Here is a 55,345-nt window from a genome sequence, read left to right as displayed (position 1 = left end):
CCGCTCCGCCGCGCCCGGCAGCGCCACCGGCGCCCGGCTCCCGCTCGCCGTGGCCCCTCTCGCGCCACCCCCGCCGTCACCTGCCCGCCCGCTCCACGCCGCCCCCGCCCCGGGGCCCGCGGACACCACCGCCGCGCTCCCCGTCCAGCGCATCTTTGGCCGTAGCCGTGGCAGCCGTGCCAGCCGTCCCGGCCGCACCACCGAGGCCCTGGCCGCCGCCACGACGGCCACCGTGGAATCCACGCTGGGCCACTTGTGGGGACGCACGGCCGGCCATGCCCCACCGGCCGGCCACGCTCCACCGGCCGACCCTCCGCCGCCGTACAGCCCCGGCCCGACCCCGTCCGACGACCCGCCCTCGTACACACCGGGCAACCCCCCGCCCGCGGCTCAGGCGGACGCGCTGCCCGCGTACACGGCGGTGCCCGAGGGCGGGTTCGATCCGCGCGAGCTCACCGACTTCCAGCTCGACGAGCTGGTGCACCGCATCATCGGCCGCGTCACCCGCCTCATCCGTACCGAACTGCGCCTGGACCGCGAGCGGATCGGGCACCTCCGCGACCCCCGCCGCTGACCGACGCCACCGCACGACGAACGGCGGGGGTCACCTCACCACCGACGACCACGACAGAAAGGCGCACTCCCGATGTCCCGTCAGGATCCGGGCTCCACCATCTGGTTCACCCTCGCCATCGACGGCGAGAGCCTCGGCTACTTCAACGGGTGCGAGGGCCTGTCGTCGCAGGTGGAGATCGAGCACCGGCAGGAGGGCGGGAACAACGGCTTCGTCTGGGCGCTGCCCACCCGCGTCACCTTCTCCACCATCCGGCTGACCCGCCCCCTGACCCCGGACACCACGAAGGTCGCCAAGTGGATCTCCTCCGTGCAGACCGGGATCAAGCGGCCCACCGCCCAGATCTCGGCGCTGCGGGCGGACGGCTCGGAGGTGGCCCGGTGGGGGCTGATCGATGTACTGCCCGTCAGCTGGCAGGGGCCGACCCTCGACCCGGCGAGTCCCGCCGTCGCCACGGAGGTGCTGGAGATCGCCCACCACGGCTTCACCGACTGACGGCGGCCCACGGGCCCACAGGACGACGAAGGACCGCAGAGGAAGCGCATATGGCCAAGAGCAACAAGGGCGCGGGCAAGAGCCTGGTACGCGCCCGACTCGCCATCCACCAGCCCCCGGTGGGCACGAGCACCATGCCCGGGAAGCTCATGCGGAGGTTCGGCTTCGAGTTCAACCCGGCGCAGTTGTCCCTCACCCAGCGTGCCCAGTGGAAGACCACCCCGACCGTGGCCGTGCGGGACGGCTCGAAGCCGGAGTTCATGGGTGCCGAGCCGCGGGAGATGACCGTGGAGATCTTCCTGGATTCCTCCATGAAACCGACCGGCAACACCGTGCTGAAGAAGGTGGAGTCGCTGCTGAGGTGCTGCGAGGTGACCGCCAAGAGCATCGCCGCCGACCAGCCGTCGCCGCCGTGGGTGGTCTTCGAGTGGGGGTCCTTCTCCACGGCCCGGTTCACCGCGTACGTGAGTTCCGTCGAGGCGTCTTACACGCTGTTCGGCACCACCGGCATCCCCCTCCGCGCCACCTGCCAGCTGCACCTGCACGAGATCCCCGGCAAGACCAAGGGGCAGAACCCGACTTCGGGTGCGTTGACCGCGCAGCGGGTGCACCGTGTCGTCGCGGGTGACTCGCTCCAGTCGCTGGCCTGGCAGGAGTACGGCAACGCCACCGTGTGGCGCGCGATCGCCGAGGCCAACGGCATCGACGACCCGTCCCGGCTGCCGGTGGGCGCCGAACTCGTGCTGCCCGCCGCCGAGGAGGTGCGTTCCTGATGGTGCAGACCGCGTTCTCCAACATCATCCGGGTCACCATCGGCGGCGCGAAGCTGCCCCCGGACATCGCGCCGATGCTCGTCGACGGCTGGGTCGACCAGGGCGCCGGTGTGCCCGCGGCCTTCCGCCTCACCTTCCGCGACCCGTACCGGCTGGTCCTCAGCGAGCTGAAGGTGCAGTTCGGCACCAAGGTGGTCCTCACCCCGGTGGCCGACGGGCAGGGCGCCGGAAACCCGCTGCTGACCGGCGAGGTCACCGGCCTGGAGGCCGATTACGACGGCACCGGCAGCTTCACCGTCATCCGCGGTTACGACTACGGGCACCGGCTGATGCGCCAGCGCCGCGTCGCCGCGTACCGCAACCAGCTGGCCTCCGACATCGCCCGCAAGCTCGCCGCCCAGGACGGTGTGCCCATCGGCCGGATCCAGGCGACGAAGGGGGCGTACGCGTTCATCAGCCAGTCCAACGTCACCGACTGGGACTTCCTCTCGCGGCTCGCCGACGAGAACGGCAGGGTGATGTCGCTCAACTCCAGGGGCAGGTTCGAATTCGTCAAGCCGAAGTCGTCGGCGGGCGCGCCCTCGCCCGACACGGACGGTGACAAGAGCCCCTTCGTCCTCCAGGCAGGCCACGACATCCTGCGGTTGCGGGCCGCGGTCACCGCCGCCGACCAGGTCGGCAAGGTCGAGTCGCGCGGCTGGAACGTGACCACCAAGAAGAAGATCACCGAGGTGGCGACCGTCTCCACCGACCCGGGCATCACCATCGGCACCAGCCCGGGCCGGGCCGCCGGGAAGTTCAAGGCCGCCAAACTCGTCGAGACCGAAACCCCCTACGACCGCCAGGACGAGGTCCGCCACGCCGCGGAGTCCCTCGCGGGCGACATCACCTCCTCCTTCGCCGAGCTGGAGGTCGTCGTGCGGGGGAACCCGGAGCTGCGGCCCGGCGTGCCCGTCGCCCTCGCCGACGTCGGCGAGCCCTTCGAGGGGAAGTACACCGTCACGTCCGTACGCCACGTCTTCGGCGACGGCAAGCACTACGAGTCCTGGGCGACCGTCAGCGGACGCCAGTGGCGCTCCCTGTACGGGCTGACGTCGGGCGGCGGGGGTGGGAGTGGCGCGAGTTCGCGGCTGCCCAGCGTCGCCAACGCCGTCGTCACCGACGTCCAGGACCCGCTCCGTCAGGGCAGGGTCAAGCTGAACTTCCCCTGGCTGGACGACGCCTACGTCAGCGACTGGGCCCGCAGCGTGCAGCTCGGAGGCAAGGGCGGCGGCGGGGTCTTCCCCATGGACGTCGGCGACGAGGTGCTCGTCGCCTTCGACCGGGGGGCCCTGGACCACCCGTTCGTGATCGGCGGGCTCTACAACGGCCGCGACGTACCGACCCGGGTCGACGACGTGCCCCTGCACGACGGTTTGAAGAAGCAGGCCACCCGGCACACCCTGTCCGACCGCAAGGGCAACCGGGTGGACCTGCTCAGCCAGCGGACCGGGCTGCGCAAGCAGGGCGTCCGGATCGCCACCGGCAACGACAAGCTGGTCGTCAACCTCGACCGCACCAAGACCGAGATCACCATCGACAGCGACGGCGCCGTCAGCATCACGGGCGGCCGTTCCGTGTCGATCGAGGCGGGCACCGACCTCACGCTCAGTGCCCGGCGCAGCCTGACCATCAAGAGCGGCGGCCCGCTCAGCATCGAGGGCGGCGCCATGGTCAACGTACGGGCCCCCGAGGTCGGGGTGAACGCGCTGGGCGCCCTGAACCTCGACGCCCTCGGTGTCGCGAACCTCAGCGGCGTGGGCACCGTACAGATCACTTCGGGTGTCAACACGACGATCAAGGCACCGACCACCTTGATCGCTTCCCCGGAGTTCGGAGTCACCACCATTCCGATTCCGATGGTGATCCCGTGAGCTCTTGCCGTGCGAGGCGGCGTGGAAGGCAGGTGCCCGGCTGATGGCCGAACAGTTCGTCGGGTCCGGCTGGGCGTTTCCCCTGCGCATCGGGCCCACCGGCGGTATCGCGCTGGTCAGTGGCGAGCGCGAGGTCGAGGAGGCCATCCGGCTCGTCCTGGCAACCGCGCCCGGGGAGCGGCCGATGCGCCCCGAGTTCGGCTGCGCCATCCACGACCTGGTCTTCGCCCCGGTCAACGAGCAGACCGCGGGCCGTATCCAGCACGAGGTCCTGGTCAGCCTCGACCGCTGGGAGCCGCGCATCGAGGTGCACGACGTCGAGGTCACCGCCGGCACCGACCAGAGCGTGCTCTTCATCGACGTGCGCTACGCGATCCGCGGCACCAACAACCCGCGCAGCCTCGTCTTCCCGTTCTACGTCATTCCCTCCCACGAGGAGCCCGGAGAGCCGGGCCCCGTGGACGGTCCCGGCGGACCGGCCGGCCCCGGAACCTTCCCCGAAAGCGAACACTGATGTCCCTGCCCTCACCCAACCTCGACGACCGCCGCTTCCAGCAGTTCGTCGACGACGCCAAGCGCTACATCCAGCAACGCGCCCCCGAGTGGACCGACCACAACGTCTCCGACCCGGGTGTCACCCTCGTCGAGACGGTCGCCCACATGGCCGACCAGATCGTCTACCGCCTCAACCGGGTCCCGGAGAAGAACCACCTCGCCTTCCTCGACCTGGTCGGCATCACCCTCTTCCCGCCGGCCGCGGCCCGTACCGACGTGACCTTCTGGCTGTCCGCACCGCAGGAGGAGGCCATATCGGTGCCGGTGGGCACCGAGGTCTCGACCGTGCGCACCGAGCGCGACGAAGCCGTCGTGTTCGCCACCGAGCGCGACCTGACCGTCGTCCCGTGCTCCCTGAACCACGTCGTGGTCCAGCAGCGCGGCGAGCCCGTCGCCGACCGCACCGCCGACCTCGTCGAAGGCCGGGACATGGCGTGCTTCGCCGAGTCACCGCGCCCCGGCGACTGTCTGCTCCTGGGGCTCACCGCCGCCGTCCCGCACTGCGCGCTCGGACTCGAACTCGACAGCCGCGTCGACGGCGTCGGCGTCGACCCCCGTCAGCCCCCGCTCGAGTGGGAGGCGTGGACCGAGGACGGCTGGCAGCCGTGCGAGGTCGACCGCGACGGCACCGGCGGCCTCAACCGCCCCGGCGACATCGTCCTGCACATCCCGGGCGGCCACGTCCTGTCCCGCACCGGCGGCCAGGAGGCCGGCTGGGTGCGCTGCCGCGTCACCGAACCCCGGTCCGGCCAGCCGTTCTACACCACCACTCCCACCATCCGCTCCGCCGAGGCCTTCACCATCGGCGCCACCACCCGAGCCGTCCACGCCGAAACCGTGTACGACGAAGCCCTCGGCGAATCCACCGGCCTGCCCGGCCAGCGCCTGCGCCTGGCCCATGCCCCCGTCGTCGGCGACACCCAGCCCCTGCTGCTCCAGACCGCCGCGCACGACGGATGGCAGGACTGGCAGGTCGTCCCCCACTTCGCCGCCTCCCGCCCCGACGACCGCCACATCACCCTCGACGCCGCCACCGGCGAGATCGCCTTCGGCCCGGCTGTGCGCGAACCCGACGGCACCCTGCGCCAGTACGGCGCCTGCGCCCCCAAGGGCTCCGTCATCCGCGCCCGCCGCTACCGCACCGGCGGCGGCCGCTCCGGCAACGTGGCCCGCGGCGCCGTCCAGGTGCTGCGCACCTCCATCCCGTACGTCGCCGAAGTCGTCAACCGCGAGGCCGCCCGCGGCGGCGTCGACGGCGAGACCGTCGAGGAGGCCAAGCTCCGGGCGCCCATCACGCTGCGCGCCCAGGACCGCGCGGTCACCCTGCGCGACTACGAGGAACTCGCCCGCCGCGCCGCCCCCGAGACCGCCCGCATCACCTGCCTGGAAGGGGAGGAGGGCGACCACGGCGCCTACGCGGTACGCGTCGTGGTCGTCCCGCAGGCCGTCCCCGACCCCGGCGGCCGGCTCCGCTTCGAACAGCTCGTGCCCGGCGACGACCTGCTCGGCCGCATCACCCGCCACCTCGACGAACGCCGCCTGATCGGCACCCGCTTGGCCGTCGGCCCGCCCTACTACCAAGGCGTCACCGTCGTCGCCACCGTCCACGCCTTCCGCGGCACCGACACCGACCGCGTACGCCGCCAGGCGCACGACGCCCTCTACCGCCACCTCGACCCGCTCACCGGCGGCGCGGACGGCCGCGGCTGGCCCTTCGGCCGTCCGGTCCAGTCCGGCGAGGTCTTCGCCGTCCTGCAGCGCGTCCCTGGCGTCGAGCTCGTCGACGAAGTCGTCCTGCACCCCGCCGACCCCCTCACCGGCAAACGCGGCGACCCCACCGACCGCATCGACCTCGACGCCCCGTCCCTGGTCTTCTCCTACGACCACCGCGTCCGCGTCATCGGGGACGTCACGTGAGCGGCGGCAGGGGCTCCATCGACGGGCTGGGTTCCTCGGCCCCCATCGGCGCCATGCTCCCGGCCGTGTTCGCCGACGACGACCTCGCCCAGCGCTTCGTCGCCGGACTCGACGACGTGCTCGCCCCCGTCCTCAACGTCCTCGACTGCCTCGACACCTACTTCGACCCCGCCCTGACCCCCGTCGACTTCGCGCGGTGGCTCGGCACGTGGGTCGGCGCCGAGACCGACGGCACCGAACCCGAGCCCCGCTTGCGCGCCGCCGTCGCGGCCGCCGCCCGTCTGCACCGGGTACGCGGCACCCGGCGCGGCCTGAGCGAGGCGGTACGGCTCGTGTTCGGCGTCGCGCCCGAGATCATCGAGAGCGGCGGCGCCAGCTGGAACGCGCGCCCCCTCGGCCCGTTCCCCGGCACCCCGCGCCCGCACCTCCACGTCATCCTCCAACTGCCCGACCCGACCCCGGCCGACACGCACCGCCTGGACGCCCTGGTCGCCGCGGCCCGCCCCGCCCACATGCCCTACACCGTCGACGTGACCGCCGCTGAAAGGACCCCGCAGCGATGACCACCCACCACTGCGCCGAGTGCGGCACCCGCGCGGAACCGGGCCAGTCCTTCTGTGACTCCTGCGGCGCCGTACTCGGCTGGGACCGGGCAGGCGCCCGTGCGCCCCGCTCCGCGGCCACCGCGGACAGCGCCGCAGCCCGGGACACCCTCGACCGCCCCGGCCCCCGCGCCGGCAGCCCGGTGCCTGCCGCTGACCGGAACAACACCGGCACGGCCACGGACGCGACCACCGACGGGCGCGACCGGCCCGTCGCCGTCGACCACACACCCCATGCACCCCAACAGCCCCTCCCCGCAGACCCGGACACGACCCCCGACCGGGTCCCGGCGCCCACGAGCACCCCGGACCAGGGTGCCGACGGGCCACCGCGTGCTTCCGCCGGGTACGACGCGGGCGACTCCGCGCCCACGGTCCCGGTGGCCCCCGTACCGCCCTCCGGTACCGACGACGCACCGGACAGCGACCGGGCCCGCTCCCTGCTCGTCCCCGTCGCCGACCCGGCCGCCCCCAGTGCCGCCCCGCCGCCCGCCGTGGCCCCGGTGCTGCCCGGCCGCCCCGACGCCGACCGTCCGCAGGTCCGCGCCCCCGGCCTCTCCCAGGAAACCGGGGGCCCGCCCTGCCCCTGGTGCGCCACCCCCAACCGCGTCGACCGCCACTTCTGCGTCCGCTGCGCGATGCCGCTCGCCGACGAGGCCGTACAGCCCCCCGGCCACCGTCCCTGGTGGCGCCGGCTCCTCGGCCGGGACCGGGACACCCCCTGGGCCGGTGACCGGCCCCCGTTGCGCCGGGCGTTCGACCGCATCGGCACCTGGGTCGCCGCGGCTCTCGCCCTGACCCTGCTCGTCCTCGGCATCCTCTACATCCCCGACGCTGTCCAGGCCGGGCGCGACCACTTCGCCAAGCGCGCCCCGGTCGCCCCGGACGGCGTCCGCGCCTCACGCTCCTACCCCGGGCACGCACCTGCGCTCACCATCGACAAGCGGAGCAACACCTGGTGGGGACCGGGCGTCTCGCAGTCCGGCCAGGGCGAGTGGATCGAGTTCAGCTTCGCCGAGCCCACCCGTCTGCTGGACGTGATCATCACCCCCGGCGTCTCCGCCCGCGCCGAGCAGCTGGGCGCGTCGGCGCTGCCGTACCGCGTCAAGGCGACGGTGACCATGAAGGACGGAAAGACCACGACCCGCGACATCACCCTCGACCAGGGCGCCGGCGGCCAGCGCCGTCCCTTCCGTATCGCGGACGCCGTCAGGGTCCGCCTCACCGTCGAGTCGGCCTACGCGGTCTCCGGCGACAAACAGGTCGCCATCGCGGAAGTCGAGTTCTTCGGCCGGTCCAGCTCGAACAGCATCTGATCCACCGGCTCCCGGCTTCCTTCCCGCTCCCTGGCCCGGAGCGGGAAGAAGGCGTGGCGACGGCGGCTACAGCGGCCGTTGGAACCAGGCGACGTCCCAGAACTTCCCGAATTTCCGCCCGACTTCCCGGTACACCCCGACGGGCTGGAAACCGAAGCGCAGATGGAGCCGCTCCGACGCCTCGTTGGGCAGGGCTATCCCGGCGAGGAGCTGGCGTACGTCCTCGTGCTCCAGCACCGCGAAGAGCGAGGTGTACAGCAGGCTGCCGACACCGCGCCCGGCCTGCTCGGGCGCCAGGTACACACTGGTCTCGACCGAGGTCGAGTACGCCTGCTTCGGCCGGAACGCGCTGCTCGTCGCGTAGCCGAGGACCTTCCCGCCCTCCTCGGCCACGAGAAGCCGGTGCGGCCCGTGGTCCGGGTGGGACGCCAACCACGGGCGGCGCTGCTCGACAGTGAACGGCTCGATGTCGAAGGTGATCGGCGTCTCGACGACATAGTGGTTGTAGATACGGGTCAGCTCTTCGAGGTCCTCCTCGGTACCGGCCCGGACCCGAGTACCGGTGGCTGTCCCGTTCACTTTGCTACTCATCCGATGACGATAGTCAGCGCACGTTACGCCTTTGTTTCCCTTGTTTCCCTGGGGAAGAAGGCCCGGATGTCGCCGATGAGCCGGCGGTCCCGGTGAGCCGATGGAGTCAACCGGATTCCGGTCGGAAGGGCTTGATGACGGCGAACGTGCCGCCCTGCGGGTCCTGCACGACGGCCATCCGGCCCGTGAGCATGTCGAACGGCGGCTTGCGGACGGTGCCGCCGGCGCGGACCAGGGCGTCGACCGTGCTGTCGGTGTCATCGACGGCGAAGTACGTCAGCCAGTGCGAGGGCGTGCCCGGCGGGAGCTTGTCGAGCCCCTGCATCCCGGCGACGGCCCGCCCCTCCACTGCGAGGGCGAAGTAGCCCTCCTCGCCCTCCAACGGGCTGTTCGTGATGCCCAGGACGTCGGAGTAGAAGTGTGATGCGGCGTCAGGGTCACTGGTGTTGAGCTCGCTCCAGATGAACGCGCCGGGCTCGTTGACGACCTGCGCGCCGAGGAAGTCCCGGGCCTGCCACAGGCCGAACACCGCGCCGGTGGGGTCGGCTGCGAGCGACATACGGCCCAGCGTGAGCACGTCCATGCCGGGCATGACGACGCTGCCACCGCGGTCGGCGATCCCCTTCTCGCTGCTGTCGACGTCGGAGGCGGCAAGGTATGTGGTCCACACGGTCGGTGGGGTGGGCCCGCCGTCGGGCGATATGGCGGTTGTGATGCCGGCAACGGGCTTCCCGTCCAGGGTGCAGACGGCGTACCCACCGGTCTCCGGCGCCCCGGCCTCGCCCTCCCAGCCGAAGAGGTCGCGGTAGAAGTCGAGTGCCGCTTGCTGATCCGGGACCGTGAGCTCGACCCAGCAGGGAGTACCGGGCTGGTAGGGGCTGTTGACATCGGACATGAGCAGTCTCCGTAAGCTGATGGAACGGAACGCGGAACGGGAACGCGGAACGGTGTCGCAGCGATGAGCATCCAGTGACCTCTCCACCGGTAGGGCTCTCAAACCTCGCCCGCTCCCACCCGTCCCGCCCTCGCCGCCCTTCTCCATGGGGGCAGTTGCGTGTGATCCACTCGGCAGGGTGGGATGGGCCCCATGACAATGCCTCGGACTCTGTATCTCTTCTGCTCGGCGGCGCCACCGGTCTTCGATGTCGCCGGGGTGATCGAGGCGGCCCAGGCCGACGGCTGGGACGTCTGCCTCGGGCTCACGCCCACCGCCGCCCGCTGGCTGGACGGGAGTCTCGACGGTCTGGCGGCGCTGACCGGGCATCCGGTGCGCTTCGACTACAAGCTGCCCGGCCAACCGGACGTATGGCCGGAGCCGGACCTCATCCTGTTCGCGCCGGCCACCTTCAATTCGGTGAATGCGTGGGCCCTCGGCCTGACGAACAGCTTCGTTGTCGGGGTCGTGGCGGAGGGGATCGGCAAGGGGATCCCGATAGTGGCGATGCCGTGCGTGAACGCCGCGCACGTGCGGCATCCTGCGTTCGAGCGTTCCGTGGAGACGCTGCGGGAGGCTGGTGTGACGGTGCTGTACGGCGACGAGGACGGGTTCGTCCCGAACCAGCCGGGGGAGGGCCGGCCGGAGGGATACCCGTGGCACCTCGCCCTGACGGCCGCGGCTCGAGTCCTTCGCGTCACTCATGCCCGGTGAAGCCCTCGCGCCCCTCCGATAACATGATCGAAGGGCGTCCGCCCTCATCGTCCAACCTTCAGCGGGAAATCCAGGCGATCCGGCGCGAAGGATAAATCGTTTAAATAAATCTAACAAATCGGCCAAACAATTGAGACCTATGACGTCCCGAGCGCGTTCGCGAATAGACAACAGAATTGATTTCGCCGCGCCGCGTCAACCGCGGACGATGCTGTGGGTCACGGCGGCTGTGCTGACCCTCGGATTCCTCGCCGCGCTGGAGATCTTCGCGTATCACTACGGCGTGCCCGGGCCGATCACCGGCCAGGCGAAAGAAGTGGTGTTCGCCCCCAAGTCGGGGGCGCTGTTGTACGCCGGTATGGCGTTGATGATGGTCGTGCTCACCTGGCGGGAGCGATTCATCGCGGCGGGTGCCGCCGTCGGCATCGACGGCGTCTTCTTTCTCGTGCGGTGGGCGGTCGATGTCAAGCCGGTCTTCGGCAATGGCGCTTTTTGGGTGATTCTGGGATATGTGGTCATCGCTGTCACGCGTCGCGAAGGCCGGGAACGTGTCGTGCTCCTGAAGGGCATCGGGCTGGGCATGCTGCTCGTGCTCGGCCACAAGACGGGCGACACCTGGCTGCTCATCACGTCGAAGACCCGCCCCATGGTGCTCGACCAGTACGTGGTGATCGCCGATCACGCGCTGGGCAACCCGTCCTGGGTGGCCGGCCGGATCGTCGAGGCCACCGGCCCCGTCGGCTCCCACGTCCTCCACACCGTCTACGGTCAGCTCCCCCTGGCAGCGGCCGTCTTCGCGCTGTACCAGCTGCGCAACGTGGCAGCCGAACGCCGCTTCCCGGGCCACCACCTGGTGCGCACCTTCCTGGTCATCGGCCTGCTCGGGCCGGCCATCTACATGATCTTCCCCGTGGTCGGACCGGTCTTCACCTACGGCGACGGCGCCTTCGGCACCGGTGGCGGGCCATGGACGCTGGCTCACCTCTGGCCGGACACGGTGACGGCGATCAGCGCCCCGCACCCGGTGCCGTACGACGAGGTCACGCCGCGCAACTGCATGCCCAGCCTTCATACGGCATGGGCCACCACGCTTTTCATCCATTCCCGCAAGGGCTCACGGATCGCACGATTCGCGGGCGCCTTCTGGCTGATCGCCACCCTCAGTGCGACGCTGGGATTCGGTTACCACTACGGTGCGGATCTCCTTGCCGGTGTGGTGTTCGCGGTGACGGTCGAGGCAGCGATGCGCTCGTTCGACCGCGGCTGGGGCCGGTCAGGAATTCAGTTCGTCACGTACGGCGCCGTGGTGTTCGCGGCGCTCCTGGTGTCGTACCGCTACATTCCGCTGGAAATGGCCAACCATCCGTGGGTGTTCGGCCCTCTCCTCATTCTGGCGATGGCCTCGGTGGTGTACGGCTATGTACGCACCACCAGATCGTGGGAAGCGATGGACGCACCGGCGCGGCAACCGGCAGAACAGCCGCAACCCGAAATGGCCTGAGGCTCACTCGCCCTTACACGGAGCTCCTTGCGAGGAGCTCCGTGCGCGGAGCTCCGGATCATCGCCCGTCAGGCATCAGCGACAGCTCCCACAGCGTCTCCGGAGCACAGTTGGACGGGTAGTCGTACGGCAGGTGGCGGGCGTAGCGCTGCTGGTCGAGGGTGATCTGCTGCACCATGGTGCGGGTCAGGCGCAGGTTCTCCGCGTCATCCAGCCCGGCGGCGTACCCCGCCACGAAGGCGTCGAAGGGGAGGCCCTCGCCGTGGTGGGCCAGCGCGGTGGCCAGGCTGCGCATCGGGCCGGTCATGTGCCTGCGCGCGGCGCTGTGGAAGCTCATGCCCTGCCGATAGGACGCGTCCAGCAGCATGCACACCGCCCAGTAGTGGAGGTTGGCGAGGTGCCGTAGCGCCGGCACCGTTTCGTCGGGGACGGGACTGCCGGACGGTGGCAGTCCGCTCGCGTGGTTGAGGGGCACCACCGGGTGGTCCGGGCCGGCCGGATTCCATACGTCGGCGCAGTCCCGCAGGGCGGGATGGGTGCCCTCGAACATGGACCGGAACAGGGCGAAGTGTTCGCTCTCCCCTTCTTCGCGCAGCAGATCCAGCCGGGCGAACCAGGACACGTAGTCCAGCCGGTCGGGCTCCCGCTCGCGCAGCAGCTCCAGCACACGCGTGACCTTCCGGTACAGGCTGCCGACCTGGTTGGGGCGCGGGGCCGAGGGCGTCGCCGAGCCGAGCACCTCGTACAGGCGGTCGACGAAGGCCCGGTCCTCGGGGGTGTGCTGCTGGGCCGGGTCGACCGCGCTCGGCGATGCCTCGACGTACACGTACTTGGCCAGGCTGTGCAGGCTCAGTGGTTCCAGGACGAAGGCGAAGGGATAGATGTCCTGCTCGTACGGGAACTGCTGGCGGCCGAGGTGCGGGGCCGCACCGAGCGCGACGAGCAGCGAGTTGACGATGTCGAGGTGTGTCATCTCCTCGATGGCCACACCCATCAGGTGCAGCGGCCGGCCTCCGTAACGGTGGCTCGGCCAGCCGGCGAGGTCGGCGAAGCGCGGCACTTTGATCGAGAAGGCGGCGTACAGATACTGGACGAGCAGCGAGTGCTCGATCTCCGCTCCGTCACGCAGCAGACGGATCAGCTCCAGCGTGGGATCGTCGAACACCGGGGTGTAGCCGAGCCGTTCGGTGTCCGCCGCGGTCAGGGCAGACGTCCTGCTCGGCCGCCGGGCGGCCTTTCCGGCGGATGCCCCGGTCACCGGAGGGGCCGGTGGCGTGGCCGGGCCGGTTTCGGGCCATACCGTGGCGATCGCCGGATCCGCCGCACTCCGCGCGGCGGACAGGACGGCCGCCCGGTAGCGCTCGTAATCCGTACAGCGGCACACATGCGAGCCGAGGACGGTGTCGACGGCTTCCTCCAGCCGCTGCTCCCGCTCTTCGTCGTCCGCGGGGCGGCCCTCGCTCGCGTGGTCGACGACGACGCTGCCGGCGACCGCGAACCCGGCCGCGCAGTATCCGCACTGGAACGCCTCACGTTCCAGGAACGCCTGCTGTACGGGGTGCAGCGCACCGTCGGCCGCCAGGCCTTCCACGGTGGTGACGTCCCACCCACTCACATGCCGCATGCTGGTCATGCAGGCCTGACGTGTCACCACGGGAGCGTGGGGCCGGGTGCGGACAGCGACGGTGCAGGCGCGGCATTCCCCCATGGAGCAGCCGATCTTCGTCCCGGTCAGGCCCAGGTCCTCGTGCAGGAAGTGGACGAGCGACATGTCGCCGGGGACGGAACGGCCTTGGTGGCGCACGCCGTTGACGGTCAGGTCCAGATCGGTGTTCGGCTCTTGCATCACGACCGCCCGTCGTGGGGGAGGGCCAGGTCCGCCAGGCGGATCGGGGTACGGGAGGGCCAGCAGTGGTCGTCGCCGTGCCCGAGGGCGTGTGCGACGGCGTTGGCGACGGCGGGTGCGACGCTCGTCATCGTCGCCTCGCCGACGCCCTTGTGCCGCAGGCTCGGACTGCCGGTGCCGAGGACGCCCCCTGCGGGCAGGGGAACGAGAACCGTCTCGCGCCGGATCCCGGTGATGTCGGCGTACCGTGCCAGCCGGTAGCGGTCGAAGTTGACGTAGGGACCGGCGCCCGTCTCCGGGGGCAGCTCCTCGTGCAGTGTGTGCGAGATCCCCATGGCGAGGCCGCCCGCCACCTGGCCCTCCAGAGCGGACGGCAGCAGCGGGTCGCCCGCGTCCAGGAACGTCACCGCGTCCACCACCCGGATCGCCCCATGCCCCGGCACGAGCTCCACACCGATCAAGTGACCCGCCGCCGCGTACAGCGATCGCGGCACGACGTCCCCGCCCGGTCCACGCGCGGCCGGGGGTCTGAGCGGGCCGACCGGCGTGAGGGGAACAGGGTCGTCGTCGGGCGACCCGACGAGGGCCAGCGCGTCGACGGACGCCTCGTGGGACAGCCCGTCCACCTGGAACGTCGCCTGGGACCAGCCGTTGCAGAAGTAGCCGTGCGCCATGACACACGTCGCCCCTCCCACACGCACCACCTCACGCGCCAGGGCGGCGAGCGGCACCGGAGGGCGGCCCGGCAGCCGGACCGCGCCGTCCTGCCAAGCCGCCAGCAGGTCGGCGTCGGTGAGCGCGGGCTCGTCCAGCAGTGTGCGCGCGGCGGGCAGCAGCCGCAGCCGCAGGAGCGCGCGGCACGCCTCGCGCACCACGTGCACATGGAAGAACGCCGTCTTCGACGCGCTGCTCGCGCCATGGGACAGCGAGATCTTGACCTGGTCGTGCAGCCCGCGCTCCTTGAGCCGCTGGGCGAAGCGTTCGAACGGCCCCACCACACCGAGCCGGGCCACCGCCGGCACCCCGAGCACGCTGTGGGCGGCCTGTTCCAGCGCGCCCCGGGAGCCCTGCCCCATCTCCACGCTCTGGCCCCACACCACGACCCGGCCGTCCGCGCCGACCTGCACGGCCGTGTAGACACTGTCCTGGCTGGTTCCGTACGCCTCCATGCAGCAGGCGAAGCCGACCCCGTACAGCGTTCCGTCTCCGCGCCCCGCGACCCGGTCACGGGCCTCGTCGCGCCCTCGCCACAGCGTGTGGTCGCGAGCGGCCGCGCAGACTTCGGCGGCGGCGACATGGAACCGCAGCGGAGTCCCCGCGAGGTCCGTGTCCGGCTGAGGGGCATCGGCCGAGCCGTCTGCCGACCCGTCGCTCAGCGAGCGGACCGCGTTGGCCAGGCGGAAGTCGAGGGGGTCCATGCCGAGGCCCCGTACGGCGAACCGGTCGATCGCGGTCTCCAGGTTGAACGCCACCTGGGGAATGCCGAACCCGCGCATGGAACCGACGATGGGGATCGCCCGCTCCAGCACGATGGCGTGCACCGAGGCCCTCGGCACCCGGTACGGGCCGGTGGCGTGCAGGGCCGCCAAGCCCAGCACCGGCCCGTTGAGGTTGGCCTCGACACCTCCGCGCAGCACGATGAACGACCGCATCGCCCGGATCCGTCCGTCCGGATCGGCCCGGATCCAGCTGCGGACGGCCGAGGCATGCCGCTTCAAACCACCCTGGAACTGCTCGCGCCGGTCGTACGCCAGCCGCACGGGGCCGGGCGCGAACACGGCCGCGAGCGCCAGATAGTACGGGAACGGCGACTTGTCCCGGCCCCCGAACCCACCGCCGCAGTCCTTCGACCACAGCCGCACGGAACGCACGGTCGGATGCGCCGCGCGGCCCAGCAGCGCCTGGATGTCCGGCACGTCGCCGTGCGGCGACTGCGTCCCGAGCACCAGATGCAGGGTCCCGGAAGTCCGGTCCAGCCAGGCCAGTCCGGCCTCCGGCTCCAGGAACGCCGGGTCGATCTGCTGGGTGAAGGTCGTGGTGACGGCCAGGTGTGCTCCTGGCTGGGCCATGTCGGCCTCCACCGCCTGGAACAGGTGCTCCGCCTCGGTGTCGGGTTGTCCGCCTCTGACAAACGTCCCTTGCGCGGCGTCGTAGGTGACACGCCCTCGGTTCCAGTGGGAGTAACCGTCGGGCACCGTGCCGTCCAGCAGGTAGTGCGCCTGGCGCTGCGCGCCGGTGAAGGTCCGCCCCGTCCATGCCTCCAGATCCTGCGCGATCTGCTCCTCCTCCGTGGGCGGGAGTACGCCGGTGGCCGGGGCCGGGCCGTATGTCACCGGAGCAGCACCTTCTCGCAACTCCTGCGCCGCGCGTCGGAACCGTACGAAGTCGCCGTAGACCACGATGGCCACCGGCTGGCCGAGATAGTCGGCCGTCTCACCCGCGGGCAGAAGGGCCTGGACATCGTCGGCGGACACATGGTTGCTGTACGGGGGCTCCGGGAGGTCCGCGGCCGTGACGACCACGTCGGGCCGCAGCTCCTCCGGCAGCCGCCCGAAATCCACCCCCGTGAAGGGCCGGTCGACGTACCGGCTGCGCAGCAGCAAGGCATGTAGGCAGTCCGTCGGCCACCCCATGGCGGCCAGGTCCACCGGCCGGAAGTCGCTGGCGAACACCTTTTCGCCGGTGACCCTGCGCCTGCGTCCCTCGGCTGCGTCGCCGTCACTGCCCATGCTTCCGACCTCAACACCCACCACGGCGGGCGGCAAGCCAGGGTGCGCCTTACGGGGGGCACGGAGCACCACTGCGCGCCGCGCAGTGGTGCTCCGTGCCAGGGCTGAACGGGCGGGGCAGTACAGCCTGCCGGGGTGAGCCCTGAAGGAGGGTCACTTCCGCCAGAACAGGTGGTGCGTCACTCCGCTGGGGCTGGGAACGACGTCCAGGTGGAACCGGTCGAGCAGTTCCTCGGGGGACTGCCACAGCCGTAGGCCGGACCCGAGCTTCACCGGCGAGACGGCCACGTGCATCGTGTCGACGAGGTCGGCGTCGAGGAACTCCCGGATGGTGCTCACCCCTCCGCCGAGCCGGACGTCCTTGCCCTGCGCCGCTTCCCGTGCCTGTTCGAGGACGGTGGCGGGGTCGGCGTCGACGAAGTGGAAGGTGGTGTCGGAGAGCGTGATCGACGGGCGCGTGTGGTGGGTCATGACGAACACCGGGGTACGGAACGGGGGTTCGTCACCCCACCAGCCCTGCCACTCGTCGTCCTTCCAGGGCCCGCGCTGGGGGCCGAACTTGTTGCGGCCCATGATCTCGGCGCCGATGTTGCGGGCGAAGTCCCGCGTGAAGTAGTCGTCCAGGCCCCGGCTGCCCCCGGGGTCGGTACGCATGGGCCAGCTCGCCGTGGCCCCGGCCCAGGCGAACAGCCTCTCGGGATGGGGCAGGCCGAACGGACTCTCGAGACTCTGGTCCTCACCGGCCCCGATACCGTCACTCGAGACATTGAAGTTCTGGACCCTCAGTAGCTGAGCCACGTATTCCTCCTGTGATCGCGACAACGTTGGTGAGACTCGCCGAGCGGGGCAAACTCATCGCTGCGTCCGTGATCGGTCGGAAATCGGGCTGCACTGTCCTGACTTGAGAGGTTTGCGCGGCGCGCGTACGTACCTCTTGGGGGAGCTCCAGTGAAATTGGGGATGGCCGAAGCCTGGCGGGGGCGCGGCGACCGTGCGCACGCCACCCGCTAGGGCCTGTCGTCAAATTCCCGTCGTCGCCCGAAGGGCGGTCCGGCGGCGTCTGGTGCGTGCTCTCGGCGCGCCGGGTGAGAGCCCTCGTACTGGACGTACGTGGGCTTTCGCCCGGTGCGGCGAGAGTGCGTGCCAGGCGTCGCAGGACAGACGGGAATTTGACGACAGGCCCTAGCATCCTGGTCATGACGAGACGGGGGTGGCGGCTCGGCGCGGCAGCAGGGGTGACGGTGGTGGTGGCGTACTGCGCCTCCGGCCCGCAACCCGCGGAGGCCACCCGCACCACGTCGGACCTCGGCCCCCTGCCGGCCGACCGCTACGACTTCACGCCGCGGGATTACCAGCGAGCCCAGCAGGCATTGGCGTTGCTGGTCCGCCAGTGCATGGCGGAGCACGGCCACCCGGACTTCCCGCTCGATCCCCGTTATCCCACCGATCCCTCCGTCGCGACCCTTGTCGCCACCGACTACGGCGTCCTCGATCTCCGCTCCGCCCGCCGCTGGGGCTATGGCTGGGATCCGGCGAAGCGGGCCGCTTCCCAGCCGAAGGGCCGCCGCATGACCAATGCCGAGTACGCGGACTGGCCCGACTGCACCGCCGAGGCGGACCGGCGGCTGATGCGCGGCATCGACGTCAAGCGGGACTGGCTCTACGCGAGCACACGGGCGATCGAGGTGGATAAGGAGGTCAAGCGCGACCCGCGTCTGCGCTCGGCCTGGGATGTGTGGTCGCGTTGTGTGGAAGAACAAGGATTCCCCCGCTACCCGGACCCCGACGCGGCATACTCGGACGAAGCCTGGCAGCGGGGCAGCGACGGCAACACCCCGCACACACACCGAGAGCAGGCCACCGCGGTCGCGGACGTCACCTGCAAGCGCCGCCACCACACGGCGGAGATCTGGCACACCGTACGGGCCCAGAAGCAGGCCGCGGACATCGCACGGCACCGCGACCGCTACGCAGCAGGACTGCGAGCGCTGCAGGCGTACCGCGCCAACACCACCGACGTGCTGCGCCACCTCGGCTAGCCAATTCGGCCAGAGCCTGTCGTGCGCCCCTCGCCCCTGGCGACTACGCGGGGTCGGGAAGCGAGGCCTCGTCGGGCCGACCATCCGTCGCGCCGGCCGTGTCGTGGCTTGAGCGGCGGGTGCGCTCCGCCCATGCTGCCACCGGCGGCCCTGCCGCGCCCAGAGCGGCGAAGAACGCGCCGAGCAGCAGCCAGCCCGCGTGTCCGAGTCCAAGGACCGCTGTCGTGAGGACCACCGGAGCCAGGGCCTGCCCGGCGTCGAATGCGATGCCGAAGAGGCCTTGGTACTGCCCTTGGGCGTGGTCGGGGGCGAGACCGAACCCGAGCGCGTAGCCGCCCGAGGACTCCCATACCTCTCCGAGACTGTGCACGCAGACGGCGAGGACGGCCAGTCCGGGCGCGATCCAGGCCGGAACGTCCGCCGTCAGGGCCATCAAAGGGCAGCTGACCAAGAAGAGCAGCCCGGCGAGGCGCAACGCCCGGCCGCCCTGGCGCGGTGTTTCCACCCGGGAGCCGATCCTGCTCTGGAGCAGCACGCATACCCCGCTGTTGACCGCGTAGACCGCCGCCACGGTCCAGCGCGGCGCGTCGGTGTGGGCGGAGAGCCAGATCGGCAGGAGCAGGGAGACGGTCTGGTAGTGCAGGCCCATGGCGCCGTAGAGCGCGGTGAAGGACACGAACGGCCGGTCGGACAGGACGGCCCAGCGGTGGTGCTCCTCGGGCCGGGGCAGGGGCTGGTAGTTGGGGACGCCGATCAGGGCGACCAGGGCGGCGCAGGCGAAGCTGGCGGCGTTGGCGAGGATGAGCGCGGTGTATGCCGGGCGGGTGTTGACCGAGACGGCGAAGGCGGCGCCGAGGGTGCCCAGGACCACACCGAGGTTCACGTACGTGCGGAGTCTCGCCCTGAAGGCGGCCGGGCGTTCACCGCCGGCACGGGCGATGAGCGCACCGCCTGCGGCGCCGCCCGCCGTTGCTGCCAGCCGGTCCAGTGTGGCGATGAGCGTGAACGTGACCCAGCCGTGGATGAAGACGAATGCGGCCATCGTCGCGGCCTGCATCGTGAGGGACGTCAGCCAGACCGTGCGCGGCCCGTACCGGTCTGCCAGGTTCCCGGCCGGGATCCCGGCCAGCAGCCCGACCAGCCCGGCGATCGTGAGGCCGACACCGACCTGTCCGGCGGGCAGGTGCGCCACCAGCGTGAAGTAGAGGACCGCCGCGGTGTTGAACAGCCCGTTGCCCACCCGACTGACGAAGCAGGCGACGATGAGGGCACGCTGCGGACCACTCGGCGCCGACAAGCTGGATATTCGCAGCCTGGCGCGCTTCCCGATCATGAGCCACAGGCTAGCAGCGCCCCCGCGGGCCCCTCCGCGTGGACCAGGATGCGGTGAGTGCGATCACGGCGTGCGGGAGCTCGCCCGGCCCTACCGCGTCGGTGAGCCTCCCCTGCTTCTGGGTGGCGGTGATGGTGGCGATCTTCTCGGCGTAAGGGTCGGTACGTCCGCCCTCGGCGGCCGGCTCGCCGGTCAGCGGCACCGCCGCCCTCGTCGGCGCGCTCGGCGGCCGCACCAAGATCGCGTACGGCACGGTTGGCTTCTTCGGCTCCGCTCCAGCGCTCCCGTGGCCCGGGCACACGGCGCGGACGTGGCCGTCGAGCTCATGTTCTCGGCGCCAGTAGAATCGGCGGTTATGGCCGATACCCAGTACGAAGACCTTTTGCGGCTGGTGCTGACCTCCGGGACAGCCAAAGCCGACCGGACGGGCACCGGTACCCGAAGCGTCTTCGGGCACCAGCTCCGCTATGACCTCTCGCAGGGGTTCCCGCTGGTCACCACGAAGAAGGTGCACCTCAGGTCCATCGTGTACGAGCTGCTGTGGTTCCTGCGCGGCGATGCGAACGTCGGCTGGCTCCAGGAGCACGGCGTGACCATCTGGGACGAGTGGGCCGACGGCAACGGCGACCTCGGTCCGGTCTACGGGGCGCAGTGGCGCTCCTGGCCCACCCCGGACGGCGGGCACATCGACCAGATCAGTGAGGTTCTAGACACGCTGCGCCGGGACCCGGACTCCCGCCGGATGATCGTCTCCGCCTGGAACGTCGCCGAGCTGAACAAGATGGCGCTGGCGCCGTGCCACGCCTTCTTCCAGTTCTACGTCGCCGACGGCAAACTCTCCTGCCAGCTGTACCAGCGCAGCGCGGACCTGTTCCTCGGTGTCCCGTTCAACATCGCCAGCTATGCGCTGCTCACTCATATGGTGGCGCAGCAGGTCGGCCTTGAGCCGGGTGACTTCATCTGGACCGGCGGCGACTGCCACATCTATGACAACCACGTCGAGCAGGTGCGCGAGCAGCTCTCGCGTACCCCGTTCGAGTTCCCCGAGCTGCGACTGCGCAAGGCCGACTCGCTCTTCGAGTACGCCTACTCCGACGTGGAGGTGCTCGACTACCGGCACCACCCGGCCATCAAGGCTCCGGTGGCGGTGTGAACGTAGGGCTGATCTGGGCGCAGACCCCCGACGGCGTCATCGGCGCGGACAACGCGATTCCGTGGCGGCTGCCCGAGGACATGGCGCATTTCAAGGCGACCACCCTCGGTCATCCGGTGGTCATGGGGCGCAAGACCTGGGATTCGCTGCCCGCGCGGTTCCGCCCGCTGTCCGGGAGGCGGAACATCGTGGTCACCCGTGATCCGCGGTGGGCGGCCGAGGGGGCGGAGCGCGCCGGTTCCATCGCCGAGGCCCTGGAGCTCGCCGCCGAGCCCGTGGGGCCGGCGGGCGTCGCTGCTGAGACGTGGGTGATCGGTGGCGGGGAGATCTATCGCGCCGCCCTGGAATACGCCACGACGCTTTCGGTGACGGAAGTCGACACGGCGGTGGACGGCGACGCGTACGCCCCGACACCGGGCCCGGAGTGGAAGGTCACCGAGGACAAGGGCTGGCAGTCCTCGGCGTCCGGGCTGCGCTATCGCATCCGCCTGTACACCAGCCGGTGAGAGCCGGCCCGCTGCCCTGATCACCCTGCCCATCCATTGGGGGATCATGGTCCCTGCACAGGGACATGTACCGGGGAAGGGCAAGGATTGTGGGCAAAGACGGGGCGTCGATACCGGACGAGGAGTGGGAACGTTTCCTGCGGGAATCCGAGGCCGGGATTTCGGGGGCGCCCGAGGAGCCGTCGGCGCGGTCACGAGTGGTGGCGCGGCGGCTGCGCGAGGAGGGCGGCCGGCCACCGGGATGGCGGACCCACGAGCCGCCCCGGCGGCGGAGGGGCGCCGGCTGGTACGTGGCCGGTCTGCTGGTCGCGGCCGGATTGCTGGTTGTGGCGCTGGACCCGGGCCGGGTGGTCGACTGGATCGGGGGCGCAGGCGGCGAGCAGACTCCGCTCGCTGCGGAGTCGGGCCGTCCGAGCCGGCCGCCCGCTGACCAAGGTTCGGCCCAACTGCCCACCATCAAGGAGCCGTTCCGAGGGTCACCCGCTCTCCAGTGGGGCAACGGGGCGGCCGGGGTCTACGTTCCGGCGGCGCAGCCGACCGGCTGGATGAGCCGGGAGCAGGTCGCGCAGGCGCTGGCCCGGACACAGGAGTTCCTCACCGCGTCCAATCTGGATCCCGGTGTGCTCCGCGGGGACCGCCCCGGGAAAGCGATCGCGTTGATCAATCCCCACCAGCAGGACGTACAGGGCTACTTGGCGGCCGCTTTCCGCACGCCCGGCTGAGAGAACGACCCCCTGCTGCTGTTCAGCCGTTTCGCACCGACGAAGGCACGGCTTGTCGGAGACGTGGTCAAGACACGAGGCCGCATCAGCTACCGGGAAGGCAAGCGCGGCGCGGTCGAGGTCACCGCCGATGTCACCTACGTCTATCCCGTCGTACGCGCCGCGGCGGGAAGCGACGAAGTCGCGCGCACCATTGTGCGCCGGGAGTTGGTGATGAGCTGGGACGACCCTGCGAAGGTGATCACCGAGAGGGGTACGTTCTCGCTCATCTCCTACAAGGCGGACACCGCCAACGGCGGCTGCGGCAACTCCACCGGCTACTTCCTCCCCGAGTTCCGGGCCGAGCGCGACGCCACCGGTACCGGAGACGGCCACGCGGTCGACCCGTACGACCGGAGCACATCGATGGACACACGTATGCGAGAGGGCAGAGAAGGAGAGTGCGGGACAGTCACGCGAACGTGAGCCGGGGGAGGGGGAGGGAGCGGGGGCAGGAGGGGCCCCCCGGTCCCTTCAGTGGGGCGTGGCGACGATGAGGTGGGTTTCCAGTGGCAGCGGATGGATGTCCGCCACGGTGAACCCCGCCTTGCCGAGCAGGGTGCGGTACTGCGTCTCGTCCCGTTCCCGGCCGCCCCCGAGGACCACGAGCATGTGCATGTTGTAGCCCTCGGCGAGTGACGAACCGGCATCCTTGCCGAGGATGCGCTCCACGATGACGAGACGGGCGTCCGGGCCCATCGCCAGCCGGCAGTTGGTGAGGATCTGCCGGCACGCCTCGTCGTCGAAGCAGTGCAGGATGCGGGAGAGCAGATAGACGTCACCGCCCTGCGGCACCGCCTCGAAGAAGTTGCCGGACACCCGCTCGCACCGGTCCGCGTGGTGGGTGGCGATCGGATGGCCCTCGGACTCCTCGATGACGTGGGGGGCGTCGAACAGGACGGCCCGCGGGCCGGGGTTGCTGGTGAGGATCTCGTGCAGGAGCGCCCCGTGCCCGCCCGCGACGTCCACGATCTTGCGTGCCCCCGAGAAGTCGAAGGCCTGCCCGACCTCCGCGAAGAACGGCGTGCCGGCGACCATGGCGCGTTCGTACGTCAGCGACGTCTCGGGGTGCTCTTGGAGGTACGGGAAGAGGTCGCTGCCGAACACATGGGAGAACGCCGACCCGCCGGTGCGCAGGGAGTGGGTCAACGCGCCCCAGGCCGGGCAGAAGTGCGAGCCGTAGATCCGTACGTGGTCGCGCATCGAGTCGCGGATGTCGGTGCGCAGCAGTTCCCCGACGGGGGTGAGCGCATACCCTGTGCTTTCGTCGCCGGTGACCACGTCGAGGCGGGCCAGGAACAGCAGGAGGCGGCGCAGCGCGTCCGGGTCCGTCTCGGTCTCCAGGGCGAGGGCGCCGCCCGTGGCGCGCCCGGCCGTCGCGATCGCGTCGATGATGCCGAGTTCGGTCGCGATGTAGAGGGCCTGGGTCTTCCAGAAGCCCGTCATCAGCTCGATCAGGTGACGGCCTGCCGCGTGCCGCATCGTCATGCCCCCACCGCCGTGCCTGATTCCCGTTCGGTGGCGACCGGCCGCGGGGGTGTTTCCCGTACGATCCGGGCGAGTTCGGGGCGCTGGATCTTCCGGGTGGAGGTGCGAGGCAGATCGTCGAAGGGGAACTGCCGGAACGGGGCCATGGCGGGCAGGTCCTCGGTGGCCAGCCGCCAGCGCGCGGGGTCGAGGGGCTCGTCGCTCCGGGTGGCCACCACGGGGACGGGCTCGCCGTCCGGGCCCGCCACGATCACGATCTCCCGCAGCTCGTCGAGCCGGCCCATCAGGAGGTCTTCGACGGCGAGGTTGCTGTCCATGGTCTCGATCCGGTCGACCTCACGGTCCATCAGATGCAGCAGCCCCCAGCGGTCGAGGTACCCCATGTCGCCGACGCGCCACCAGCCGTCGTGGAGCTGGCTCTTGAAGCGGTCGTCCTCGCCGAGGTAGGTGAGGATGCGGGTGCGGCTGCGCACTTCGAGGTGGCCGGTGTGTCCGGTGGCCACGCGTCTGCCCGCGTCGTCGACGACGCGCATGGAGATGAAGCCGGGCAACGGCAGGCCCACGCAGCGACCGTCCGCCTGGTGCGCGGTGCGCCGGGTGTACCAGCGCCCGGTCATCGGCCCGATCTCCGACTGCCCGTAGAACTGGACGAAGAGCGGGCGGCTGCGGCGGGAGGCGCCGAGCATGCGCTGGATGGTGCGCGGGTGCATTGCGTCGAAGGTGGCGCCGAAGACGCGGACGCTGGACAGCGGGGCGCCCGGGGCCTTGTCGAGCTCCTCCCAGTCGACGTACGTGTTGGGGTGGGTCTCGATGTATCCGGGCCGGGTCCGGGCGAAGAGCGGGCCGATGCGGGCGGGGTCCGGGTCTACGGCGATCACCATCGGGTTGCCGTGGCTGAGGAACATCGCGAGGCCCTGGTAGAAACGCGAGTGGACGAACGTCATGCACAGCGCGGCCGTCTCGCGTTCCCGGATCGGCCAGGCCACCATCTTCTGCGGCACCAGCCGGTGCCAGCCCGTCTCGGGGCAGTGCACGGCCAGTTTCGGTATGCCGGTGGTGCCCGAGCTGTGGGTGATCAGGGACGGCTGGTGCGGGTGGAGGAAGACGGGGTCGCGCCGGGGCGCGCCCGCGTGGTCGGCGAGCAGCAGGATGTCCTGGGTATCCGCCGGGGCGTGTCCGGCCGAGAGCAGGGTCTTCTTCACGACACCGGCCAGTGGCACCTCGCGCAGCTTGCCACTGAGCGTCTCGGCGTCAGTGAGCAGCCACGGACGGTCCAGGCGGGCGAGGAGCGCGCCCACCACGGCCCCGTCCAGGGCCGGGGACAGCAGGGCGGGGACCGCGCCGATCCGCGCGGCCGCGCAGGCCAGGAGCGCGATGTCGAAGCTGTCGGTCTTGTACAGCGCCACCCGCTCGGCGGCGCGGACTCCGGCCGACCACAGCCGGGCGGCCAGGTCGTCGATCTGGTCGGCGAGTTGGCCGACGGTGAAGTCCGTTCCGCGGTCGGGGGCCCAGTGGAGCGGGCGGTCGAGCGTGATGGGCGTCCTCGGGTTGCGACGCGCGGCGGCGTGGAAGATCTCGCCGATGTAGAAGCCGTTCCCCCGGGTGACCCGGCGCAGCAGGGTGTGCACGGTGTTCGTTCTCCTCATGTCAGGACCTCGGGGTGAGGCTCGGGGTGGGGGGTGTGGATGACGGGGCCGCCTCGGCGTGCGGGGTGAGGGGTGCGGCGGCCTCGGTGTCGTAGCCGTACAGCCAGTCCAGGTGTGCCAGGCTCTGGTGGGTGCTCATCGCGCGGTCTCGGGCCGTCTGGGCGGGGCCGTCGGGCAGGTGGAAGGTGTCGGCCAGGGCCCGGGCCCGCCGGTGGACCTCGGCGGTGCGGGGCCGGCGCAGCGCGTCGTACCGGCGCAGCGCCCGCGTCCAGTCGAGCGGACCGTACGCGGTCAGGCACCGGACGAGGACGGCGGCGTCCTCCAGCGCCTGGTTCGCGCCCTGTGAGAGATACGGGAGGGTGGGGTGTGCGGCGTCCCCGAGCAGGACGACCCGCTCGGTGGCGTAACGGGGCGGGATGTCGCGGTCGTAGAGGTCCCAGCGGGTGACCGAGCGGGCCGAGGTGATGACGTGGCGGACCTGTTCGTGCCAGCCGGCGAAGGCCGCGCCGAGGTCTTCCACGGCGCCGTTGGTGGAAGCGGCGACGGGGGCGCGGTCGGTGGCTCCCACGGCGCTGAAGTGGACGGTCTCGCCGCTCTCGATCGGGTAGTACGTGACGTGCCTGCGCGGACCGAGCCAGAACAGGACGCGCGGGTCGTCGCGGAGGGCGGGCACCAGCGCGGCCGGGACCAGGCCACGATGGACGGCGTACCCGGAGAAGCGCGGCCGGTCGTCGACGACCGCGCGGCGGACGGCGGAGTGCACCCCGTCGGCGCCGACGACGAGATCGGCGAGGACGACGGAGCCGTCCGTGAGGTGCACTTCGGCGCCGTCGGTGCGCTCGGTCACCCGGGCACAGCCCGCACCGAGTTCGACGATCTCCTGCGGGGCTACGGACAGCAGGCACCGCTGGAGGCCCGCGCGGTGCATCAAGTAGTAGGGGGCACCGTGGCGTTCGTCGCAGGCGGTGCCGTGCGGTACGCGGGCGATCGGCGCGGCGTTGTCCCAGCGCAGGGTCTCGATGGCGCGGGCCGGCACCGCGTGGTCGGTCAGCGCCTTCGCGAGGCCGAGGCGGTGCAGGACGCGGACGCCGTTGGGCGAGAGCTGGATGCCCGCGCCTACGGCGCCGAAGGCCGGCGACTGTTCGAAGAGTCTGACCTCGATCCCGCTGCGGTGCAGGAGGGTGGCGGTGACCAGGCCGGCGATGCCTCCTCCCACGATGGCGATGCGGGTCTTGGAGTCGGGCATGCTCGTCCTCTCGACCGGTGGGGAAGGACCTGGGGGAAACCTGGGGAAAGCGGATCTGCGTGCGCTGCCGCCATCAGGTTCACTCAGGGCTGTCGAGAGCCGGTCGCAGAATCGCTCAACACCGAGCGTGGGGAGGGGAAGAGGCACGAGGGGCCGAGCCTGCGGGGGACGCCGGTGGTCCGTCCGGCCCTTCGCGCACCGGCTCACCAGAGCCGCGATCGATCTCGCCCTTGTCGACGCTCAGCTCACCGACACACCACGAGCCCGCGGCCCGTACCGGCCGCTTGGCAGCACTGTGCCCCGCCGAGCCGATGCTCGACGGGGCACAGCAGAGGCAGGGTTGACCAACAGCGTCCTGTGGGGCGCGGCTTCGCCTGCCGGCCGGTGATGCGCGCGGGATCACGGCCATCGGCCGGCGGTCACCGCGGTCAGCCGGCCGTCTGCTGGTCCTTCTCGATCTGCTGCGGAGACAGCCGGGCGACCGGCACCAGCATCAGCGCCGTAGCCGCCGCCAGCAGGGCGAACGCGAGCTTGTAGTCGCCGGTGGCGTCGCGCAAGCCACCGACCATGACCGGGCCCACGGCCGCGCAGGCGTAGCCGACGAAGAAGGCCATCGCGCTGAAGCGGCCCGCCTGCGCGGAGTCGCGGCTCGCGGCGACCGGCAGGGTCAGGACCAAGGTGAACAGACCGCCGTGACCGATGCCCATGGCCAGGATCCACAGCCAGGTGCCCGTGCCGGGGCTGAAACCGAAGCCCAGGAAGCCCACGGCGGTCAGCGTCGTCGTCAGGGCGAGGCCCAGGCGCTTGTCGGCGCGTTCACCCAGCAAGGCGGGGACGCCCAGCATCGCCACGACCTGGATGGAGATCATCACTGTCAGCATGAAACCGGCCTTGGACTCGCTGAGCCCGCCGTCGTCGTGCAGCAGGGGGGCGATCCACGCCAACTCGCAGTAGTAGAGCGCCGAGTTGCCCGCCGACAGGGCGGTGATCCGCCAGGCCAGCCGGGACCGCCAGGGCAGGCCCGTCGTGGCGGGGCCCTTGGGGCCGTCGATGTGGTCGAGGCCGAGTGACTTCTTGGCGGCCGACCACAGCACGATGCCCGCGACCGCGAGGACGGCCCAGGACGCGAGCGCTCCGGGCCAGGAGTCGAAGGCGTCGGCGATCGGGGCGCTGACACCGGCGGCCACGGCGCCGCCGAGACCGAGACCGGCGGTGTAGATGCCGGTCACCAGACCCGCCCGGTCCGCGAAGCGCGTCTTGACGATGGCCGGCAGCAGCGTCTGGGCGACGGCGATGCCGGCGCCCACCACGGCGGCGCAGGAGAGCTGGAGCCAGGTGGAGTGGCCGAGGCCGCGCGCGGCGGTGGCGGCACCGACGATGAACAGCCCGATCAGGACACCCCGGAAGAGCCCCCACCGGCGGCCCACCGACGCGGCCAGCGGGGCGCACAGCCCCATCGCCAGGGTCGGGATCGTGGTCAGCAGAGCCGCCCCGGTGGCCGACAGGCCCAGGTCGTCGCGGATCCGGTCCACCAGCGGCGAGACCGCGGCGATCGCGGGCCGCAGATTGGCCGCCGCCACGAACAGGGCGACCGCCGCGAAGCCGAGAGCACTGCGCCCGGGAACCTCCGAAGGCGCCGCTGGGGCCCCGGACTTGGCGGCACCGGCGCCCGGCGCCGACGGTAAGCGGTCTTGCGTCTCACTCATGACCCGCACCTCCCATAATCTCGGACACTAAGTAACCGCGTTTATAGCAGAATCGCGGACAGTAAATAACCGAGATGGCTATCCTGGCGTCATGAAGCTTTCGAACGGCGTCGAGTGGGCCATCCACTGCTGCATCTCGCTCGGCCAGAGCCGCGCCCCGGTGCCCGCGGCCCGGCTCGCTGAGCTGCACGGTCTTCCCCCCGGCTATCTCGCCAAGCACCTCCAGGCCCTGTCCCAGGCCGGGATCCTGCGCTCCACACCGGGCCCCACCGGCGGATACTCGTTCACGCGGCCCGCCGGGGACATCACCGTCCTGGACGTCGTGCAGGCGGTCGACGGGCCCGAACCGGCCTTCCGCTGCACCGAGATCCGGCAACGCGGCCCGCTCGCGCAGCCCCCGCGGGACTGCGCCAAGCCGTGCGCGGTCAACCGCGCCATGCAGGTCGCCGACCGGGCCTGGCGCGCGGCGCTGCGGGACATCACCATCGCCGATCTCTCCGACACCATCGACGTCGACAGCTCGGGCAGCGCGATGCGCGACGTGCGCGACTGGCTCGACGGCTCGGGGTAGCGGCACGTCTGTCCCCTGGACCGATGCCCGCCGCTGCCCCGGCAGCCCGACTCCCACGAGGTGCCGCACGATGAGCTTCGCCGACGGTCGTGTCCCCCTGCCCGGCCCGTCCTTGTCCGCGGTGGAAACAGTGCCGATCGGCCGGCTGTTACGGGCCGACTCACCCCGCCGACTCGGTGAGAACGATGAGCACATCCGGCTGCTCGCCCAGTCGGAACAACCGCTTCCGCCGATCGTCGTGCACCGCCCCACGATGCGGGTGATCGACGGTATGCACCGCCTCCAGGCCACCCGGTTACGGGGCGGACGCGACATCCAGGTGCGGTTCTACGACGGGCCCTCGGAGGACGCGTTCGTCCTCGCCGTCGAAGCCAACGTCGTGCACGGGCTCCCGCTGTCCGCGCCCGACCGCACGGCCGCCGCCGCCCGCATCATCCGCACCCACCCGAACTGGTCCAACCGGGCCATCGCGTCCGTCACGGGGCTCTCCGCCAAGACCGTCGGCGCGCAGCGCCGGAGAATGAGCACGGGCGCCGCCGAGCAGTCCGCCCGGGTCGGCCGGGACGGCCGGGTCCGCCCGGTCAGCTGCACCGAGGGGCGCCTGATCGCCAGCCGTCTCATCGCCGAGAACCCGACCGCCTCGCTGCGCGCGATCGCTCAGAAGGCGGGCATCTCGCCGGGTACTGTCCGCGACGTACGCGAGCGCCTCAAGCGCGGTGAGGATCCCGTGCCGAGGAAGCGTGCGGGGTCCGGTTCCGGCCGGGCACGCGGGCGGACGGCCGCCGCGCACCCTCCACCCGCCTGCGACCCGCCCGCACAGCAGACGCGGATGTCGGCCGACGTACGCGAGGCGATGTTCCGGAGCCTGTGCCGGGACCCCTCGCTGCGGCTGACCGAGACGGGCCGCCTGTTGCTGCGCATGATGGAGATCCATATGGCGGACGCCCAGCAGTGGGAGCGCATCGCCGACGCGGTCCCGGCCCACTGCGCCGACTCCATCGCGGCGATGGCCACGGCGTGCGCGGAGGTGTGGCAGGATCTGGCGTCCCGGCTCCGGCACTCGGCATCGGCCCCGGGCGCCCTAGCCTCCCTCAACTCCCGTTCTCACACGATGTGGTGACGGACCGTCATGCCGGTGCGGATCCGGGCCCGGTCACAGCCGTCGGCGGTGGCCCGGCCCGGTGAGCTTCACTGTCCGGCAGCGGAGCGTTCACATGGCGAGCGGGCCCGAGTTCAGTACGGTGAGCTGAAGCTGCTGGAGCGGATAGCCCGGCTCGATCCCGATCTCGCTGACCAGCCGCGCGCGCAGGGCCTGGAAGACCCCCAGCGCCTCGGCGCGGCGCCCGCCGAGAGCGAGCGCGCGTATGTAGTGGGCGTGGAGCCCCTCGTGCAGCGCGTGCTCGCTGGTGGCCGCCGCGAGTTGGGTGATCGCCTCCTGGTGCAGCCCGGCTCTTATCCGGGCCTCGGCCAGCGAGCCGATGACTCCCAGCTGCGATTCCTCGAACAGGCGGCGCTTGGAGTCGATGACCGGGCCCGCCGGTACGTCCGCGAGAGCCGCGCCGTGCCAGAGGCCGAGGGCCTCCTCGAGGAGGTCGATCCCGCCGAGGTCGTCGCCCGTGGCGAGGACCCGCGCCCCGTGCTCCGCCAGCCGCTGGAACCGCAGCCAGTCCAGGCGTACATGGGCGCCGTTGAGGCCGTACCCGCCCGCCCGGGTCACCAGGACGTCCTGGGTGATGACGGGAGCGGGCAGCCCGGTGAGCCCCACCAGCAGCTTGCGGCAGTTCAGTACGTACGTCTGGAGCGTCCGTAAGCCGCTCGCGGGTGGATGCTCCTGCCACAGCTCGCGCATGAGCGCCGACACCGGGACCACTTGGTCGGTGTGGACGAGCAGCATCGCGAGGACCGAACGGATCTTCGGCGGAACCGTGATCGTCCCGGGAGTCGCGCCGGTGCCGATGCGCAGCGGGCCCAGGACACCGCAGTCCAGGTACTCCGGGTGGCGGGAGCCGGACTCGGGTGCCGCACGGCGGTCTGGCCCAGCACCTACTGGATACTCGGAGATGTACACAATTCCCCCATTGCGCAGTCCGGTCGCCAGGATTCGGCAACTCTCGGGTGAGTTAGTTCGGTGGATCGAAGGTACACAGGGATCTGCACGATTAAACAGCGGCAGGGGGAGCCGCAACAGGCAAGGGATTGGAAATTTCCTCTTACAGGCAGGCCGGGTGGCTTGTGCAAGTGGGGAGATTCCCCACTTGCACAACAGGGGAAGATGGATCATTCGCGCGAATCCGCGCGTACTCGCCGTGAGCTGGGCTTCGACGGCTTACCGACAGTTTCTCGACCGACCTTTGCGACGCTGCCCGTCAGTAAGCCGCAAAGAAAGTAAAGACGGAATCAGATTCTCCGTCTGTCTGTGTACAGATCTCCCCAATCGGAACCGCTTACGCGTTCGAGGAGTAGCTGATGGCGAGAGCCGCCCTACCTGGTACCTCATTGCGTCTGGCCAGACTATCCGGTCATGGTGACGGTCGTTTTCTCCTCATTCCTCTCGACCACTCGGTGTCCGACGGTCCGATCACCACGGCCGCCGGCTTCAACGATCTCGTCCACGACCTCGTGGCGGGGGGTGCGGACGGCATCGTCGTCCACAAGGGACGGGCGCGCCTGATCGATCCCCAGGCCCTCGCCGGCTGCTCCCTGATCGTCCACCTCAGCGCCAGCACCGCCCACGGGCCCGACACGGACGCCAAGGTCCTGGTGGGGGATGTGGCCGAGGCCCTGCGACTGGGCGCCGACGCGGTCAGCGTCCACGTCAACATCGGCTCCCACACCGAGGCCGCCCAACTCGCCGATCTGGGCACGGTCGCGGCCGCCTGCGACCGGTGGGGCATGCCGCTGCTCGCGATGATCTATCCGCGAGGTCCCCGGATGACCGGGCCGCCCTCACCCGAACTCGTCGCCCACGTGGTCAACGTCGCCGCCGACCTCGGCGCCGACCTGGTCAAGACGGTCTTCGCGAACCCACCGGAGCGGATGGCCGAAGTGGTCGCCAGCTCCCCGGTGCCCGTCCTCGTCGCGGGCGGCGCCGACAGCGGCCAGAGCCTTGCCGAATTCGCCCGCACCGCCCTGGCCGCGGGCTGCCGGGGGCTCGCGATAGGGCGGCGGATCTTCACGTCACCGACGCCCCGGCAGACCGTACGGGAACTCGCGGACATCGTCCACGGCTCCCTCCACGACGCCCTTCCCCCTTCCCCCCGATTGGCAGGTGTCCTGTGAAGCTCAGCTGGATCGACATCCGCAAGATGGGCTCCGGCAAAGAGGCGATCGTCCAAGAGGCGCTGCACGCGCGCGTGGACGGCATCCTCGCCGCCGACCCCGTGGACCTCGAGAACCTGCCACCGACGGTGAAGAAGGTCCTCTTCCCCCAGGGGGAGGCGCTCCCGGAGTCCTTCGGCGCCGCCGACGTGGTCGTCGTCGACCCGGCCAAGCACGGGGACCCCACCGAACTCGCCGCCCTCCACCCGGACGTCGAGTTCGGCCGGTTCGTGGAGATCGTGGACGCCGAGACCCTGGAAGAAGCCTGCCGTTCGGGCCGTACCGACCAGTGGAGCGTGCTGCTCTTCCGCGACCCCACGAAGATCCCCCTGGAGATCGTCATCGCCGCGGCCTCCGGGGCCAAGGGCAGCCTCATCACCGTCGCGCAGGACGTCGAGGAGGCCGAAATCATCTTCGGCGTCCTCGAACTCGGTTCGGACGGCGTGCTGATGGCCCCGGTACGGGTCGGTGACGCCTCCGCCCTCAAACAGGCCGCCGAGGCGGGCATCCCCGATCTGGAACTGGTCGAACTGGAGGTCACGGCCACCGCCCATGTGGGCATGGGCGAACGGGCGTGCGTGGACACCGCCACGTACTTCCGCAAGGACGAGGGCATCCTCGTCGGCTCGCACTCCAAAGGCATGATCCTCTGCGTCAGCGAGACCCATCCGCTGCCCTACATGCCGACCCGCCCGTTCCGCGTCAACGCGGGCGCCATCCACTCGTACACCCTCGCCAAGGACGCGCGTACCAGCTACCTGAGCGAGTTGCGGGCGGGCAGCAAGGTCACCGCCGTCGACATCCACGGGAAGACCCGGCTCGTCACGGTGGGCCGCGTCAAGATCGAGTCGCGTCCCCTGCTGTCGGTCGACGCGGTGGGACCCGACGGCCGTACCGCCAACCTGATCCTCCAGGACGACTGGCACGTACGGGTCCTGGGACCCGGCGGCACGGTGCTCAACAGCACCGAACTCAAGCCCGGGGACAAGGTGCTGGGCTATCTGCCGGTCGCCGACCGGCACGTGGGCTATCCGATCAACGAGTTCTGTCTCGAACAGTGAGGTACCGGCCGGGCCGGTGCCCCACGCGGGTCCCGGCCCGGCGCCCGGTGGGCCGGGACCCGCGGGTCCGAGCGGGGCGCACGCACCCGGGGGAGATCTCCGTGAGCACGGCACAGCTCCCTGTCCGCATCGTCGGTGCCGGACCGCGCGGCCTGTCGGTGCCGGAACGACTCCGCGCCGACGAGCGGGCGGCCGCCTTACTGAATCAGTGCACTGGGCGACCGCCACGGGGGCCCGCTCCGGGGTCGGCTCGGTGACACCCGCCCCCGGGGTCGGCTCGGTGACGCTCGGGACTCCCACGCCATCGCCCGCGCGGTCCTGGCGCTCCTGCCCGCGCACGTCGAGCTGGACGACCCGCTCGCCAAGGAGACGGTATGACCCTCTTCCGCACCCCCGCCCCCGACACCGGCGGACCGGACGGCACCGAGGCCGGGCCGTGCCCCGTTCAGCCGCGGCACGCGCCGCCCCGGCACCACGGTCTGGCCCTGCGGTTCGTTCTGGTCATCGGGGAGGCGCGCCTCGCCGACGCCCACCATGTCTCGTGCGTCCTGGACACGGTCCGTGCGGAGTTCCCCGAGACGTCCATCCGTATCCGGCTGTCCCTGCTGTCGTCGGCCGGCCGCGACGGGACCCTCCTGCTGGAGTGCCACGCCGAACACCGACCCGCCGACGGCCGGCCGCAGGCTCCGAGCGCGACCTGGCAGCGGGTGCTCACCGGCCGCCCGGGGGCCCCGCACCAGCGGGAGGCGCTGCTGCACGAGATCCTGGCGGGCCGCACGAGGGCGGTCGTGCGCCGCGCACCGGTGTCGTTGCGCTACCTCGCGGCGGCGGTGTGAACGGCCGCGCTCCGCGCACGACCTGACCGGGCAGGTCCCGTGCCTCGCCAAGGGGCAGCGGGAGGGGGGATCCGCCTCACCCGCGCCGGGGCGCGTCCGCCAGGCGGGTGACGCCGGGCACCGCGAGGCACAGCAGGCTCGACGCCGCCACAATGACCCCACCGCCGATCAGTGTGGCGCGCGCACCGACGAGGGCGACCATCGGACCGACGAGCGCGTAGCCGACCGGCAGCAGCGCGAAGGCACCCAGCTGGTCCAGGGCGAAGACCTTGCCCAACAGCTCGTCGGGGAAGGCCCGCTGCAGGGCGGAGATCCAGTAGATGAAGTACAGCTCGACGACGAAGCCGCCCAGCGCGAAGCAGACCACCACGGCGGGCAGCGGGAGCGGACCGGCAAGGCTCAGCGGCACCAGGGCGTACCCGGTCAGCGCGACCATGCTCACGGTGCCGCGTGCCCGTGGCCGCCACCGCCCGGCGAGCGCGATCGCGGGCAGGGCGCCGACACCCATCGCGGCCAGCACGACGCCGTAGGCGACGTCACCGCCGAAATCACGGCGCGCCACCACGGGCAACAGGGTGAGCGCGGTCGCCGACCCGGCGAACAGGTGCAGACAGACCGTTCCCATCACCGCCGTCACCCAGGGACGCCGGCGGATCGCGCGCAGCCCGGCGGCGGCTTCACCGAGCACTCGGGCTCGGGGGCCCGCCGAAGGCCTGGTGTCCGGGATCCGCAGGACGGCGAGGACGGCGAGCGCGAACATGGTGCTGGTCACCAGCAGCGCGAGCCGCACGCCGATGAGGCTGACCGCCGCCACGCCGACCAGCGCGCCGAGCACGGCCGAAGTGCGCTGCGCCGCGGACACCAGCGCGTTGCCGCGCTCCAGGAGGGCGTCGGGCAGCAGCCGGGGCATCAGGGAGCGGGAGGCGGGGCGTGACAGTGCCTCACCGGCTCCGACGAGCGCGGTGACCAGTGGCAGCAGGCCCAGTGGAAGGACCGGGAGCAGCAGGGCGGTGGCCAGCAGCAACGCCGAGCGGAAGCCGTCGGCGGCGATCAGGACACGGGTGCGGCGCATCCGGTCAGCGATCACTCCTCCGGCCAGCAGGCACACGACCAGCGAGACGGCCCGGCCCGACAGCACCAGCCCGACGTCCCCGGCGCCGCCGCCCCGGTGCAGGACGTACAGGCTGAGCGCCACCGGCAGCACCTGGTCACCGACGGCTCCGCCCGCCTGGCCCAGCCACAGCCGTACGAACTGCGGGTGCTCCCGCAGCTTCCCGCCCACTGGCGTGCTGCCCGGGCCGGTCTCGTCGAGGCCGCTTCCCGGCAGGGTGGTGTCTTCCTTCATGAGGCGTGGGGATCGCTTTCTGTCGGCGGTTCGACATCGTGCTCCGCGGCCGTGTGCAAGTACAGGCCGTACGGAGCCGGTGGACACCCGGCGCCACCGTGGGACCGGCCCGATGACGTCAGTTCCCCTGCCCGAGGCGTGGGAAGGCGAAGTCGGCCGGGAGGAGCGCGCCGGCGTCCCGGGGGACCCCGGCGGCCAGCAGGTACACCGCGAACTCCTCGTCGGGGTCGACGCCCAGGAGGCTTTCCACCTCGCTGTCGACGAAGGCCACCGTCTGGAAGGGACCGAGTCCGAGCGCCGTGGCGGCCAGGGCGAAGGTCTGACCGTAGTGCCCGGCGTCGTACATCCACAGCCGGTAGGCGCGCGGATGCCGGTATTTCCAGGCCAGCCGGTTGGCGACGGCAGTGGTCAGCACCGTGAAGGCACCGGTGTACGAGGCCTCTTGGTGATACATCAGGTCGGCGACCTGTTCGCGCGTGACACTTTCGTCCAAGAGCTCGAGGGCGTGGCGGGCCACGGAGTAGTGGTAGAGCCCCGGCGCCACCCCGGTGACGTTGTAGACGACGATGTACGCCTCGACTTCGTGCCGGGCTCCCGCCGACGCGCTGACCCGGCACTGCAGCGTCCCGAAGGCGTCTCCATCGAGGAAACGGTGCGGCGCGAAGCTGTGGAACAGCAAGGTGGCGAGCTGATCGAGCGTGACCGGGTCATCGGTGAACTGCCGGTGGGTACGCCGCAGGGCGAAGACGTCCTCGACGGGTGCGCCCAGCGGCAGGGGCCTGCGGGGCAACGGCACCGAGGGCCGGTCGGGGTACTCCTTGAACGCGGCCGGAGCACCGCCCTCGGCGACGATGGCGTTGACCTCGTCGTCCCGGCGCGGCGAGTCGACGAGATAGTCGGCGTCACGGGCCTCGATGTGCATCCGCTGCGCCACGGCGCCCCACCGCTCCCACAGGGCCGGGACGCGCGGGGCCCGGTCCACCTCCACGAGCACCCCCAGCTGGATGAGGGCGGCGACCGCCTCGCGCACGTCCGGCTCGTGCTCGGCGCCGAACGCGCCTGCCAGGTCGTCGAGTTCGACCCCGGCACCGGCCCGGTCCAGCACCTTGTACAGATCGTCCGAGAGCCGGATCCACTGCCGCCGCCCGGGAATTCCCACCTCCAGGCCCCCCGCGAGCCAGCGGCAGACCAACTGCTCACAGCGACGAACCTTCATCGTGCCCCCAAGACGTAGTGGTCCGCGCCGGCTCGGCGCGGACCGCGGGCGATACCGTGGTGGCAGCGGGGCGCGGCCCCCGCACGACGACATCCGGCTGCGATGCATTGCCCGCATCGCAGCCGGAGTCCTCAGTTCAGCCCCACACGAGGCGGTTGCCTCACCCGGGGCCGGCCTCACTGCCCCGGGTGGTGGGCCAGCGTGCTGGCGTCCTCGACGATCTCGATGGCGAGCTTCATTTCCTTCCCCTCCTTCCCTTGGTTCAGGTTTCGCGCAGTGGAGTGCGGACGGAAACCGAACCACAAACCCCTTTTGCAGCCGAGGTTTTCCGTCTCCGGATTCCCGACGCCGGAAAACATAGCCGCCCATCTCCTGGCCATCAACAATTACTCACCGTCTGGCTCGAAAACGACGGCATCGATCCGCGCGCCCAGGAAGAATGCGAGGTGGTTGGCGGTTCCAGGGAACCGGAGGGCACGAACCACCTGTCCGGAAACCTCCTCAACAGAATCACCTGCCAAATATTGAGTGCTTCTCGACAGGGAGGCATTAGAGTGCCGCTCACTATCACTGCAAGCCTGTTTTGCCGTGGGTGAAGAATTCACGAACGCACCTCCGAACGGGTAATTCCCTGCACGCCCGACCTGGTAGCCGCCCGTAGCTGTTCCGGTAGCTGTTCGTATGCGTACGACGACGGACGGGCAGCCCCGGCGCCCTGGCGCATGATCGCCCGGTTTGCCGGGTATGGGGCTGGAACGGAAGTGAGTGCTGTGCTCAGGGAGCTGCCTATGTCCACCGATGCGATCGTGATGCTGAGGGAAGGCCACAAGGAGATCAGGCGGCTGATCCGCTCCTACAGGGTCGAGGGCGAAACCGAGGCGGTGGGGCCCTTCCTCCGCGCGCTGACCGTGTACACGTACATCGAGCGGGAGGGGATGTACCCGCGCGTCTGTGTCCTGGCTCCGGAGACCGAGCCGGACATCCTGGGGTTCGTGGAGGAGCACCACATCGCTGATGTGCTGGCCGCCGAGCTGTACGACATGCGGCCCGACGACATCGCCTTCGATGCCAAGGCGCGCCTGCTGATGGACATCGTCGAACGGCACATGGACGCCGAGGACCACGGGTGGTTCCCGCGGGTCCGGGCGTCCGTCGGCCGTAAGGAACTGCAGGAGATCGGCGCCTGGATGATGAGGCTCGCCGAGCGGGCTCCTCAGCACCCGTACCGGCCTTCCTCGCAGCAGATGTGGGACGCCGTGGCCGCCTGAACGGCCCCTGGCTGAGCGGCCCCGACGTCCGGCGTGCGTCGGGCTGCCATACGGGTGGTGGCGTCTGCTACCGGGTGGTCGCGTCTGCTGCGGCGTCTGCTAGGGCATCTGCTACGGAGCCTGGTTCGCCGGACGAGCCGGTGGCTGCTCGGCCGGCTGGTGCTGTTCGGCTCGGCCGGCCAGCGCGGCCGAGAACCGCGCGCGGGCGACCGGCCCGACGAGTGCCACGGGCAGGGTCACGGCGGCGGCGATCGCGAAGAGCGTGCCGAAGTGCTCGTCGTCCGCCAGCCCGCTCACGAGATACGTGCTGAGCGCGGCCCCGGTGTACACGGCGCACGCCACCAGCGAGGTCGCGATGCCGCGCACCTGGGGCGGCGCGACCTCGGTTCCCCAGGTCTGCACGGTGGACTGGACCAACGCGAACGCGAGCCCCGAAAGAACACTGGCCACCAGGACCGTCACCATCGACTGGGCGGGCACACAGACCAGATAGCCCACGCAGAGCAGCACGCTGCCGACGGCGAAGTGGGTCGCTGCCGAGACGCGCTCGCGCAGGGTGCGTACCGCCACGCCGCCCGCCACCGCGGCCAGTCCGTAGCTGCCGGTGACGAGACCGGCGTACACGACGCTGTGTCCTCCCGACTGCAGTGCGGTGTTGAAGAAGTTGAAGAAGCCCAGCATGGCCGCGCCTTCGAAGAGCGCGAAGACCACGAGGAACCGGAACCAGCCGATACGGAAGACCATGGCGAGCCGGGCCGTGACGCTCGTGCCCATCGGCGCCGGGGCGGAGGCTTCCGGCAGGCGGCCGAAGGCGAGAGCCAGCAGCGGTGCGCAGATCGCGACGAGCAGGATCGCCGCGCGCCAGCTCCACAGATGGGTGAACACACCCGCGACCACGGTCGCGGCCGCCGTGCCGACAGCCCCGGCGGCGAGCACGCTCGCCACGGTCCGCTGCCGCTGCGCGAAGGGCAGCCGGTCGCCCACGTACGCCACCATCACCGGCAGCAGGGCGGCCGCCGACGCGCCCGCGAGCGCGCGTCCGAGGATGAGCACGCCCAGGTTGGGGGCGAGCGCGGAGACCAGGTCGGCGACGCACATGCCGAACAGGGCTGCCCGCATGACCCGTACGCGCCCGTATACGTCGGAGATGAGCCCGTGCACGGGCTGCATGAGGCCGAACAGCAGCAGATAGACGGTGAGCGCGATCGTGACGTGCGAGACGCTGACACCCAGTCCCTTGGACGCGGGCAGCAGCAGGGGGGTGATCACGATCCGGTCGAAGTTGCCGAGGAAGGACCCGGCGTAGACCAGCCGCATGTCCTGGGTGTCTTTGGCGTTCTTGTTCACGGTGTTCCCTCCGGCCCGGTGGCCTGCTGACGGGCTGCGGCTGCCGACACCCTTGCCTCCCATGACTGTCTGTCCCGGAAGGCCGGTTAATCAAAATGGCTGATAGTCAGGGGTGCTGACGGGTCATTATGGGGTCACCTGACGGAATCGTCAACGAGCGGGACCCTCGCGGTGGTCAACGGGCCCGGGGAAGAGGACGGGGCTGATGGAGCGCAGCCGCGGCCCAGGCCGGCGGACCTCGGTGCTGCATCTGATCGAACGGGGCGTCGTGCGTCTGCGCGAGGCGCACGAGGTGCTGGCCGAGGTCCAACAGGAGTTCCTCAGCCCCCTGTCGACCGAGGAGCGTGAAGCCCTACGGAAGCTCCTGGTGCGTCTCGTGGTGCGGCAGCCCGGGGTCTGACGGCGGCGGGCTCGGGTGTTCGTTGTCGGCGGTGGCGCGCCTGGCCCTGATCACGGTGGCGTAAGCCTCGCGCTCGCCCGACGCGGTGGTGACCGTGTGGGGCACTCGCGCGGCCCGTTCGATACGCAGATCCGGCAGCTCCGCGGAAAGGCGCTCCGGGGTGAACATCCGCTCCGGGTCGGACGGGCCTTCGAGTCCCCTGCCCAGGTTGTTGAGGTGGTGCCCCACGATGACCAGCCGTCCACCCGGAGCCAGGCTTTGGCCGCACGGGCCAGCAGCGCGGCCCGCTGAGGCGGCTCGGTGTGCACGTACGCGATGAGGACGACGCCGAAGGTGTCCTGCCGTGGCTCGTAGGAATCCAGATCCGCGAGGACGGTCGTCACTTCCAGTTCCTCGGCCGCGGCCTGCCGGCGGGTGCTCTCCAGGGCCGACGCCGAGAAGTCCACGGCCGTCACCCGCCAACCGTGGCGGGCGAGCCACAGCGCGTGGCGCCCGGCACCCGCGCCGAGGTCCAGCGCCTGGCGCCCTGGCGTGTTCGGCCCGGCGGACGCCTCCGGCGACATGAGCGCGAGCTCCTCGACCACCAGCGGATGCGGGACGAGGGTCCACCCGATGTCGCCGTGCCTGTACCGACGCTCCCAGTACTCCGCCCAATCCGTCATCTGCGCTGGTACCTCCGCATGTTGGGAAGAGCCCTGAGCAACACGACAGGGTTGCAGATTATCGCTGGTGCTGTCGAGTGCGGGCGAGCGTGCCGCAGGAGGGTCAATCAGCCCGGCGAAGGTTGGTGATGAGACCGAAGCGTTCCAGAACGACCAAGGTCGCGTCGTCCACGGTGAATTCCGGGTCGTCCAACGCCGCGCGCATCTCGTCGCTGTGCCAGAACCGCTCGTGGTTCGTCCGCCACTCGGTGATGCTGGTGTCGCCTTCCCCTTCATCCACCACGTGAGCGAAATCCACCTCCGCGAGCGGCACGACACGCACACCGGTGATTTCGATGACCCCGACCGGACGGTCGTCCGAGTCGACTACCACCGCGCGGCTCCCCACGCTGGGCAGTGGCTCCCCTTCGTGCTCGTAGCCGATCACGAGTCCGGTGGTGGAGGTCTTGGAACCATCGAGGATGGCCGCGACGAGGTGGTCACGCAGCGGGCCGGGGAAGCCGAACTCGGCGCGGGGCAGCGAAGCGATGTCATCGGAAGAGACGGCGTCAGTGGGCATACGGTCACGGTAGCGAGTCGCTTGCTCGCACCGGCAGCGATTTACGGGGGGCGGGCGGGCTCTCGGATGGGCGCTTCGGCGTCGCCGGCCTTCAGGCCGCGGTGCGGTGGTCGGCGAGGGCTTGGTTGCGGATGCGGGTGCAGGTGCTCGTGATGAGGCGGGAGACGTGCATCTGGGAGATGCCGAGTTCCTCGGCGATCTGCCGCTGTGTCATGTCTTCGAAGAACCGCATGTGCAGGATCCGGCACTCGCGCTCGGGCAGCGCCTCGATGGCCGGTTTGACGGCTTCGCGGTCCACGATCCGTTCGAAGCCGCTGTCGGGTGTGCCGAGGCGGTCGGCGAGCGCCGGCCCGTCCGCGTCGCCGGCGGAGCCGCCGGTGCGCGATTCCGCGTCCAGTGACAGGGCGCGGAAGGACTGGAGGGCTTCGAGACCGTCGCGCACGTCGTCTTCGCCGAGTCCGCAGTGGGCGGCGAGTTCGGCGATCGTGGGCTCGTTGGGCTGAGCGGCCAGCAGATCACGGCGCGCCTCGCGGACCTTGCGCCGCAGCTCCTGCACCCGGCGCGGTACGTGGACGGCCCACAGGTGGTCGCGGAAGTGCCGCTTGAGCTCGCCGGTGATCGTGGGAACGGCGTAGGCCTCGAACGCGCCCTGCGCGGCTTCGTACCGGTCCACGGCCTTGATCAGGCCCATCGCGGCGACCTGGTACAGGTCCTCCGTCTCGGCACCGCGGTTGCGGAACTTGCCCGCAAGCCGTTGTGCCATGGGCAGCCACTCGCGCACCAAGTCCTCGCGTACGGCGTCGCGTTCCGGACCGGGGTCGAGGTGCTGCAGTCGGGCGAAGGCGTCGTGAGTGTCGGGGGCGTCGTCGTGAGGGTGGCGGCTGTGCGCGAGGGGAGACATGTGGGCTCCTTGTGGACGTGGGCTGGGGTGGTGACCGTCGCCGAACCCTGTGCCGGGAGCCGCGTCCGCACGGACGCGCCCGCCGGGGAACACACGGGTCCCGCGGACGTGCCTCCGGTCCGAAGCACGACCCGCGCTTGCCCAGGACCTCGGTACGCAAACAGCCGAATTCGTACGAGGTGTACGCGCCTCCTCCCTTGGGCCTCTCCGCCGTTCGGGTCTCCCGGCTTGCCGAGGACGCGGGCCTGCCGAGCGGGAGGGCACGGCAGGCCCGTACGTGTCCGCAACTCGGCCGGGCAGACGGGTGACGGGACGGAGGCCGGATGGCGCTCGTGTGAGCCGGAACGGACGGGAGTTCACCGACCAGGCACTGACCTGCCACTGGCCAGGCGCCTGTTCCGGTGCGGGGAGCACGACGCCGACGAGCGGTGCGGGCCCAGGTTTGGGGCCATCCAAAGAGGGTTAACCGCATATCGCCGTGATTGCGTTTCACATACGTGGCGCGAGCAGCGGTGCACCTCACCCGACGACGGAGGCCAGACTGATGACCGACACTCCCCGTGAGCCGACCACGACCGATTCCGGCGCCCCGGTAGAGAGTGACGAGCACTCGCTGACCGTCGGCCCCGGCGGACCGATCCTGCTGCAGGACGCCTACCTGATCGAGCAGATGGCGCAGTTCAACCGGGAGCGGATCCCCGAGCGCCAGCCCCATGCCAAGGGGAGCGGCGCCTTCGGACACTTCGACGTGACCAATGACGTCAGCGCCTTCACCAAGGCCGCTGTTTTCCAGCCCGGTACGAGGACGGAACTGGTCACGCGCTTCTCGACGGTCGCGGGCGAGCGCGGCAGCCCGGACACCTGGCGGGACCCCCGCGGCTTCGCGGTGAAGTTCTACACCAGCGAGGGCAACTACGACATGGTGGGCAACAACACCCCCGTGTTCTTCGTCAAGGACCCGATGAAGTTCCAGCACTTCATCCGGTCCCAGAAGCGCCGCGCCGACAACAACCTGCGCGACCACGACATGCAGTGGGACTTCTGGACGCTCTCGCCGGAGTCGGCCCATCAGGTGACCTGGCTGATGGGCGACCGCGGTATCCCCCGCACCTGGCGCCACATGAACGGGTACACCTCGCACACCTACATGTGGATCAACGCGCAGGGTGAACGCTTCTGGGTGAAATACCACTTCAAGACCGACCAGGGCATCGAGTGCTTCACGCAGCACGAGGCCGACCAGATGGCCGCGGTCGACACGGACTACCACACGCGGGATTTGTTCGAGCACATCCGTGACGGCGAGTACCCGAGCTGGACGCTGTATGTGCAGGTCATGCCGTACGAGGACGCCGCCGAGTACCGGTTCAACCCGTTCGACCTGACCAAGGTGTGGCCCCACGGGGACTATCCGCTGATCGAGGTCGGCCGGATGACCCTGGACCGTAACCCCACCGACAACCACGCCGAGATCGAGCAGGCGGCGTTCCAGCCGAACAACCTGGTCCCCGGCATCGGCCCGAGCCCGGACCGGATGCTGCTGGCCCGGCTGTTCTCGTACGCGGACGCGCACCGCCACCGGATCGGGGGCAACTATCAGCAGCTGCCCGTCAACGCGCCTGTCGTCCCGGTGCGCACCTACTCGAAGGACGGGGCGATGGCGTACCGCAAGACCACCGACCCCGTCTACGCCCCCAACTCCAAGGGCGGCCCGGCCGCCGACACCGACCGGTACGGCAGCCCGCCCAGCTGGTACGCCGACGGGGAGATCACCCGGTCGGCCTACGTCTCACATGCCGAGGACGACGACTGGGGCCAGCCCGGCACCCTGGTACGAGAGGTCCTCGACGACGCGGCACGCGACCGGCTCGTGGACAACGTCGTCGGCCATCTCCTCAACGGGGTCTCCGAGCCCGTCCTGCAACGCGCCTTCGAGTACTGGTCCCACATCGACAAGTCGATCGGCGAGCGCATCGAGCGGGATGTCCGCGCCAAGGCGAACGAGAAGGACCCCAAGGCCGCGGAACAGGGCAACCCCGCACGGCGCTCCATGCAGGACAAGGCCTGATCCACCGTGGGCTGCCCCTTGGGTGACCACACGGCGACGGCGGCCCGGGGGTGCGGCTACCCCCTGGGCCGCGACCTCGCGGTGCCGGGTCTGGGCCCCTCGGTCAGCAGCCGCCCGAGGATGCCGGCGCCCCGACGCCGATCTGGAGGGTGGCGGGAGCGGCGCAGCAGCCCCCACCGTTCGACTGGGCGGCCTCGGGCTCGTCGAACAGGCCCGCCCCGCCGCACACCCCTGTCTCCGGCAGCGTCAACTCCACCCGCTCGGCGGCTTCCCAGTCGCCCGCGAGGGCGGCGGCGATGGAGCGGACCTGCTCGTAGCCGGTCATGGCCAGGAAGGTCGGTGCGCGGCCGTACGACTTCATGCCCACCAGGTAGACGTCCTGCTCCGGGTGGGACAGCTCCTTGACCCCGTGCGGGTAGACCGTGCCGCAGGAGTGGACGTTGGGGTCGATCAAGGGGGCCAGCTCCAGCGGGGCCTGGAGGCGTTCGTCGAGGGCGAGGCGGAGCTCGTCGACGAACGAGAGGTCGGGGCGGAAGCCCGTGAGGCCGATGACCTCGTCGACCGGGTCGAGGCGACGGCCGTCCTCGCCGACCAGGACCAGCCCCTCGGCCGTGCGCTCGACCGTGCTGGTGCGGAAGCCGGTGACCGCGTCGGCGTATCCGCGGTCGACGGCCGCCTTGGCCGCCAGTCCGAGCGCGCCGCGGGCCGGCAGTTGGTCGGCCGCGCCGCCGCCGAAGGTGGAGCCGCTGATGCCGCGCCGCAGGATCCACACCGCGTGCGTGCCCGGCGCGTCCTGGGCCAGCTCGGCGAGGTGGGCGAGGGCCGTGAAGGCGGAGGCGCCGGAGCCGACGACGGCTGTGCGCTTGCCCGCGTAACGGGCCCGTACGGCGGGGTCCTTGAGATCGGGGACGCGGTACGAGATCCGGTCCGCGGCCGTACGCTCGCCGAGGGCCGGGAGACCGTCGCCGCCGAGCGGGCCGGGCGTGGACCAGGTGCCGGAGGCGTCGATCACCGCGTGGGCCAGGATCCGTTCCTCGTGCCCATCGGTGTGGGCGACGTGGACAGTGAAGGGCTGCTGCTCGCGGTCGGCGTCCACGACACGGTCGCGGCCGGTGCGCGAGACGCCGGTGACGGTCACCCCGTAGCGGACCTTGTCGCCGAGGACGTCGGCGAGCGGCTGGAGGTAGCGGGCGGCCCAGTCGCCGCCGGTCGGGTAGGTGGCGCCGTCCGGCCTCACCCAGCCCGTGGGGGCGAGGAGCTTCTCGGCGGCCGGATCGACGACCTCGGCCCAGGTGGAGAAGAGGCGTACGTGCGACCACTCGAGTACGGCCGCGGCGGCGTGCGGCCCGGCTTCCAGGACCAGCGGTTCGAGGCCGCGTGCCGTGAGCTGGGCTGCGGCCGCCAGGCCGATCGGGCCGGCGCCGATGACCACGGTCGGCAGGACGGTGGTGGGGGCGTTCTCGCTCATCGCATGCTCCAGGGGCAGGAGGCCGTCGATCGTCTGTTTCGACGTTTGTCGATATCGCTGACGAGACAAGCTTGGCTATTGCTTCGACGGATGTCAATATTGATACATGTCGAATCTGAGCAGGGTGGAGCTGCCCGTCGTGAACGAGTCGGTGGCCGCGTGCTGCCCGCCGCTCGACCAGCGCCCGCTGACCGCCGAGGAGGCGGAGCGCACCGCGAAGATGTTCAAGGCGCTGGGCGACCCGGTCCGCCTGCGGCTGTTCTCGCTGGTCGCCTCGCACGCGGGCGGGGAGGCGTGTGTGTGCGACATCTCTGACGTCGGTGTGTCGCAGCCGACCGTCTCCCACCACCTCAAGAAGCTGAAGGAGGCGGGACTGCTCTCTTCCGAGCGGCGAGGGACATGGGTGTACTACCGCGTCGAGCCGGGCGCGGTCGCAGCCCTCTCGGGGGCCTTCGCCAACGCGGCCGGGGGGCGCTGATCAGCGCAGGTGGTTTCCGGCCGCAGGCCCGGCTCGGGCGCCGCCGGTCACGACCACATCCGTACGTGTCATGCGGCGGGCTGATCGCTGCCGGGCGCTTCTCGTACGAAGATGACCGCGACCAGGGCCAGGCCCACCACGGCGCCCGCGAGCTGCGCGGCGACGAACGCGGGGACCGAGGCCGGGGCGATGCCTGCGAAGGTGTCGGTGAAGGCGCGGCCGATGGTCACCGCCGGGTTGGCGAAGGACGTCGACGAGGTGAACCAGTAGGCGGCGCCGATGTACGAGGCCACCGCGACGGGGGCGAAGCGCAGCCGGTCGGTGCGGGCCAGACCGAAGATCAGCATGATCAGCCCCGCGGTCGCGACCACCTCGCCGAGCAGCAGGTGACCGGCCGAGCGGTCGTGTCCGGCCCACTTCACGAGCGGCTCGCCGAACATCGCGTCGGCCAGGATCGCGCCCGCGATCCCACCGACGATCTGCGCGGGCACGTACACGGCCGCCTCGCGGGCGGTGACGCCCGGCCCGCCTCGCCGGGCCGTCCACCACTCGGCCAGCGTCACCGCGGGATTGAAGTGCGCGCCCGAGACCGGGCCGAGCAGGGCGATCAGGACGCCGAGGCCGAACACCGTGGCCGTGGAGTTGGCCAGGAGCTGGAGTGCCACGTCGTGCGTGAGCTCGGTCGCCTGTATACCGGAGCCGACCACGATCGCGACCAACGCGGCGGTGCCCACCAGTTCGGCGGCCGCGCGGGACGTCAGCGGGAGAGGGGGCGGGGTGGCGCCGGGTGCGGGCTGGGGCGCGTCGGCGGCGATGACGGTCTCCGGAGAGGCGGAGCCGACGGGCTCGGTGGTGGTCACAGCGGGGTCTCCTCGGGCGGGTGGGTTACAGGCCCTAGGGGCAGGTCCGCTTGAGGTTCGCTTCGGTGGCGTCCCGCGCGGTCTGTGCGAGGTCGGCGAACTGACCGGCCAGGGTTTCGATGACGTCCGGGCGCAGACGGTAGTAGGTGAACCGTCCGCATGGCTCCGTGTCGACGACCCCGGCCTCGCGCAGCACCTTCAGGTGGTTGGACAGGTTCGTCTGCCTGGCACCCGTCTCCTCCACGAGATGGGTGGTGCAGAGCATCTCCTGGGCGAGCAGGGTCACGATCCGGAGCCTGAGCGGGTCGGCCAGAACCCGGATCAGGTCAGTGCCGACTGACATCATCATGGGCTGATATTTTCACATCGCCGGGCGACGGATATCACTGAGGTCCTGGGTCCCCAGTCCGGGGTCCTGGGCCCTGGGTGGGGATGTCCATCACGCCCGGTCCCGCCGTTCGGCGTTCACGAGACAAGAGAGACCCCTGATGTCCGACAAGCCCTCTGTGCTGTTCGTCTGTGTCCACAACGCCGGTCGTTCCCAGATGGCCGCCGCGTGGCTGGCTCACCTGGCCGGGGACCGTATCGAGGTCCGTTCGGCGGGCTCCAATCCGGGCAGGGAAGTCAATCCGGCCGCCGTCGAGGCCATGGCCGAGGTCGGCATCGACATCTCCGCCGAGACCCCGAAGCTCCTGACCGTCGACGCGGTCAAGAAGTCCGACGTCTGCATCACCATGGGCTGCGGCGACGCCTGCCCGGTCTTCCCCGGCAAGCGGTACCTGGACTGGAGGCTGGAGGACCCGGCCGGCCAGGGCGTGGCGGCCGTCCGCCCCATCCGCGACGAGATCAAGGTGCTGGTGGAGGGACTGATCGCGGAGATCGCCCCGCAGCCCGGGGTGTGAGCGCGCACTCCGAGGAGCTACGGGTCGCCAGAACGGCTTGGCGACGTAGTCGTCCGCTCCGGTGTCCAGCCCCTCGGCCTCGTCGTACTCGCCGTCCTTGGCGGTCAGCATCAGCACCGGGGCCCCACACCCCGGCGTCCCGCAGCCGGGCGCAGACGCGGAAGCCGTTGAGACCGGGCAGCAGGACATCGAGCACGATCGCGTCGTAGTCGCCTGCGAGCGCCAACTCCAGTCCTTACGGGGAGGCACGGACCCGCGGCCGACCGGGCCCACACCGAGTTCGTTTCGACACCGCTTCGTGATCGGGGAACGGCAACCTCCGCCCGCACCTGGCCCGTCCAACCGTCACGATTTGACCGCTCACCCCCGGGGGGAGCCGAACATGCGGGTACGTCACAGGACCGGGAAACGACCTCTCGCGGCCGTGGGGGCCGTTCTCCTCGCCGCCTCGCTGGCCCTCGCAGGGTGCAGCGCGGGGGGCGGGGCCGATGCCGCGAAGTCGGGGGGCAGGAAAGCCGCCGCTCCGGCGCAGAACGGGGCCGGGGGTGACGCGGCTTCGCGTACGAGCGACGACGGTGCGCGCAAGCCGTCCGCGAAGCCGGCGCTGCCGCAGGCTTCGCACATCATCCGCACCGCTGAGCTCACGCTCGAAGTGCCCGATGTGGCCAAGGCGCTCGCCGCGGCCCGGGCGGCCGCCGACGAGGCGGGCGGGTACGTCGGCGACGAGACCACCGAGCGGGACGAGCGCGGGCATGTGGTCTCGCACGTCGTGCTGCGGATCCCGGAGGCGACGTACGACAGCGTCCTCGCGCGCCTGTCGGGCACGGGCAAGCTGCTCGGCCGCAAGGCCAAGGCGCAGGACGTCACCGATCAGGTGGTGGACGTGGAGAGCCGGATCGCCACCCAGCGCTCCAGCCTCGCGCGCGTACGCCAACTGATGGACCGCGCAGGCCAGTTGAGCGACGTCGTCACGCTGGAGACTGAACTGACCCGCCGTCAGGCCGACTTGGACTCGCTCCTGGCCCAGCAGGCGTCCCTGAAGGACCGCACCAGTCTCGCCACGATCACCCTGGGCCTTTCGGCGGCGGCTCCCGCGAAGAAACCCGACGAGGGCGGCCCGGGCGTCTCGGACGCCGTCGCGGGCGGTTGGCACGCCTTCGTCACCGCCGCGCGGTGGCTGGGGATGGCCCTGGGCGCGGCGGCGCCGTTCGCGGGCGCGCTCGCGGCGGTGTACGCGGTGTGGCGCCTGGCAGTGCGTCCCCGGCTGCCCCGGCGCGCCGCCCCCGCGCCGACCGGGGCGGGGGACTCGGCGCTGCCCCGGCACGTATCTTCCGAGAAGGAGAGCGGGACCGACTGAGCCGGGGGTGTGGCATGCGGCGGGGCAGCTTGTGGTGTTGCCCTGTTGCTGGTGCATGGCGCAGTCTGGCTCAGTGGCCACTGCGCCGCAGGGTGTGGACGTTGGAGGACATCCCGTATGGATCTCACCCGTGAACCGCGATACCTGATGGTGCGCGCCCGGGGGGAAGTTTCTCCGCTGTACGTGGCGGAGGAGGAAGGCCCAGCAGCGGTCAGCGGGTTCACCCGCGCCCTCGCACTCGGCGATCCCGTATTGGGGCTTCCTGAGCAGTTGGCGCATGAGCTGGCTTCGTGGGCGCAAGCGCGCCCGACGGCGGGGTTCGACTCTCACTCGCAGCTGCGTGGGCAGACACGGCAGGGCGTGGAGATCGCGCAGCGGCTGGCGAAGCATCTCGGTCCCGGCTGGGTCCTGCGCTACTGGGACGAGAGCCACCAGACGGCGAAGTTCGTGTGCTGGGGGTGCAGTCGGCTGCACTGGGCCCTCGAAGAGCACGGCAACACCCTGCATCCACTGCACATCACTGTCCAGGGCGAATACCGCTGGTACCCACTGCGCGCGGAAGGCTTTGGAGACTTCGCTCCCGACGACCCTGCTGCGGGGCTTGACCTGTCTGACGAGCTCGTCGCCGACCTGTACGCATGGTCGGCCGATTTCGACGCGGGCATGGACCTGTATCTGCGGGATCGCGACGAGGCGAGGGACGACGCGAGACGGGTGGAACTGGAGCTACGAGGTCAGCGCCTTACCGCACGTCTGGCTGATGAGATCGGTTCCGGGAGGACCGTGACCTACAACGGACTCGGCTGACCGGCCGGGGGGTGCGCCGATCAGGACGTCGGCGAGCCGAACGGGCCACAGGCGTGAGGGGGCGCGGCGACACCCGCCTCGAATTCCGGGAAGAGCGTGAGTGAAGCGGTTCGACGAACGCCCGGTTCCTGTGGGGAACCGGGCGTTGTGTCGTGCTCTTCGGTTTCATTCCCCGGCGGCGCGGGTGTGGATGACCTGGTAGGTGTTGGAGTCGACCGAGGTCAGGAGCGAGCCGGTGCGGCGCTCGGCGTCCTGGCGGGCGGCGGGCTTGGCGTCCTGCGGGACGGCCTGGTAGGCGTCCCACGCCTCCTTGCTCTCCCACTGTGAGTAGGAGACGACGAAGGAGCCCTCGAAGCCGCGGGCGGCGATGCCCTTGAGGACGGTGTGGGAGACGAAGCCGGGCACGTCGCTGAGGAACGTCATCGACGGGCCGAGCGAGTCGACCAGCTTGTCCTGGTTGTGCTCCTCGACGCCGAAGACCGCTATGACGGTGTAGTCGCCGCGTGCAGGGGAGATCTCGACGCGGTCGCCGGACGTGCTCTGGGAGTAGGCGATCTCGTTCTGCAGCAGGCGGATCGAGGTGGTGAGCTCGCCGAAGAGCGGGAGCGTGCGGTGCTCGAACTCCTCGGCGTTGTAGCGGTCCTCCAGGTCGGCGCGGCTGCGCCACTGGATGAAGTTGGCGGTGCCGGGCTTGTCGACGCCGGCGTGCACGGTGGAGGACATCCACCCGGGGTAGGCGGCCGCGTCGACGATCTCGCGCATCGCGCCGACCAGGCTCTCCTGCTTCTCGGGGGCGTCGGTGGTGAAGATGTTGAGGACGGTCAGGTTCTTGTCTTCGGCGGAAACCTTGGGCATGTTCTTCGCTCCCTGTGAGGTACGAGTGGAAGGGCAGCCGGACCCTGCTCAGCCGGACCCTGCTCAGTCGGACCGTGCTCAGTCGGACCGTGCTCAGTCGGACCGTGCTCAGTCGGACGGGCCGGACCACCACTCCTGACGCCGCCTCTCGGCGCCGGTGACCACACTGGCCGGGGTGGTGCGACGGGCGGGAGAGCCCGGCTGATCCAGGGACTGGCACTCCTAGAGAAGGGCCAGGTGTCCCGCGCAAGCCGCCGGTCGTACCCCGACGTCACCCTCGGCACCGATCCCGGCACCCGCCGACGCAGTGAACCCACCCGTACCACTCCGCTAGCATGTTCGAGCTCGCGGTGATCGCCCTCATCGTGTCCTTCACCGGAAACCATGCTTTCGGCGCGAAGAGTGACCGAATTCCCTAAAATCGACTAAACGATTGAGACCGAGATCTTGCGGGTGCTTTCGCGAATAGACGGCCGAATGGAGTCCGCCGCGTGGCGTCAGCCACGCGTGATGCTGTGGACCGCGGCGGGTGTGGTGGCCCTCGGGTTCCTCGTCACGATGGAGATCGCCGCGCGTCACTACGGCGTACCGGGGCCGATCACCAACCAGGCGCGCGAGGTGATATTCGCGCCCAGATCGGGTCCACTGCTGTACGCCAGCATGGCCTTGATGACGGTCGTGTTCACCTGGCGGCAACGATTCATCGCGTTCGGTGCCGCCATCGGAATCGACATCGTCTTCTTCCTCGTGCGGTGGGCTGTCGACGCCAAGATGATGTTCGGCAACGGCGCGCTCTGGGTGATCCTGGGGTGTGCGGTCATCGCCGTCACGCGTCGCACCGGCCGGGAACGTGTCCTGCTGCTCAAGGGCGTCGGCCTCGGCCTGCTGCTGGTGGCCGGCCGCAAGACCGGCGACGCCTGGCTGCTCATCACGTGGAAGACGCGCCCGATGGTGCTCGACCAGTACGTGGCGACCGCCGATCACGCGCTGGGCAATCCGTCGTGGGTGGCAGGCCGGATCGTCGAGGCCACCGGCCCGATCGGCGCCCATGTCCTCGACTGGGTCTACATCCAGCTCGCGGTGGGCGCGGTCGCCGTCACGCTGTACCAGCTGCGCAACGTCGCGGTGGAGCGCCGCTTCCCCGGCCACCACCTGGTACGCACCTTCCTGGTGATCGGCCTGCTCGGGCCGGCCATCTACATGATCTTCCCGGTGGTCGGACCGATCTTCGCTTACGGCGCCGACGGCGGGCACTGGGCAGTGGCCGACCTGTGGCCGAACACGCCGTCGCCGGTCAACGCGCCGCACCACATGCCGTTCGACGAAATCACCCCGCGCAACTGCATGCCCAGTCTTCATACGGCATGGGCCACCGCGATATTCATTCATTCACGTAAGGGCCCGAGGATTTTGCGATTCGGCGGCGCGTTCTGGCTGATCGCCACGCTCGGCGCGACGCTGGGATTCGGTTACCACTACGGCGCGGATATCGTCGCGGGCGTGGTGTTCGCCTTCACGATCGAGGCAGCGCTGCGCTCGCTCGACCGTGGCTGGGACCGCTCGGGAATTCAGCTGGTCGCTTGTGGGGCGATGGTTTTTGCCGCACTCCTGCTTGCGTATCGCTATCTCTCCGTGGAGATGGCCGGACATCCGTGGGTGTTCGGACCGCTTCTCCTTCTGGCGATGTCCTCAGTGGTGTACGGCTGCGTACGGACCACCAAGCTGTGGGACGCGAAGGCCGTGCCAGTACGGCAGCCGGAACCGCAGCCGCAGCCCGAACCGGCCTGAGGCGTGGTCCGTCACCGGGCCCGGTGACTCCGGCCGAAGTCCGCGTTCCGCAGGCGTAAGGCTGCACGCCTTGGCCGGCGGCTGCACAGGTCCACGGCCGCAACACCCCGAATATCGCGTGCCGTGCCGCCGGTCATGGCGCAGACTCGCCTGCATGGCGGACATGGGAGCGTTCCAGGACGAGGTGGGCGCCTGGGCGGCGGGGGGCCCGGGCGAACCGGTGAGGGAACTGGCTGTGCGGCTGGGGGTGCGCACGGCGGTGCTGCTGGAAGGGGCGAGCGACCTGGCGGCCGTGCAGGCGCTGGCCGCACGGCGTGGCCGGGATCTGGCCGCCGAGGGGGTGTGCGTGGTGTCGATGGGCGGAGCGATGAGCGTGGGCCGGTACGCGGGCCTGCTCGGGCCGACGGGTCTGGGCCTGCGCCTGGCGGGGCTGTGCGACGAGCGGGAACAGCGCTACTTCGACCGTGGTCTGACGCGGGCGGGGGCGCCGCGCCAGGACATATTCGTGTGTGCGGCGGACCTGGAGGAGGAGTTGATCCGCGCGCTGGGCACGGCCAGGGTCGAGGAGACCGTCCGGGCCGAGGGCGACCTGCGTGCCTGGCAGACCTTTCAGCGCCAGCCCGCGCAGCACGGCCGTCCCCGGGAACAGCAGTTGCGCAGGTTCCTCGGCACGAAGAAGGGCCGCAAGATCCGCTACGGCCGCCTCCTCGTCGAGGCCCTCGAACCCGACCGGGTACCGGCCCCTCTCGACGGCCTCCTCGCGAGCGTCTGACGGGAGCGGGGACGCACCCGACTTCGTCCCGGGCGCCGGACCGTCCATGGCGACGGTGGTGCCGGTGATCGCGGGTATCAACCGCCCCGCGCACGGTACTCGCGCGGCAGCGGATCGACGCCCCACCACACTGCGAGGAGGCGGCCACCCATGACCGAGTCGATGGCCCAGACGCTGTACGAGCCTGAGCCTGAGCCTGAGCCTGAGCCTGAGCCTGAGCCCGAGCCCGAGCCCGAGCCCGAGGCGGGGGCCGAGTTCCGCGCCCCGACGCCGTGAACCTCCCGCGAGCCGTTCTGGCCGGTTCGATGGGTACGGGACTGACGGTCGGCCTGGCCCTTGCCGCACTCGCGCTCCTCACGGCCGCGCTGGTGGCGGTCGCCCTGACCGTACGGCTGGTCCGGGCCCGCAAGATCCTGCGGGACGCGGGCATCCCCCTGACCCACAAGGCCGCCTACTGGGGCGCGCTGGTGTATGTGATCAGCCCGGTCGACCTGCTCCCCGACCCCGTCTACCTGGACGACATAGGCGTCCTGCTCCTGGCCCTGCGCACCCTGCAGGCTGCGGCCTCGCGGGGGAGCGGTGAACCGGACAGGCCCTAGTAGGGCTTGGTCAGGTCGGGGCTGGTGTGGGTATGCCGCGGTGACAAGTGGGGCAGACGCCGGTCCATGTCGCGAGGAGGGTCTGCAGCTCGCGGACGACGCGGTAGAGGCTCAGGCCGGTGCCGTGTCTTTTGGGGCTCTGGCCAGTCGTTGCAGGGTGCAGAAGGCGTGCGCGACGGAGACGAGGGTGACGTGGTGGTGCCATCCGTTCCAGGTGCGGCCCTCGAAGTGGGCGAGACCCAGGGCCTGTTTCATCTCCCGGTAGTCGTGCTCGATGCGCCAACGGAGCTTGGCCAGGCGGACCAGGGTGGTCAGCGGGGCGTCGGCGGGCAGGTCGGAGAGCCAGAACTGAACGGGTTCGCTCTGGTCAGATGGCCACTCGGCCAGGAGCCGGCACTCGGGCAGTTCCGGGCCGTCGAGGGCCTGGCGGACCTCGCGTCCGGCAGGCCGGATCCGCAAGGTCACGAACCGCGAGTACATCAGCTTCAAGCCGCTGCGGCCCGTGCCGGGCCGGGAGCCCTCACGCCATTGCACCGGCTTTGCCGCCTTTCGGCCCGCCGCGATGACCAGCTGTTTCACCGACTGTGGCTTGTCGGGATACGTCGCCACCGGTGGGCGTCCGGTCCCGGAGTAGGGATCGGCCACGGGAACCGCATGCCCGGGCTGGGCCGAGAGAGTGGTGGAGATTCCCACGACGTACTTGAGGCCGCGGGCCTGCAGGCCGTGCCGGAAGGCGGCCGCGTCTCCGTATCCGGCGTCCGCGATGGCCACCGGCACCTCGATGCCCCAGGACCGGGTCTCGTCGAGCATGTCGAGTGCGAGCTGCCATTTCTCCACGTGCCCGATGTCATCGGGAATGCCGCAGGCGGTGCGGCGGGCGACCTTGTCCGGGTCCGCCTTCACCGACCCGGGCGCCCACGTCTCGGGCAGGAACAGCCTCCAGTCCACCACCGCCGAGGCGTGATCCGAGGCCAGGTGCAGCGAGACGCCCACCTGGCAGTTGGTGACCTTGCCCGCCGTGCCGGTGTACTGCCGCGACACACACGCCGAGGCATTGCCGTCCTTGAGGAAGCCGGTGTCATCGAAGACCAGCACGGTGGGCCGGATCGCCTTTTCCATCTTCCAGGCCAGCCGGGCCCGGATGTGGGACGGATCCCACGGGCTGGTGGTCACGAAGTGGGCCAGAGCCTGCCGGTTTCCGTCCTCCCCGAGCCGGGCGGCCATAGGTTCGACCGACTTGCGCTGCCCGTCAGTGAGCAGGCCTCGCAGGTAGACCTGCCCCCACCGACGTTGGTCGTTCCTTGCGAACGGCTCGAAAACCTCCGCCGCGAAGTCCTCCAACTCGCCACGTACAGCCACAATCTCGTCCGGAGTCACGCTCTCTCAACGCAACACCGAACCAGAAGGACACGCTCAACCACAACCGACCTGACCAAGCCCTACTAGGGCCTGTCGTCAAATTCCCGACTGTCCGGCGACGCCTGGCACGCACTCTCGCCGCACCGGGCGAAAGCCCACGTACGTCCAGTACGAGGGCTCTCGCCCGGCGCGCCGAGAGCACGCACCCGA

General features: G+C 70.7%; 52 protein-coding genes and 2 pseudogenes (1 of these 54 cut by a window edge). 29 read left to right on the top strand and 25 right to left on the bottom strand.

Annotated features, from left to right (window positions below; translation table 11 throughout):
• The 8 genes from AB0G17_RS11155 to AB0G17_RS11120 all read left to right on the top strand — a co-directional run.
• On the top strand, nt 1-574 hold the 3' portion of the coding sequence (locus AB0G17_RS11155) for a hypothetical protein (RefSeq protein ID WP_361379102.1). The gene continues 11 nt to the left of window position 1, outside the view; only the last 574 of its 585 coding nucleotides appear in the window; its start codon lies off the left edge, out of view; it ends in the stop codon at nt 572-574.
• A 72-nt stretch (nt 575-646) separates the two neighbouring features.
• A complete protein-coding gene (locus tag AB0G17_RS11150; RefSeq protein ID WP_361379099.1) occupies nt 647-1,069 on the top strand; it encodes a phage tail protein in 423 nt (140 codons plus the stop codon).
• Between the two features lie 50 nt (nt 1,070-1,119).
• Entirely contained in the window at nt 1,120-1,842 is a 723-nt protein-coding gene (locus AB0G17_RS11145) for a LysM peptidoglycan-binding domain-containing protein (protein ID WP_361379096.1), read from the top strand.
• Nucleotides 1,842-3,755 (top strand): VgrG-related protein, encoded by a 1,914-nt coding sequence (locus tag AB0G17_RS11140; protein ID WP_361379093.1) that lies wholly within the window; start codon nt 1,842-1,844, stop codon nt 3,753-3,755. The genes AB0G17_RS11145 and AB0G17_RS11140 overlap by 1 nt, the downstream gene beginning before the upstream one ends.
• A gap of 43 nt (nt 3,756-3,798) precedes the next feature.
• The gene (locus AB0G17_RS11135) at nt 3,799-4,269 is read left to right on the top strand and encodes a GPW/gp25 family protein (RefSeq protein WP_361379090.1); all 471 of its coding nucleotides are present in this window, start codon (nt 3,799-3,801) and stop codon (nt 4,267-4,269) included.
• A complete protein-coding gene (locus tag AB0G17_RS11130) occupies nt 4,269-6,227 on the top strand; it encodes a putative baseplate assembly protein (protein ID WP_361379087.1) in 1,959 nt (652 codons plus the stop codon). The genes AB0G17_RS11135 and AB0G17_RS11130 overlap by 1 nt, the downstream gene beginning before the upstream one ends.
• A 53-nt stretch (nt 6,228-6,280) precedes the next feature.
• Nucleotides 6,281-6,790: a phage tail protein gene (locus tag AB0G17_RS11125; protein ID WP_361379812.1), complete on the top strand. Its 510-nt coding sequence runs from the start codon at nt 6,281-6,283 to the stop codon at nt 6,788-6,790.
• Complete coding sequence (locus tag AB0G17_RS11120) at nt 6,787-8,145, top strand: zinc ribbon domain-containing protein (RefSeq protein ID WP_361379084.1); 1,359 nt, start codon at nt 6,787-6,789, stop codon at nt 8,143-8,145. The genes AB0G17_RS11125 and AB0G17_RS11120 overlap by 4 nt, the downstream gene beginning before the upstream one ends.
• A gap of 66 nt (nt 8,146-8,211) precedes the next feature.
• On the opposite strand, the gene AB0G17_RS11115 is transcribed toward AB0G17_RS11120, so the two are convergent.
• On the bottom strand, nt 8,212-8,724 hold the full coding sequence (locus AB0G17_RS11115) for an N-acetyltransferase family protein (protein WP_361379809.1): 513 nt from the start codon (nt 8,722-8,724) through the stop codon (nt 8,212-8,214).
• Nucleotides 8,725-8,842: 118 nt separating this feature from the next.
• Entirely contained in the window at nt 8,843-9,631 is a 789-nt protein-coding gene (locus AB0G17_RS11110; RefSeq protein WP_361379081.1) for a VOC family protein, read from the bottom strand.
• 192 nt (nt 9,632-9,823) lie between these two features.
• Between AB0G17_RS11110 and AB0G17_RS11105 the strand changes: the two genes are divergently transcribed.
• Together AB0G17_RS11105 and AB0G17_RS11100 are read left to right on the top strand one after the other, a co-directional pair.
• Entirely contained in the window at nt 9,824-10,384 is a 561-nt protein-coding gene (locus AB0G17_RS11105; protein ID WP_361379078.1) for a flavoprotein, read from the top strand.
• A gap of 208 nt (nt 10,385-10,592) precedes the next feature.
• Nucleotides 10,593-11,885 carry a phosphatase PAP2 family protein gene (locus AB0G17_RS11100; RefSeq protein ID WP_361379806.1) on the top strand — a complete coding sequence of 431 codons (1,293 nt, stop codon included), beginning with the start codon at nt 10,593-10,595 and terminating at the stop codon, nt 11,883-11,885.
• 58 nt (nt 11,886-11,943) lie between these two features.
• Here AB0G17_RS11100 and AB0G17_RS11095 read toward each other — a convergent pair whose 3' ends face one another.
• From AB0G17_RS11095 to AB0G17_RS11085, 3 genes are all read right to left on the bottom strand, one after another.
• Nucleotides 11,944-13,731: a ferritin-like domain-containing protein gene (locus AB0G17_RS11095; protein WP_361379075.1), complete on the bottom strand. Its 1,788-nt coding sequence runs from the start codon at nt 13,729-13,731 to the stop codon at nt 11,944-11,946.
• A complete protein-coding gene (locus AB0G17_RS11090; protein ID WP_361379072.1) occupies nt 13,731-16,460 on the bottom strand; it encodes a molybdopterin cofactor-binding domain-containing protein in 2,730 nt (909 codons plus the stop codon). The genes AB0G17_RS11095 and AB0G17_RS11090 overlap by 1 nt, the downstream gene beginning before the upstream one ends.
• Nucleotides 16,461-16,613: 153 nt before the next feature.
• Nucleotides 16,614-17,258, bottom strand: a complete 645-nt coding sequence (locus AB0G17_RS11085) for a dihydrofolate reductase family protein (RefSeq protein ID WP_361379069.1) — start codon at nt 17,256-17,258, stop codon at nt 16,614-16,616.
• A gap of 398 nt (nt 17,259-17,656) precedes the next feature.
• Here AB0G17_RS11085 and AB0G17_RS11080 point away from each other — a divergent pair, with 398 nt between their 5' ends.
• Nucleotides 17,657-18,499: a hypothetical protein gene (locus AB0G17_RS11080; RefSeq protein WP_361379066.1), complete on the top strand. Its 843-nt coding sequence runs from the start codon at nt 17,657-17,659 to the stop codon at nt 18,497-18,499.
• A 43-nt stretch (nt 18,500-18,542) separates the two neighbouring features.
• Here AB0G17_RS11080 and AB0G17_RS11075 read toward each other — a convergent pair whose 3' ends face one another.
• Nucleotides 18,543-19,832 carry an MFS transporter gene (locus AB0G17_RS11075; protein ID WP_361379063.1) on the bottom strand — a complete coding sequence of 430 codons (1,290 nt, stop codon included), beginning with the start codon at nt 19,830-19,832 and terminating at the stop codon, nt 18,543-18,545.
• Nucleotides 19,833-19,842: 10 nt separating this feature from the next.
• Nucleotides 19,843-20,085 (bottom strand): hypothetical protein, encoded by a 243-nt coding sequence (locus AB0G17_RS11070; RefSeq protein WP_361379060.1) that lies wholly within the window; start codon nt 20,083-20,085, stop codon nt 19,843-19,845.
• Nucleotides 20,086-20,187: 102 nt separating this feature from the next.
• Between AB0G17_RS11070 and AB0G17_RS11065 the strand changes: the two genes are divergently transcribed.
• The 3 genes and pseudogenes from AB0G17_RS11065 to AB0G17_RS11055 all read left to right on the top strand — a co-directional run bounded on the left by AB0G17_RS11065 (nt 20,188) and on the right by AB0G17_RS11055 (nt 22,678).
• Complete coding sequence (locus AB0G17_RS11065; RefSeq protein WP_361379057.1) at nt 20,188-20,985, top strand: thymidylate synthase; 798 nt, start codon at nt 20,188-20,190, stop codon at nt 20,983-20,985.
• Complete coding sequence (locus tag AB0G17_RS11060; protein ID WP_361379054.1) at nt 20,982-21,491, top strand: dihydrofolate reductase; 510 nt, start codon at nt 20,982-20,984, stop codon at nt 21,489-21,491. The genes AB0G17_RS11065 and AB0G17_RS11060 overlap by 4 nt, the downstream gene beginning before the upstream one ends.
• Nucleotides 21,492-21,580: 89 nt before the next feature.
• Nucleotides 21,581-22,678, top strand: a pseudogene (locus AB0G17_RS11055) (hypothetical protein).
• Nucleotides 22,679-22,726: 48 nt separating this feature from the next.
• On the opposite strand, the gene AB0G17_RS11050 reads toward AB0G17_RS11055, so the two are convergent.
• From AB0G17_RS11050 to AB0G17_RS11035, 4 genes are all read right to left on the bottom strand, one after another.
• Entirely contained in the window at nt 22,727-23,740 is a 1,014-nt protein-coding gene (locus tag AB0G17_RS11050; protein ID WP_361379051.1) for a methyltransferase, read from the bottom strand.
• Nucleotides 23,737-25,386 carry a class I adenylate-forming enzyme family protein gene (locus AB0G17_RS11045; RefSeq protein WP_361379048.1) on the bottom strand — a complete coding sequence of 550 codons (1,650 nt, stop codon included), beginning with the start codon at nt 25,384-25,386 and terminating at the stop codon, nt 23,737-23,739. The genes AB0G17_RS11050 and AB0G17_RS11045 overlap by 4 nt, the downstream gene beginning before the upstream one ends.
• A gap of 1 nt (nt 25,387) precedes the next feature.
• Nucleotides 25,388-26,632, bottom strand: a complete 1,245-nt coding sequence (locus tag AB0G17_RS11040; protein WP_361379045.1) for an FAD-dependent monooxygenase — start codon at nt 26,630-26,632, stop codon at nt 25,388-25,390.
• Between the two features lie 428 nt (nt 26,633-27,060).
• Nucleotides 27,061-28,338: an MFS transporter gene (locus tag AB0G17_RS11035; RefSeq protein WP_361379042.1), complete on the bottom strand. Its 1,278-nt coding sequence runs from the start codon at nt 28,336-28,338 to the stop codon at nt 27,061-27,063.
• Between the two features lie 91 nt (nt 28,339-28,429).
• On the opposite strand from AB0G17_RS11035, the gene AB0G17_RS11030 reads away from it, so the two are divergent.
• Both AB0G17_RS11030 and AB0G17_RS11025 read left to right on the top strand, forming a co-directional pair.
• Nucleotides 28,430-28,909, top strand: a complete 480-nt coding sequence (locus tag AB0G17_RS11030; protein ID WP_361379039.1) for an Rrf2 family transcriptional regulator — start codon at nt 28,430-28,432, stop codon at nt 28,907-28,909.
• A 70-nt stretch (nt 28,910-28,979) separates the two neighbouring features.
• Nucleotides 28,980-30,029 (top strand): ParB N-terminal domain-containing protein, encoded by a 1,050-nt coding sequence (locus tag AB0G17_RS11025; RefSeq protein ID WP_361379036.1) that lies wholly within the window; start codon nt 28,980-28,982, stop codon nt 30,027-30,029.
• 90 nt (nt 30,030-30,119) lie between these two features.
• On the opposite strand, the gene AB0G17_RS11020 is transcribed toward AB0G17_RS11025, so the two are convergent.
• A complete protein-coding gene (locus tag AB0G17_RS11020) occupies nt 30,120-30,977 on the bottom strand; it encodes an AfsR/SARP family transcriptional regulator (protein WP_361379033.1) in 858 nt (285 codons plus the stop codon).
• A gap of 398 nt (nt 30,978-31,375) precedes the next feature.
• On the opposite strand from AB0G17_RS11020, the gene AB0G17_RS11015 reads away from it, so the two are divergent.
• The 3 genes from AB0G17_RS11015 (at nt 31,376) to AB0G17_RS11005 (ending at nt 34,124) form a co-directional block, all read left to right on the top strand.
• Complete coding sequence (locus tag AB0G17_RS11015) at nt 31,376-32,188, top strand: 2-amino-3,7-dideoxy-D-threo-hept-6-ulosonate synthase (RefSeq protein WP_361379030.1); 813 nt, start codon at nt 31,376-31,378, stop codon at nt 32,186-32,188.
• On the top strand, nt 32,185-33,288 hold the full coding sequence (locus AB0G17_RS11010) for a 3-dehydroquinate synthase II family protein (protein ID WP_361379027.1): 1,104 nt from the start codon (nt 32,185-32,187) through the stop codon (nt 33,286-33,288). The genes AB0G17_RS11015 and AB0G17_RS11010 overlap by 4 nt, the downstream gene beginning before the upstream one ends.
• 374 nt (nt 33,289-33,662) lie before the next feature.
• A complete protein-coding gene (locus AB0G17_RS11005; RefSeq protein WP_361379024.1) occupies nt 33,663-34,124 on the top strand; it encodes a hypothetical protein in 462 nt (153 codons plus the stop codon).
• Between the two features lie 76 nt (nt 34,125-34,200).
• Here AB0G17_RS11005 and AB0G17_RS11000 read toward each other — a convergent pair whose 3' ends face one another.
• From AB0G17_RS11000 to AB0G17_RS10990, 3 genes are all read right to left on the bottom strand, one after another.
• A complete protein-coding gene (locus AB0G17_RS11000) occupies nt 34,201-35,469 on the bottom strand; it encodes an MFS transporter (RefSeq protein ID WP_361379021.1) in 1,269 nt (422 codons plus the stop codon).
• A 118-nt stretch (nt 35,470-35,587) separates the two neighbouring features.
• On the bottom strand, nt 35,588-36,685 hold the full coding sequence (locus AB0G17_RS10995; RefSeq protein WP_361379018.1) for a SagB/ThcOx family dehydrogenase: 1,098 nt from the start codon (nt 36,683-36,685) through the stop codon (nt 35,588-35,590).
• A gap of 176 nt (nt 36,686-36,861) precedes the next feature.
• A complete protein-coding gene (locus tag AB0G17_RS10990) occupies nt 36,862-37,044 on the bottom strand; it encodes a hypothetical protein (protein WP_361379015.1) in 183 nt (60 codons plus the stop codon).
• Between the two features lie 429 nt (nt 37,045-37,473).
• Here AB0G17_RS10990 and AB0G17_RS10985 point away from each other — a divergent pair, with 429 nt between their 5' ends.
• Complete coding sequence (locus AB0G17_RS10985) at nt 37,474-37,953, top strand: hemerythrin domain-containing protein (RefSeq protein WP_361379012.1); 480 nt, start codon at nt 37,474-37,476, stop codon at nt 37,951-37,953.
• A 111-nt stretch (nt 37,954-38,064) separates the two neighbouring features.
• On the opposite strand, the gene AB0G17_RS10980 is transcribed toward AB0G17_RS10985, so the two are convergent.
• Complete coding sequence (locus AB0G17_RS10980; RefSeq protein ID WP_361379009.1) at nt 38,065-39,300, bottom strand: MFS transporter; 1,236 nt, start codon at nt 39,298-39,300, stop codon at nt 38,065-38,067.
• A gap of 205 nt (nt 39,301-39,505) precedes the next feature.
• Between AB0G17_RS10980 and AB0G17_RS10975 the strand changes: the two genes are divergently transcribed.
• Nucleotides 39,506-39,700: a hypothetical protein gene (locus AB0G17_RS10975; RefSeq protein WP_361379006.1), complete on the top strand. Its 195-nt coding sequence runs from the start codon at nt 39,506-39,508 to the stop codon at nt 39,698-39,700.
• 50 nt (nt 39,701-39,750) lie between these two features.
• On the opposite strand, the gene AB0G17_RS10970 is transcribed toward AB0G17_RS10975, so the two are convergent.
• From AB0G17_RS10970 to AB0G17_RS10960, 3 genes are all read right to left on the bottom strand, one after another.
• Entirely contained in the window at nt 39,751-40,362 is a 612-nt protein-coding gene (locus AB0G17_RS10970) for a class I SAM-dependent methyltransferase (protein ID WP_361379003.1), read from the bottom strand.
• A 103-nt stretch (nt 40,363-40,465) separates the two neighbouring features.
• The gene (locus AB0G17_RS10965) at nt 40,466-40,921 is read right to left on the bottom strand and encodes an ASCH domain-containing protein (protein WP_361379000.1); all 456 of its coding nucleotides are present in this window, start codon (nt 40,919-40,921) and stop codon (nt 40,466-40,468) included.
• A 91-nt stretch (nt 40,922-41,012) separates the two neighbouring features.
• Nucleotides 41,013-41,822: a SigB/SigF/SigG family RNA polymerase sigma factor gene (locus AB0G17_RS10960; RefSeq protein ID WP_361378997.1), complete on the bottom strand. Its 810-nt coding sequence runs from the start codon at nt 41,820-41,822 to the stop codon at nt 41,013-41,015.
• A gap of 544 nt (nt 41,823-42,366) precedes the next feature.
• On the opposite strand from AB0G17_RS10960, the gene AB0G17_RS10955 reads away from it, so the two are divergent.
• On the top strand, nt 42,367-43,890 hold the full coding sequence (locus AB0G17_RS10955) for a catalase (RefSeq protein WP_361378994.1): 1,524 nt from the start codon (nt 42,367-42,369) through the stop codon (nt 43,888-43,890).
• A gap of 103 nt (nt 43,891-43,993) precedes the next feature.
• Here the strand turns inward: AB0G17_RS10955 and AB0G17_RS10950 are convergent, their stop codons facing one another.
• Entirely contained in the window at nt 43,994-45,358 is a 1,365-nt protein-coding gene (locus AB0G17_RS10950; protein WP_361378991.1) for an NAD(P)-binding domain-containing protein, read from the bottom strand.
• A gap of 106 nt (nt 45,359-45,464) precedes the next feature.
• Here AB0G17_RS10950 and AB0G17_RS10945 point away from each other — a divergent pair, with 106 nt between their 5' ends.
• The gene (locus tag AB0G17_RS10945) at nt 45,465-45,836 is read left to right on the top strand and encodes a metalloregulator ArsR/SmtB family transcription factor (RefSeq protein ID WP_361378988.1); all 372 of its coding nucleotides are present in this window, start codon (nt 45,465-45,467) and stop codon (nt 45,834-45,836) included.
• Nucleotides 45,837-45,904: 68 nt separating this feature from the next.
• On the opposite strand, the gene AB0G17_RS10940 is transcribed toward AB0G17_RS10945, so the two are convergent.
• Nucleotides 45,905-46,696: an MIP/aquaporin family protein gene (locus AB0G17_RS10940; protein WP_361378985.1), complete on the bottom strand. Its 792-nt coding sequence runs from the start codon at nt 46,694-46,696 to the stop codon at nt 45,905-45,907.
• 34 nt (nt 46,697-46,730) lie between these two features.
• Nucleotides 46,731-47,045 (bottom strand): metalloregulator ArsR/SmtB family transcription factor, encoded by a 315-nt coding sequence (locus AB0G17_RS10935; RefSeq protein ID WP_361378982.1) that lies wholly within the window; start codon nt 47,043-47,045, stop codon nt 46,731-46,733.
• Between the two features lie 139 nt (nt 47,046-47,184).
• On the opposite strand from AB0G17_RS10935, the gene AB0G17_RS10930 reads away from it, so the two are divergent.
• Complete coding sequence (locus AB0G17_RS10930; protein WP_361378979.1) at nt 47,185-47,598, top strand: arsenate reductase ArsC; 414 nt, start codon at nt 47,185-47,187, stop codon at nt 47,596-47,598.
• A gap of 30 nt (nt 47,599-47,628) precedes the next feature.
• Here AB0G17_RS10930 and AB0G17_RS10925 read toward each other — a convergent pair.
• A pseudogene (locus AB0G17_RS10925) lies at nt 47,629-47,830 on the bottom strand (response regulator); the annotation flags it as partial.
• A 150-nt stretch (nt 47,831-47,980) separates the two neighbouring features.
• On the opposite strand from AB0G17_RS10925, the gene AB0G17_RS10920 reads away from it, so the two are divergent.
• Nucleotides 47,981-48,955, top strand: coding sequence for a DUF4349 domain-containing protein (locus tag AB0G17_RS10920; protein ID WP_361378976.1), 975 nt, complete (start codon nt 47,981-47,983; stop codon nt 48,953-48,955).
• 117 nt (nt 48,956-49,072) lie between these two features.
• The gene (locus AB0G17_RS10915) at nt 49,073-49,762 is read left to right on the top strand and encodes a hypothetical protein (protein WP_361378973.1); all 690 of its coding nucleotides are present in this window, start codon (nt 49,073-49,075) and stop codon (nt 49,760-49,762) included.
• A 165-nt stretch (nt 49,763-49,927) separates the two neighbouring features.
• On the opposite strand, the gene AB0G17_RS10910 is transcribed toward AB0G17_RS10915, so the two are convergent.
• Nucleotides 49,928-50,617, bottom strand: coding sequence for an antibiotic biosynthesis monooxygenase family protein (locus AB0G17_RS10910; RefSeq protein ID WP_361378970.1), 690 nt, complete (start codon nt 50,615-50,617; stop codon nt 49,928-49,930).
• A 477-nt stretch (nt 50,618-51,094) separates the two neighbouring features.
• Between AB0G17_RS10910 and AB0G17_RS10905 the strand changes: the two genes are divergently transcribed.
• The 3 genes from AB0G17_RS10905 to AB0G17_RS10895 all read left to right on the top strand — a co-directional run bounded on the left by AB0G17_RS10905 (nt 51,095) and on the right by AB0G17_RS10895 (nt 53,776).
• Nucleotides 51,095-52,405: a phosphatase PAP2 family protein gene (locus tag AB0G17_RS10905; RefSeq protein ID WP_361378967.1), complete on the top strand. Its 1,311-nt coding sequence runs from the start codon at nt 51,095-51,097 to the stop codon at nt 52,403-52,405.
• A gap of 154 nt (nt 52,406-52,559) precedes the next feature.
• Complete coding sequence (locus AB0G17_RS10900; RefSeq protein WP_361378964.1) at nt 52,560-53,177, top strand: TOPRIM nucleotidyl transferase/hydrolase domain-containing protein; 618 nt, start codon at nt 52,560-52,562, stop codon at nt 53,175-53,177.
• Between the two features lie 305 nt (nt 53,178-53,482).
• On the top strand, nt 53,483-53,776 hold the full coding sequence (locus AB0G17_RS10895; RefSeq protein ID WP_361379803.1) for a YkvA family protein: 294 nt from the start codon (nt 53,483-53,485) through the stop codon (nt 53,774-53,776).
• 111 nt (nt 53,777-53,887) lie between these two features.
• Here AB0G17_RS10895 and AB0G17_RS10890 read toward each other — a convergent pair whose 3' ends face one another.
• A complete protein-coding gene (locus AB0G17_RS10890) occupies nt 53,888-55,153 on the bottom strand; it encodes an IS701 family transposase (RefSeq protein WP_361378961.1) in 1,266 nt (421 codons plus the stop codon).
• Between the last annotated feature and the right edge of the window lie 192 nt (nt 55,154-55,345).

This window comes from Streptomyces sp. NPDC023838, assembly GCF_040639555.1.
Taxonomy (GTDB): domain Bacteria; phylum Actinomycetota; class Actinomycetes; order Streptomycetales; family Streptomycetaceae; genus Streptomyces.
This window is presented reverse-complemented; position numbering and strand designations above follow the sequence as displayed.

Bases quoted from the DNA above. Each gene is read 5' to 3' on its own strand.
- AB0G17_RS11150 (WP_361379099.1), top strand. From the start codon at position 647: ATGTCCCGTCAGGATCCGGGCTCCACCATCTGGTTCACCCTCGCCATC.
- AB0G17_RS11145 (WP_361379096.1), top strand. From the start codon at position 1,120: ATGGCCAAGAGCAACAAGGGCGCGGGCAAGAGCCTGGTACGCGCCCGA.
- AB0G17_RS11140 (WP_361379093.1), top strand. From the start codon at position 1,842: ATGGTGCAGACCGCGTTCTCCAACATCATCCGGGTCACCATCGGCGGC.
- AB0G17_RS11135 (WP_361379090.1), top strand. From the start codon at position 3,799: ATGGCCGAACAGTTCGTCGGGTCCGGCTGGGCGTTTCCCCTGCGCATC.
- AB0G17_RS11130 (WP_361379087.1), top strand. From the start codon at position 4,269: ATGTCCCTGCCCTCACCCAACCTCGACGACCGCCGCTTCCAGCAGTTC.
- AB0G17_RS11125 (WP_361379812.1), top strand. From the start codon at position 6,281: ATGCTCCCGGCCGTGTTCGCCGACGACGACCTCGCCCAGCGCTTCGTC.
- AB0G17_RS11120 (WP_361379084.1), top strand. From the start codon at position 6,787: ATGACCACCCACCACTGCGCCGAGTGCGGCACCCGCGCGGAACCGGGC.
- AB0G17_RS11110 (WP_361379081.1), bottom strand. From the start codon at position 9,631: ATGTCCGATGTCAACAGCCCCTACCAGCCCGGTACTCCCTGCTGGGTC.
- AB0G17_RS11105 (WP_361379078.1), top strand. From the start codon at position 9,824: ATGACAATGCCTCGGACTCTGTATCTCTTCTGCTCGGCGGCGCCACCG.
- AB0G17_RS11100 (WP_361379806.1), top strand. From the start codon at position 10,593: ATGCTGTGGGTCACGGCGGCTGTGCTGACCCTCGGATTCCTCGCCGCG.
- AB0G17_RS11095 (WP_361379075.1), bottom strand. From the start codon at position 13,731: ATGCAAGAGCCGAACACCGATCTGGACCTGACCGTCAACGGCGTGCGC.
- AB0G17_RS11090 (WP_361379072.1), bottom strand. From the start codon at position 16,460: ATGGGCAGTGACGGCGACGCAGCCGAGGGACGCAGGCGCAGGGTCACC.
- AB0G17_RS11080 (WP_361379066.1), top strand. From the start codon at position 17,657: ATGACGAGACGGGGGTGGCGGCTCGGCGCGGCAGCAGGGGTGACGGTG.
- AB0G17_RS11075 (WP_361379063.1), bottom strand. From the start codon at position 19,832: ATGATCGGGAAGCGCGCCAGGCTGCGAATATCCAGCTTGTCGGCGCCG.
- AB0G17_RS11065 (WP_361379057.1), top strand. From the start codon at position 20,188: ATGGCCGATACCCAGTACGAAGACCTTTTGCGGCTGGTGCTGACCTCC.
- AB0G17_RS11050 (WP_361379051.1), bottom strand. From the start codon at position 23,740: ATGACGATGCGGCACGCGGCAGGCCGTCACCTGATCGAGCTGATGACG.
- AB0G17_RS11045 (WP_361379048.1), bottom strand. From the start codon at position 25,386: ATGAGGAGAACGAACACCGTGCACACCCTGCTGCGCCGGGTCACCCGG.
- AB0G17_RS11040 (WP_361379045.1), bottom strand. From the start codon at position 26,632: ATGCCCGACTCCAAGACCCGCATCGCCATCGTGGGAGGAGGCATCGCC.
- AB0G17_RS11035 (WP_361379042.1), bottom strand. From the start codon at position 28,338: ATGAGTGAGACGCAAGACCGCTTACCGTCGGCGCCGGGCGCCGGTGCC.
- AB0G17_RS11030 (WP_361379039.1), top strand. From the start codon at position 28,430: ATGAAGCTTTCGAACGGCGTCGAGTGGGCCATCCACTGCTGCATCTCG.
- AB0G17_RS11025 (WP_361379036.1), top strand. From the start codon at position 28,980: ATGAGCTTCGCCGACGGTCGTGTCCCCCTGCCCGGCCCGTCCTTGTCC.
- AB0G17_RS11015 (WP_361379030.1), top strand. From the start codon at position 31,376: ATGGCGAGAGCCGCCCTACCTGGTACCTCATTGCGTCTGGCCAGACTA.
- AB0G17_RS11005 (WP_361379024.1), top strand. From the start codon at position 33,663: ATGACCCTCTTCCGCACCCCCGCCCCCGACACCGGCGGACCGGACGGC.
- AB0G17_RS11000 (WP_361379021.1), bottom strand. From the start codon at position 35,469: ATGAAGGAAGACACCACCCTGCCGGGAAGCGGCCTCGACGAGACCGGC.
- AB0G17_RS10995 (WP_361379018.1), bottom strand. From the start codon at position 36,685: ATGAAGGTTCGTCGCTGTGAGCAGTTGGTCTGCCGCTGGCTCGCGGGG.
- AB0G17_RS10990 (WP_361379015.1), bottom strand. From the start codon at position 37,044: ATGTTTTCCGGCGTCGGGAATCCGGAGACGGAAAACCTCGGCTGCAAA.
- AB0G17_RS10985 (WP_361379012.1), top strand. From the start codon at position 37,474: ATGTCCACCGATGCGATCGTGATGCTGAGGGAAGGCCACAAGGAGATC.
- AB0G17_RS10975 (WP_361379006.1), top strand. From the start codon at position 39,506: ATGGAGCGCAGCCGCGGCCCAGGCCGGCGGACCTCGGTGCTGCATCTG.
- AB0G17_RS10970 (WP_361379003.1), bottom strand. From the start codon at position 40,362: ATGACGGATTGGGCGGAGTACTGGGAGCGTCGGTACAGGCACGGCGAC.
- AB0G17_RS10965 (WP_361379000.1), bottom strand. From the start codon at position 40,921: ATGCCCACTGACGCCGTCTCTTCCGATGACATCGCTTCGCTGCCCCGC.
- AB0G17_RS10960 (WP_361378997.1), bottom strand. From the start codon at position 41,822: ATGTCTCCCCTCGCGCACAGCCGCCACCCTCACGACGACGCCCCCGAC.
- AB0G17_RS10955 (WP_361378994.1), top strand. From the start codon at position 42,367: ATGACCGACACTCCCCGTGAGCCGACCACGACCGATTCCGGCGCCCCG.
- AB0G17_RS10950 (WP_361378991.1), bottom strand. From the start codon at position 45,358: ATGAGCGAGAACGCCCCCACCACCGTCCTGCCGACCGTGGTCATCGGC.
- AB0G17_RS10945 (WP_361378988.1), top strand. From the start codon at position 45,465: ATGTCGAATCTGAGCAGGGTGGAGCTGCCCGTCGTGAACGAGTCGGTG.
- AB0G17_RS10935 (WP_361378982.1), bottom strand. From the start codon at position 47,045: ATGATGATGTCAGTCGGCACTGACCTGATCCGGGTTCTGGCCGACCCG.
- AB0G17_RS10930 (WP_361378979.1), top strand. From the start codon at position 47,185: ATGTCCGACAAGCCCTCTGTGCTGTTCGTCTGTGTCCACAACGCCGGT.
- AB0G17_RS10920 (WP_361378976.1), top strand. From the start codon at position 47,981: ATGCGGGTACGTCACAGGACCGGGAAACGACCTCTCGCGGCCGTGGGG.
- AB0G17_RS10915 (WP_361378973.1), top strand. From the start codon at position 49,073: ATGGATCTCACCCGTGAACCGCGATACCTGATGGTGCGCGCCCGGGGG.
- AB0G17_RS10910 (WP_361378970.1), bottom strand. From the start codon at position 50,617: ATGCCCAAGGTTTCCGCCGAAGACAAGAACCTGACCGTCCTCAACATC.
- AB0G17_RS10905 (WP_361378967.1), top strand. From the start codon at position 51,095: ATGGAGTCCGCCGCGTGGCGTCAGCCACGCGTGATGCTGTGGACCGCG.
- AB0G17_RS10900 (WP_361378964.1), top strand. From the start codon at position 52,560: ATGGCGGACATGGGAGCGTTCCAGGACGAGGTGGGCGCCTGGGCGGCG.
- AB0G17_RS10895 (WP_361379803.1), top strand. From the start codon at position 53,483: ATGGGTACGGGACTGACGGTCGGCCTGGCCCTTGCCGCACTCGCGCTC.